Below are 55,753 nucleotides of genomic sequence, written 5' to 3'. Positions count from 1 at the left end.
CTCCTCCGGGACCGGGACAGGCGGGCTGTGCATGCTCAGGTTCGTGATGCGGAAGTCATCCCCCGGCGAGACCTTGTTCGTGATCGCCGTCATCGCGAACCGCATCACCCCGGACTGCGGGACGTTGTCCGGAAACGTCACCTGATAGGTGGCGGCTGTCTTCTCGGCGGACCCGGTGGCTGGTGCGACGGTGGCGCCGTTGGCGACGACGACCTTCGACGAACCGACCCCGTAGGGCGTCTGCCAGGCCGCGTAGTTCACGCCCGCGTAGGACAGGGTCAGCTGCATGGCATCGCCGGGGTTGGGGATGCCGTGGTTCCAGTGCACGGTCACGGACAGCGTGCTTCCGGGGGTCACGCCGGTGACGGACTGCTGCAGCTGGCTGCCGGCACCACTGGGGGTGTCGTCCGCGTTCATGTAGCCGTTGCCGCTGCTCAGCTTCACCCAGTTGGCGGCCGAGCTTCCGGCCGGAGCGCTTCCGTTGCCCAGCGTCCAGGCGGCGGGGTCCAGAGGGTCGTCGTCGCCGGCGGGCACGGCAGTCGCTGCCGTCGTCGTGGGCTGTGGTGCGGCGTCTGCCGACGACGGGACCGCGATCGTCGAGAGCGCGAGCGTCACCGCGAGGACGAGCCCCGATCCGATGCGTCGACGGTCCCAGAGGTCGCGCCACGGGCCGAAGCACGTGGGGGATGGTGACGTCGCGGTCTCATGCATGTCTGCTCCTGCTGTGTTGGGTCTTCAGCGCCCAGGACACGAGAACGCTGCGGTCATGACGCCGCATCGGCTCGTCCGCCGTGGACGCTCCCGAGAGGAGGGGTTGCTTCGAGCGGGCTGCTCAGGCCGAGCAGTCCGCGTCGGCCGGAAGGGTGCGGGAGACTGCCCGCCATTCGCCCTTGACGAGCTTCATGTCGAACACCGACCGCGACCGGGTCGCCGTCTTCGTCGTCATGTCCCGGCCGGTGGAGTTCTTGATGGCGACGTCGCTGGCGTCGACACACACCTTGATCTTCATCGCCGTGGGCTTGTCCGGGTCGTCGACCTCGAGGATCTCGAGCTCGTCGAGCGTCGGGGACCCGGTGACCTTCCAGCCGGCGTCCTGACGTTCGTACTGAGCGATCTCGATCTCCTCGCGGAGCGCCTTGCCGACCACGCCGGGGATCTTCGGCTCCTCGCCCGCCTCGAGCGGGGCGTAGAACGAGTCCAGGGTGGTGTCGATGGTCGTGGTGGCTTCGGTGACGACCTCCGGGTCGACCTCGGCCTTCTCGGCGGCGTCCTTCACCGCACCGGCGCTCGGGCCGGGACTTTCCGGGGTGCCGTCCTTCGGGTTGTCCTTCGAGCTGTTCTTCGAACCGTCGCTCTGGGCCGGCGTCGCGCTCGGCCCGACCGCACTCGGCTCGACGGGACTCAGGTCGGAGCCGGTGGCGATCATGGCCGCGGCCGCGCCTCCGCCGACCAGGACGGCACAGACGCCCGCGATGACCGCTCGGCGCCTTCGTGGCTTCAGCAACGTCGGTGTCCTTCTTCGTAGACGGGACCCACGCGGTCCGCGCGGGTGGGTTCTCATGTCAGGACAGCGATCGAGCCGCGCTATGACGCCGAAGCGTTGATACGTCGCGAATCACAGGTCGGCGTCATGATCCGGTGCCCGCCGTGTCATGGCTGCCGGAACGTCTCTGCGCAGAAAGGCCACCGACATTGGACAAGCACTCGACGCCCCACGCACCTGCGGTGACCCCATGGTGAAGGCGCTGGTCCGGGGGCTTCGCCTCGACCTGTCGATCGCAGTGCGCCACGTCGTCCTCAACGTGGTGGCCGGTTCTGCGGTCGTGCCGCGACCCGTGCGACAGCTGATCTACCGACTGGCGGGGATCAGGGCGCAGACCATGAACGTCTTCTCCGGCGTACGGATCACGGGGTCGGACCTGGAGCTCGGCAAGGGCACCTTCGTCAACCACGAGTGCTACCTCGACGTGGCCGGCGGACGGATCGTGATCGGCGAGAACTGTCACCTCGCTCCGCAGGTGATGGTGATGACCGCGACCCACGACATCTCCTCGGGGAAGGCGAGCCGCGAGCCGACGTACGCGACGACGACGATCGGCGACGAAGTCTGGCTCGGCGCTCGTTCGACGGTGCTGCCGGGCGTGACCATCGGCGAGGGATGCGTGGTCGCCGCGGGCGCTGTGGTGGTCGGCGACTGCGAGCCGCACGGCGTGTACGCCGGGGTGCCGGCGCGGCGCATCAAGGACCTGGCGCCGACGACCTCACGATGAGGAGACCCGACGATCGCACCCGCGCTCAGGCCGGCCAGGTCAACGGGTCGAGCAGCAGGTAGAAGCGCTGCCTCTCCGCATCCAGGTCGATCCCGTACAGCTCGCCGAACTCATGATCGGAAGCCCGGGCGGTGATCTCGTCGGGCCAGGTCTCGCGGGCGTTGGCCAGCAGCAGCGCGATGTCGGCGTACGGGTCGGCGACACCGAGGCGGCCGAGGTCGATCAGACCGGTGACGCGCATGAAGTCGGGGTCGACGAGGATGTTCGGCAGGCAGAGGTCGCCGTGGCAGACGACGCGTTCGTCCTCCTCCTGGCGTCGGCGCCGTGGCAGCTCCTCCTCGATCTGGTCGAGGATCTGTGCCGGCGGCGTCTGCTGGAGCGACACCGGGAGGAACTCGGTCTGGACCCGATCCTCCGCCACCGTCGTACGTGCCACGGGCAGCATCGACGCGAGTCCTCGGTCGAAGGGACAGTTGGCCACAGGCAGGTCGTGCAGCTCGCGGGTGATGTCCGCGATTCCTGGCCAGGCGAGTCGGAGCGCAGCGGGGTCGAGTCGGTCGGCCGGGACGCCGCCGATCGCGCTGGTGATCAGGCACGCGCCGGCGTCGGTGGTTCGCCAGTCCAGCACGGACGCGGTCGGGAGGCCGGCGTCGCCGAGCCAGGTGATGCGGTCGCGCTCGGCAACGAGATCATCGCTGTCCGCCGCGGGGAGGAGCTTCGCGAAGCGGGCGCCGGCACGATCGCGGAACACCGCCGCGCCGGACTCCCCGGTGGTGACCGGTTCCCAGCCGGCATCGGCGGTGGGCAGCAGGGCATCTGGCAACGAAGGGTTGTCGGGCGACATGGGACCCCGCTCTATTCGTCCCGGAGGATCTTCGGAGGTCCCGCCGGGGAGGCCTCGCCGCGCTCGACGGCCGCGGTGTGGCTGGCGAGGGCGCGCTCGAGGAGCTCCATGAGCGGGGTCTCTTCGCGGGCGATCTGAAGGTATTTCGGGCCGAGGGAGACGATCAGGTCGCGTTCGGCGAGGAGGGCGTTGTGGATGCGCTCGCGCTCGGCAGGATCGGCGGTGTACTCCGAGTCGAGGTAGGCGGCCGCGTGCCGGCGGGCGTTGCCGATGGCGTTCTTGGCGCGACCACGCTTGCTGAAGAGAGACGCGACGACGGTGACGACGAGCACGCCGATGATCACGCTCAAGGAGAGTCCCGTGCTGATCTCGACGACGTGCACCGGATCTCCGTCGTTGATGAACGGGACGTTGTTCTCGTGGAGCGCGTGCAGGATCAGCTTCACGCCGATGAAGGCGAGGATCGCGGCCAGCCCGTAGGACAGGAAGATGAGCCGGTCGAGCAGCCCGTCGAGCAGGAAGTAGAGCTGTCGCAGGCCCAACAGGGAGAACGCGGTCGCGGTGAAGACCAGGTAGATGTTCTGCGTCAGGCCGAAGATCGCCGGGATCGAGTCGAGGGCGAACAGGATGTCGGTGCCGCCGATGGCCACCATCACCAGCAGCATCGGCGTCAGGATGCGCTTGCCGTCCTCGACCGTGAACAGCTTGTCGCCGTCGTAGTGCTCGCTGACGTGGAAGATCCGCCGGGACAGCCGGACCACGATGTTCTCGCCGTGGGAGTCGTCGTCGGGCTTCAGCATGTTGCCGGCCGTCATCAGCAGGATCAGCCCGAACAGGTAGAACACCCACGCGAAGGTGTTGATCAGCGCAGCGCCCACGAAGATGAAGCCGGTGCGGGCGATCAGCGAGAACGTGATCCCGAAGAGAAGCACCTTCTGCTGGTCCTCACGGGGCACCCGGAAGCTGGTCATGATGATCAGGAAGACGAACAGGTTGTCGACCGAGAGCGCCTTCTCGGTGATGTAGCCGGCGAAGTATTCCCCGCCCATCCCGACGCCGCCGAAGACGAGCACGCCGACACCGAACAGGAGCGCGATCGCGACGTAGACCGCCGACCAGGTGGCGGCCTCCTTCAGCGTGGGCGTGTGGGCCTTGCGTACGTGGAAGACGTAGTCGAAACCGAGCAGACCGATGATCGCGACGACCGTGACGACCCACACCCATGTCGGTGCGCCCATGCTGAACCCCCTGAGAGCTGGCCCGGACCGGGACTCGCACCCAGCCTAGGCGGGGGCCCGTGGGATCGACACCCCGTCGAGGATCTGAGGGAGCGCTTCGTCGAGAAGCCGGTCGGCGCGGGGGTCGTCGGGCCGGATCGTACGCATCGTGAGGCTGTGCAGGAACACGCCCATCATCGTCTGGGCGAGGAGATCGGTCGGCATGGTGGAGGTGCAGTCGAGGCGGGCCAGGGCGAGCTCGACCAGCTCGACGAGCTGCTCGCTGAGCGCCGTGAAGGTGGCTGAGCTGATCTCGCGCGCGTCCGGGTCGCGGAGGCTCTGCAGCACGACCTCGCTCTGCAAGACGTACCAGCGGTCCTGCATGGGGCGCACCGCGGCGAAGGCCGCGCCGATCAGCGACTCGCTCGAGTCGGCGTCGTGGTGCTCGTCGAGGGCGGCGCGGACGGCTTCGATCAGCCGCTCCGACTCCTCCTTGAACGTCTCGAGCAGCACCTCGTCGACGCTGTTGAAGTTGGAGTAGAACGCGCCTCGTGTGTAACCGGCGGCGCTGACCAGGTCGTCGACGGTGACCCGGCGGGCGCCCCGCTCGACGAAGACGTCGACGGCGGCCGCCAGCAGTCGGGCGCGGGTGTTCGTACGTCGTCGGGGGGCCTTCACCTCGGTCATGTCGCAATCCTCACATACGCGCTGCGATACGTTTTTGTATTGGATGCGTTAATGTATCGAACGTGTCCTCCTACCTCTACCGGCTCGGCCGTCTCGTCGCCCGCCGGGCCAAGACCGTGCTGGCGCTCTGGCTGCTGCTCGCCGTGCTGCTGGGTGCGCTGACCGTCTCGCTCGGCGGCAAGCTGCAGAACGACTTCACGATCCCCGGCACCGAGTCCCAGCAGGGTCTGGACGCGCTCACGCAGCGCTTCCCGGAGGTCTCCGGGACCTCCGCCCAGCTGGTCTTCGTCGCGCCGGAGGGGGAGCGGATCGATGACCACCGGAAGGAGATCCGGTCGGTGCTGGACGAGGTCGAGAAGGTGGACCACGTCGCGACGGTCACCGACCCGCTGGCCCCGGAGAGCCGGACCGTGAGCGAGAACGGCCGGGACGCCCTGGCGACGGTGCAGCTCGACCTCGGGGTCGACGAGCTCCCCGAGGGCGTGACCTCGGACCTGGAGAAGGCGGCGGAGCTGCCGCCGGGGTCGTCGCTCGAGGTGCACGTCGGCGGGGACGCGTACGCCGCCACGGGGGTCCAGGTCAGTGCGACCGAGGCGATCGGGCTGCTCATCGCCCTGCTGGTCCTGGCGATCACGTTCGGGTCGCTGCTGGCCGCCGGGCTGCCGATCCTGACCGCGCTGCTCGGCGTGGCGATCGCGATGGCGGGGATCTTCTCGGTCGCCGCGTTCACCACGATCTCGGCCACGACGCCGACGCTCGCGCTGATGATCGGGCTCGCAGTCGGGATCGACTACGCGCTGTTCGTCATCGCCCGGCACCGCAGCCAGCTCGCCCACGGGCTCGGCGTCGAGGAGTCGATCGCCCGGGCGGTCGCCACCGCCGGCAGCGCGGTCATCTTCGCGGGCGTCACGGTGATCATCGCGCTCTGCGGCCTGGTGGTCGCGGGCATCCCGTTCCTCGCGGTCATGGGGTACGCCGCGGCCGCGGCCGTCCTGGTCGCGGTGCTCGTGGCGCTCACCGCGGTGCCGGCGCTCCTCGCGCTCGCGGGGGAGCGGCTCCGGCCGAAGCCCGGGTCTCGGGCCGCGCGGCGTGAGGCTGTCGCGGAGGGGCAGCCTCACGCCCCCACCCTGGGGGCGCGCTGGGTGCGGGTGGTGACCAAGGTGCCGGTCCTCACCGTCGTGGTCTCGCTGCTGGTCATCGCCGTCCTGGCGATCCCGGCCCGCGACCTGGCGCTGGGGCTCAACGACAACGGCAGCGCCGACCCGGGGACCGCTCCGCGGGAGACGTACGACCTGATCGACCGTGACTTCGGGCCGGGCTACAACGCGCCGCTGTTCGTGACCGCCGACATCATCGACACCACCGACCCGATCGGGGTGATGGACTCTCTGGGCACGGCGCTGGGCGGCTACGACGGGGTGCAGAAGGTCGCGCTGGCGACGCCCAACCGCACCGCCGACCTCGGGCTCGTGGTGATCTACCCGACCACCGAGAAGAGCTCTCCGGAGACGGCTGCGCTGGTCGAGTCGATCCGTGACGATGCCGCCGGTCTGGAGAAGCGGTTCGGGATCGAGGACGTCATGGTCACCGGGCAGACCGCGGTCGCGATCGACGTCAGCGCTCGCCTGTCCGGAGCGATCCTGCCCTTCGGGGCGGTCGTCGTCGGGCTGTCGCTGATCCTGCTGATGGTCGTGTTCCGCTCCATCGCGGTCCCGCTCAAGGCGACGCTGGGCTACGTGCTGTCGGTCGCGGCCTCCTTCGGTGTCGTCGCCGCGGTCTTCGAGTGGGGCTGGGGCGCCGACCTTCTCAACGTCGCCGAGGTCGGGCCGGTGATCGCGTTCTTCCCGATCATCCTGATGGGCGTGCTCTTCGGGCTCGCGATGGACTACGAGGTCTTCCTGGTCTCGCGGATGCGGGAGGACTACGTGCACACCGGCGACGCCCGCCGATCCATCGAGACCGGGTTCGCTGCCAGTGCACGGGTCGTCACCGCCGCTGCCCTCATCATGATCGGGGTCTTCGCGGCCTTCGTGCCCCACGGCGACCCGATCGTGAAACCGATGGCGCTGGGGCTGACGGTGGGGGTCCTGGTGGACGCGTTCCTGGTGCGGATGACGCTCGTGCCTGCGGTGCTCGCCCTGCTCGGGCGCGGGGCCTGGTGGCTCCCGCGCTGGCTCGACCGCCGGCTGCCGGTCCTCGACATCGAGGGCGAGGCGCTCGTGCATCACCTCGAGCACGCCGACTACGTCGCCGCCCATGGTGAGCTCGCCGTGCGGGCGCGCGAGGTCGAGGTGGCGGGGGCGCTCTCTCCGCTGTCGCTCGAACTCCGCCCGGGTGGTCTCGGGATCATCCATGGGTCCGACCCCGTCGCGCGGTCCGCTGCGCTGGCCTCGATCACCGGGCGGCTCGGCTTCTCCGGGCAGCTGGTCGTGCTCGACCGGCTGCTGCCGGAGGAGGCGGGAGCGGTGCGGGCTCGGGCCGCGCTCGTCGAGGACGTCCCTGCCGCTCTTCGGCTGGCAGGTGGTCGTCGCATCCCAGCACTGGTCGCGATCGACAGCGCGACCTCGCTCGACCCGGGTCAGGTCGCGGCGCTGTCCGCACTGACCTCGCGGGGCACGACGGTGCTGCTCGGGGTGCCGTCGCCGCCCGCCGTACCTCAGGTCGCGGAGGCGCTCGTCCGTGCCGAGCCCGACCGTGCCCGTCCTGCGCTCACTGACCACGCGGCCCCGGCCGCCGACCTGGAGACAGTCCGATGACACGTACGAAATCCTGGGGCGGCCGGCTGGTGGCCGCCGCCATCCTGCTGCCGGTCGTCGTGACCGCGCTCGCGCTCGTCGCGCTCGGCGACCGTGCCGAGAACCTCGACAAGGTCCCCGCCGCGGTCGTCAACCTCGACAAGCCGGTGACGACGGGGAGCGGCAAGGACAAGCAGACGGTCTATGCAGGCCGGGCGCTTGCCGCTGACCTCGTCTCCTCCTCGGGCTCCTCCGAGAGCCCCACGCTCGGATGGGAGCTCACCGACGAGGAGGACGCACGCTCGGGCTACGCGGACGGGACGTACGCCGCGGTCATCACGATCCCCGAGGACCTCTCGAAGACGCTGTCCGGCGTGCAGGGAAGCTCTCCGAACGCCGGGAGGGTGAGCGTGCAGGCGTCCGACGCGTCCAGCGAGGTCACCGCGGAGATCGCCCGGCAGGTCGCGCGGCAATCGGCGGCGACCCTGGGGCGGACGGTGACGACGACCTACCTCGACGGCGTCCGGGACCAGACCGGAAAGCTCAAGTCGAGCCTGACGTCGGCTGCCGATGGTGCCGACCAGCTCGCCGACGGCACCGCCGCCGCCGACTCGGGCGCCGGGAAGGTCGCCGACGGTGCCCGCGAGCTCAGCTCCGGTGCCGCCGGTGCCGCGGACGGTGCGACGCAGGTTGCCGGTGGCCTCGACTCGCTCGCCGGTGGGACCGCGCGGCTGGAGTCCGGTGCGGGGTCGCTGGCAGCGGGCGCGGGCAAGGCCTCGCGTGGGGCGTCGTCGCTGGCCTCCGGCGCCGACGAGCTCAGCGGCGGGCTCGACCGGCTCGAGCGGTCGACCACGGGGCTGCCGGCGCAGGCCTCCTCGCTCGCCGCCGGCGCGTCGCAGGTGTCGGAAGGGGTCGACGGCTACACCCGGCTCGCCAAGGGCTGGGCGCAGGCGTGCGCGAGCGACCCGCTGCTCGCGGCCTCCAAGCCGCAGCTGTGCGGTGCCACGGGCGCCGCGGTCGGCCCGGGCGGGGCGCAGGCCGACCAGCTCGCCTCGGGGGCATCACAGGTCGCCGCGGGGGCGTCGACCCTGTCGGAGGCGGCTCCCGAGCTGAGCGAAGGGATCTCCTCGGCGGCGGACGGTGCCGACAAGATCGCCTCCGGGGCGTCCCGGCTCGCTTCCGCCAGCTCGCGGGTGGCCAAGGGTGCGCGTGACCTCGCCGCCGGTGTCGGGGAGGCGAACTCCGGGGCGACCGAACTCGCGTCAGGGGCCGACCGGCTCGCCTCGGGGACCAAGCGGCTCGAGGACGGGTCGGCCTCGCTGGCCTCGGGTGCCGACGACCTCTCCGCCGGGACCTCGTCGCTGACCGAGGGCGCGTCCTCGTTGGCCTCGGGCCTCGACGACGGGGCGTCACAGATCGCGGTCCCCGGGGAGAAGCAGGCCGAGGTCGTGGCCTCGCCGGTGCGGGTGTCGGTCGCCTCTGGGTCGTCCGTCTCCGGGGCGACCCGGCTCGCGCCGGCGGTGATCGCGCTGGCGCTGTGGCTGGGTGCGCTCGCCATCTACCTGCTCCGTCCGGCCTTCCCCGCCGGGCGACTCCGCGACGCGCTCACGGCGCGGCGGCTCACGTTTGCCGGTCTCTGGCCCGCGGTGGTCGTGGGGTTGGGGCAGGCGGTGCTCCTCGTGGTGGCCTCCCGTCTTCTGGGCGCAGATCTCGCCCGGCCCGTCGCCGCCGTCGCGATCGCGGCACTCGCCGCGGCGGTGTTCGTCGCGGTCCACCAGGCCGTCGTCGCCTTCGCCGGCCAGCGTCGCGGCTGGCTGATCTCGCTCGCCTTCCTCGCCCTGCAGCTGGTCTCTCTCGGCGGCCTGCTCCCGGTCGCCACGGCCTCCGCCCCGTTCGGTGCGCTCGCCGGCATCCTCCCCGTACCGCTCGCCGCCGAGGCGCTCCGTGGGGCCGTGGTCGCGCAGAGCGGTGCAGCGGTCGGTGCGTCGGTCGGGGGCCTGGTCCTCTGGCTCGTGCTCGCGATCGCGGTCAGCGTCTTCGCGGCGGGTCGGGCGCAGCGTACGTCTGTGGTGGAGATCCGTGAGGCGGTGGCTGCGGGCTGAGGCTGGGCGGCCGGCCCGGCTGTAACACGTCGTTCGTAGTACTACTCGCCCTATCAGATAGGGCGAGTAGTACTACGAACGACGTGTTACAGCTCGGCTCGACCGCTCCCAGCGCAACCGCAGCCGCTCAGATCGAGGTGTCGTGCAGCACGATGTGCTCGTCGAGGGGAGCGCGGCCCATGGCGACCTGGTTGACCGAGGCCTCGGGGTCGGCGGTGCCGAAGGAGATGCCGTAGAGCAGCTTGCGGTCGGCCGGGAGGCCGAGGTGAGCGCGGACGGTGTCGGCGAAGAGGCCGTGCATGCCCTGCGGGACGCCGTGGTAGCCGCGGGCGGTGAGGGAGAGCAGGAAGTTCTGGGCGTACATGCCGACGTCATTGGCGGCGCGTACGACGTCGCCGAGCTCCGGCACGAAGAGCAGCGCGACGTGGGGAGCGCCGTAGAAGCGGAGGTTCTCGGCGACGGCCTTGGTGCGGCCCTCGACGTCGTCGCGGGCGATGCCCATGGCGCCGTACAGGAGAGCGCCGGACTGCTGCGAGCGCCGGGTGTGGACGCTGTCGTCGGCGCCGTACGTGGTCGTGAAGTCGGGGCTCATCTGGCCGGCCTCGAACGCCTTGAGCATCGCCTCGCTGAGGCGGTCGCGGGCGTCGCCGGAGAAGACGTGGACCTCCCAGGGCTGGGTGTTGCTGTGCGACGGGGCGCGCTGGGCGTCCTCGAGCACGCCACGGATGTCCTCCGCGGGGATCGGGTCCGGCAGGAAGGCTCGCGCGGAGCGGCGGGCTCGGATCACGTCCGTGAAGGTGTCGGGGGCGGTCGTGCTCACAACAAGGATTCCTCTCAGGTCTGCCGAGGGCTGATGACCTCGGTCCACTCCTGACGCAATACGGAGGAACTCTCCGGTATTCCTGCTGGTGGCTCGAAAGTGGCTCATTGCACACTCCCGCCCCCTACCCGGTTCGGGTGATACCCGGCACCTGGGCGGAGCCTTGACTGCGGTGCGTCGAAGACTCGAGGTCCGACCTATCCGAGGGGGAAACCCATGATCCGAAAGCTCGTCTGTGCCGTCGCGGCGGGGGTCGCCGCGGCGGCGCTCTGGTCGATGCCGGCCTCGGCTGCGCCCGTGCTGCAGCTCTCCGGCGCGATCTTCACCACCGACGTCTCCGGCGCGCCCGTCAACCTCAACCACTACGCTGCCAAGGAGGACGTCTATCTCAACGGCGGCCCCGGCATCAACGCACCCGATGATGCCGCCGGTCTGCCCGCCGGGATCTACGCCTTCCAGGTCACCGACCCGTCCGGCAAGACCCTGCTCTCCACCGATCCGGTCGCCTGCCGCCGGGTCGAGGTCGACGCCAGCGGCCGCTTCGTCAGTGTCGCCCCGAGCGGCGGCTGCGCGCACGCGACCGGCACCGACGCGGAGGACGGTGGCATCACCGTCCAGCTCTTCCCCTACCTCGACACCCCGAACAACGGTGGCGAGTACAAGGTCTGGCTGACGCCGTACGCCGCGCTAGACTCCTCCGCGCCCGGCAACCGGCACGGCTTCGTCCCCGCCGACAGCAAGACCGACAACTTCAAGGTCAAGGCGAAGGCGATCGTCGAGATCGACACCCGGTTCTCGAGGCACGGCGGGCCGTTCATCGACGGTCTGGCTGCCCACTGGACCGACACGCTGGGTGCGCACAACGTGAAGTACTCCGAGTACAACCCGGCGGTTCTCGCGTTCCACGAGGCGCACGTCGAGGCCGCGGAGGCGGGCCTGCACAAGATCACCGTGACCGACCAGGTCGGCTGCGAGATCGACGATGTGCACCATGCCGGGCAGACGTTCCTTCCCGACGCGAACGGCTCGGTCACCGTCTCGGTGCTGGTCAAGAAGCACATGAGCGGGGAGCACACCTACTGGGTGGAGGTGCACTGCGTCTGAGGCCCTGTCTCTGACCTGCGGGTACCGGTCACCGGGACCATCAACCTAGCATTTGCTTGGTAGCCGCTCTAGACTGCCGCACATGGCAGTGGAGATCGACTTCAGCGGCAAGGTGGTCGCGGTGACCGGTGGCGCACGCGGTGTGGGCGCCGGGATCGTCGAGCGGTTCCTCGAGGCGGGCGCGGAGGTCGAGATATGCGGCCGGACCGCGCCCGACGAGCTTCCTGTGGTCGACGGGCGCAAGCCCGTCTTCTCGCAGGTCGACGTCCGCGACGCCGACCAGGTCGCGGAGTGGATCTCGGCGATCACCACCCGCAACGGTCACCTCGACGTGGTCGTCAACAACGCCGGTGGCGCGCCCTACGCCGACTTCGCGGCGGCGTCGCCGCGTTTCCACGACAAGATCTCGGCCCTCAACTTCATGGCGACGGCGTACGTCTGCCATGCCGCGTACGAGGCGTTGAAGGCCTCGCACGGATCGATCGTCAACATCACCTCCATCTCGGCGCGGCGACCCAGCCCCGGCACCGCGATCTACGGCGCCGCGAAGGCGGCCGTCGAGAGCCTGACGGCGTCGATCGCGGTGGAGTGGGCCCCTGACGTACGCGTCAACGCGGTCTCCTGCGGGATCGTCGCCACCCCCGGCTCCGAGGACCACTACGGCAGCCCCGAGCAGCGGGCCGCGGTCGCTGCGACCATCCCGCGCGGCGTCTTCGCGACCCCGTCGGAGATCGGGGACGCCTGCCTCATGCTCGCCTCCCCTCTCGCCACGCACATCACCGGCGCCGTCCTGGCCGTCGACGGCGGCGGCGAGTGGCCCGCCTTCCTCCAGCACACCCCCAACTCCTGAGGAGAAACCGTGCCCGAAGCAGTCATCGTCTCTGCCGCCCGTTCCCCGATCGGCCGCGCCTTCAAGGGCTCGCTGAAGGACCTCCGTCCCGACGAGCTGGCCGAGCAGATCGTACGCAGCGCCCTCGCCGCGGTCCCGGAGCTGGACCCGACGCAGATCGACGACCTGATGATGGGCTGCGCTCAGCCCGCGGGGGAGCAGGGCTACAACATCGGCCGGGTCGTCGGCGTACGTCTGGGCCTGGACGCCGTGCCCGGCACCACCGTCCACCGCTACTGCGCCTCGTCGCTGCAGACCACCCGGATGGCGTTCCACGCGATCCGCGCCGGCGAGGGCGACGCGTTCGTCTCGGCCGGGGTTGAGTGCGTGTCCCGCTACGAGCGCGGCAAGGCCGACGGGATGCCGGACACCAAGGCCGAGGAGTTCCTCAAGGCGGGCGAGCGCGGTGCCGCCCGGGTGGCCGCGGGGGCGGCCTGGGTCGATCCGCGCGAGTCCGGCGAGCTGCCGGACTACCACCTGGCGATGGGCGAGACCGCCGAGAACGTCGCCGAGATGTGCGGCGTGACCCGGGAGGCGCAGGACGCGTGGGGCGTACGTTCCCAGAACCGCGCCGAGGCCGCTGCCGCGCGGGGCTTCTGGTCACGTGACATCACCCCCGTCACGCTGCCGTCCGGTGAGGTGGTGTCCACCGACGACGGGCCGCGGGCCGGGGTGACCCTGGAGAAGGTCGCCGGCCTGAAGCCGGTCTTCCGGGAGAACGGCACCATCACCGCCGGCAACTGCTGCCCCCTCAACGACGGCGCCGCGGCGCTGGTCATCATGAGCGACACCCGCGCCGCGGAGCTGGGGATCCAGCCGCTGGCCCGGATCGTGTCGACCGGCGTCTCCGGCCTCTCGCCCGAGATCATGGGGCTCGGGCCGGTCGAGGCGTCCCGGCAGGCGCTCGCCCGCGCCGGCCTCTCGGCGTCCGACATCGACCTCGTGGAGATGAACGAGGCCTTCGCTGCCCAGGTGCTGCCCAGCATCGACCAGATCGGTCTCGACCCCGAGCGGGTCAACGTCAACGGCGGCGCGATCGCCCTCGGCCACCCCTTCGGCTCCACCGGCGCCCGCCTCACGACCACCCTCATCCACGGCCTGCAGGAGACCGGCGGCCGCTACGGCCTGGAGACCATGTGCGCCGCCGGCGGCCAGGGGATGGCGCTGGTCATCGAGCGGCTCTGAGGGTTCGGTCGGGCCTCTGGGGGCGCAGCTCAGGCATGTAACACGTCGTTCGTAGTACTACTCGCCCTATTCGATAGGGCGAGTAGTACTACGAACGACGTGTTACACGGCCGATGGCCGACCGACCCGGTCAGACGCTCCGCCGCCCGAGGTGGATCACCGCGACCGTGACACGCCGCTCCTCGATCACGTAGACGATCCGGTAGCGGCCGACGCGGAGGCGGTAGCGGTCCTTGCCCCACGCATAGGCTCCCGCGTCGCGGGGAGCCTCGGCCAGGGTGTCGATGGTGTCGAAGACCTGGATCAGGCCGATGGGGTCGTCGTCGACGTACGCCTCGGCCGACCGCAACGCCTCGTCGGCCCAGACGACCTCGTAGCTCACCCCTGAGCGGGGCGGTCGAGGCCGAGGGCGCGGCGGGCCTCGGCGTGCGGGGTGTAGCGGACCTCGCCGAGCTCGCGGCGCAGGGAGTAGCGCGCGATGGCGAGATCGTCCTCGAGATCCTCGACGCGCCGGTCGTGGTCGTTGAGGTAGGCGCGGATGGCCTCGCGGGCGATCTCCTGCTTGGACCGATTCTCCGTCCGGGCGCGATCGGTCAGCAGCCGGTCGTCGGCCTCGCTGAGTCGCAGAGTCATTGCCATGGACCCAGCGTAAACCCGAGGTGGTATCACGCGGTATCGTACGTGCGTCGGAACGTCGAGTTTCAGCCTGGGGGAAGTTCACATATGTCGCTGACCGCGCTCTACCTGCTCGTCGCACTCGGAGCGGGGCTGGTCGCGATGTTCCTCAAGCTCCCGCCCCTGGTCGGCTTCCTGGCCGCCGGGTTCGGGCTGCACGCCGCAGGCGTCGGCGAGCTCGAAGGACTGCACACGCTGGCCGATCTCGGCGTCACGCTGCTCCTGTTCGGCATCGGCCTCAAGCTCGATGTGAAGTCGCTGCTGAGGCCGGACGTGTGGCTGAGCACCTTCGCCCACCTCGGCTTCAGCGTGATCATCGGGGTCGGTCTGCTGGTCGGGATCGCGCCGCTCGGGTTCGTGCTCCTCGCCGACGCCGACCTGGGCGAGATGGCGCTGATCGCGTTCGTGCTCTCCTTCTCGAGCACCGTCGTCGCGATCAAGGTCCTCGACGAGCGTCACGACAACAACACGCTCTACGGCCGGATCGCGATCGGCGTCCTGGTCATGCAGGACATCGTCGCGGTCGCCTTCCTGACGATCTCCAAGGGGCACTGGCCCTCGCCGTGGGTGTTCGCCCTGGTGCTGCTCCTCCCGGGCGCCTGGCTCGCCCACCGGATCTGGGACCGGATCACCTCGGCGGAGCTGACCGCGCTCTTCGGCCTGGCGATCGCCCTCGTGCCGGGCTACTGGCTCTTCGAGACCGTGGGGCTCAAGGGCGACCTCGGGGCGCTGGTGGTCGGCGTGCTCCTCGGGTCGCACGCCAAGGCCCCCGCGCTCGCCAAGCTCCTGTTCAGCACCAAAGAGCTCCTGCTCATCGCGTTCTTCCTGAGCATCGGGCTGACCGGCGTCCCCGACCTCGAGGACTTCGCCCTCGCCGCGGTGCTGCAGATCCTGCTGCCGCTCCAGGCTGCGGCCTACATCGTCATCTTCGCCTTCATGGGGCTCCGCTACCGCACCGCGACCCTGGCGTCGTTCACGCTGACCAACTACTCCGAGTTCGGGCTGATCGTGATCGTCATCGCCTCGGCGTCCGGGCTGGCGTCGGCCGAGTGGCAGACCGTGCTCGCCGTGGCCACCGCGCTCTCATTCCTGGTGGCCGCGGTCTTCAACGCGTACGCCGCGACGTTCACCAACCTGCTCAACCGGGTGCTGCCTGAACGGAGGCCCGAGCGGCTCCAGGAGGCCGACCGGCCGATCAACCTCGGCGGCGCCAAGGCGCTGGTGGTCGGCATGGGCCGAGTGGGGCGTACGACCTACGAGGAGCTGTGCGAGACCCAGGGCTACCAGGTGCTGGCGATCGAGCACGACTCGCTGCGGGCAGACTCGCTCAAGGCCGAGGGCTTCGCCGTCGTCGAGGCCGACGCGACCGACCAGGACTTCTGGGAGCGGGTCAAGAAGGGTGCCGGCATGGAGCTGGTCGTCCTCACGATGCCCTTCCACGGCGACAACCTGCTGGCCATGGACCTGCTCCGCAAGATCGGCTTCCAGGGCACCGTCGCCGCGATCGCCCTGCGCCCCGAGGAACGCGACGAGCTCAAGAAGCGCGGCGCCCACGCCGTCTTGAACCTGTACGCCTCGGCCGGCTCCGATCTCGCCGAGAAGGCGCTCCGGGTCAACCAGGAGCGCCAGCTCTCCGCGTGAGTTGTGAAGCTGAGAGTGACCTATAGGCCACTCTCAGCTTCACAACCTCGTCAGCCCAGCAGGTTGAAGCCCGACAGCGCACCCAGGTAGGTGCGGGTCGCGCCGGTGCCCGTGCTGTTGCGCTCCAGCGCGTAGATGTTGCTGCCCGACCGCACGATCAGGTCGCCGCCGGAGCCGCCCCGCAGGTCGCGTACGCCGAGCACCGCGTCGTAGCCGGACAGGTTGAGCGACAGGGTCCGGGTGGAGACCAGGCCGCCGGGCCCGTTGCTCTCGTGGACCACGGTGCTGGTGCCGTTGACGAAGAGTACGTCCGGGGTGTTGCCGCTGTTCCAGCGCCCGACACCGACCAGGCGGCTCCCCGAGGCCGAGGACCTCATGACGATCGACGTGCCGACCTTGGCCGAGCCCTTGCCCGGCCACAGCTTGATCGTGCCGCCGGAGGTGCGGCCCATCAGGTCCGGATAGCCGTCGCCGGTGACGTCGCCGACCGCGTCGATGACGCTGACCGTGCCGAGACCGGTCGCGATGGTGACGGGGCTCGCGAACTTCCCGGTGCCGTAGCCGCGGTAGAGCCGCACGGAACCGTCCGACATCTTGGCGAGGAAGTCGCCCTTGCCGTCCCGGTTCCAGTCGCCGGCGTTCATCAACGCCTTGGCGGAGGTGAGCGTCAGCCCCGACGAGACGGGCGTGGCGAGGTTCAGGCGGCCGTTGTTGGGCTTGACGTAGAGCGTCGAGCTGCTCTTCATCATCAGGTCGGGCAGGCGGTTGCCGGTGACGTTGGCTGCTCCGACGAGCGCGCGGGTCACCCCGGCGTACGGGCCCAGCGGCTTGCCGAAGCCGGAGCCGCTGGCGGGGTAGACCCACCCGCGGCCGGACTTGTCGCGGCCGATCAGGTCGCCGCGACCGTCGCCGGTGAAGTCGCCGTAGCCGGTGATCTGGAGCAGCGAGGACCACGACGGGCTGCGGGTCGGGATGCGTACGGCGGTGGTGAAGGTGCCTCGACCGGTGCCCTTGATGTAGTAGAGCGCCCCGGACTTGCGGCCGATCAGGTCGCGGCGGCCGTCACGGTTCACGTCTCCGGTCGCGGCGAGGAGCCCGAAGCCGGACAGCGAACGGGAGGTCGTCGTCCGGTCGAAACCGCCGCGGCCGTTGCCGAGGAACCGTACGAGCTTGCCGGTCGACGACTTGCCGACCAGGTCGTTGTGCCGGGTGCCGCCGATGTTGCCGACGGCCGTGATCAGGGAGACGCCCCGGAACTTGGTGTAGGGCAGGGTCTTGTAGACCGGCGCGAAGGTGCCGTCGCCGCGCCCCTTGCGGATGCCCGCCGACCCGTTGCGACGGACCTGGATCAGGTCGGCCTTGCCGTCGCCGGTGATGTCCGGGGTGACGACCATGGCGCGGACCGTGCTGCCGAAGGTCGTCGACGTCCTGGTCGAGTTGAACCCGGCGAACCCGCCCGTACGCAGCGTGAAGATGCGGCCGTCGGAGGCCCGTCGTGCCACGAAGTCGGAGTGGCTCGTGCCGGTGATGTTGGACTCCAGGTCACGGCCGCTCCAGCTCTTCTGGAGGCTGGCGGCGAGCTTACGGATGTCGGGGAGCTTCGCCTCGAGGTTGTTGCCCGGGCAGGCGGTGGGGGTCGTCTTCGCGTCGCGATGGCCCTGGATCGCGTGCGGGAAGACCGTCTTGGTGCCGTCGGACTTGGTCAGCGTCACGTTGGTGGCGTTGGCAGCGACGCCGTGGAGGCTGAGCTTCCAGGCGTAGAGGGAGCCGTACGCCTGGATCATCGCGCTGGTGGGCTGTTTCAGCGCCGCGTCGGTGTCTTTGCAGTCGGTGGCGACGCTGTCGAAGCAGCCCAGCGCCGCGGCACCGAAGCTGTCGTAGTTGTAGCCGCTGGTGTGGGCGCCCTCGACCGGCAGCGCGACGCCGCCGCGGCGGCCTTCCCAGACACGGCCGAACCGGTCGATCAGGAAGTTGTAGCCGATGTCGCGGTAGCCACGCGTCTTGACGTGGTAGAGGTAGACGCTGCGGATGATCCCGGGGACCTGGGCAGCGGTGTAGTTGTTGGTGCCCGCGGTGTGGTGGACGAAGCCGCCGTGGATCTTGCGATAGACCGGGGCGACCTGCTCGCGGAGCGACTCGTCGGCGCCCCACTGCGCACGGCTGTAGATCTTCGGGCTCGCGGTGTAGGTGGACGCGACCAGGTTGAGGTCGGAGTCCTTGCTGCCCTTGTGGACGTTGGTCGCCCGGGGCTTGTCCTTGTCGGTCTCGATCTCGGGAAGCTCGGAGACCGTGTCCTCGGGCTTGCCGGGCTCGACCACCGCGAGCTCCAAGTTCTCGGGGATCTCGGCGGTGTCAGGGACGATGATCCGGGTCTGCACCTGGTCGACGTGCCCGGCCAGGAACTCGTCGGTGCCCGGCCGGACACCCTTCGCCTCTGCCGAACCGGCGTCCGGGGCATGGTCGTCGACGTCGACCTCCATCGGGCTCCACGACGACCACGCGCCGTCCTTCAGGGTGCGGATCTCCGGGCGTACGCCGTCGGCGATCTCGCCGGACCAGGTCACGCCGACGACGCCGAAGCCGGTGACGTCCTGGGGCTCGCTCTTGATGACGTCGGTGCGTGGCTTGTCGACCTTCGACGCATGCGCGGTCGCCTTGCCGGTCGAGGTCGTCAGCGCGACCTCCTCGACGTGAGACTCGACAGGACCGGCTGGGAGCGTCGACGGCTTCGCGTTCGCGGCCTCGAAGGCGGCCAGCGGGCCGGTCGTCGTCGGCTCTGCAGTGGCGGAGTTCAGCGTCAGGGGGATGGCCACTGCGGCCACGCCGAGAACGAGGGTGGTGCCGGAGATGGACGCGATCTTGGCGCGTCGGGGCATCGATGCCTCCGTGGGGGAAAGTTAAATTGGCTCCGGCAACCTACACCCTCCCCCGCATGGCGTCTCCCCAATATCGGGGTTATCTCGAGATTTCGCGCAGATCCGTCTTCAGAACCTTCCCGCTGGCGTTGCGCGGCAGGCTGTCGACCAGGACGTACGTCCGAGGCTGCTTGTAGTTGGCCAGTCGCTCCTTGAGCCAGGTCGCGATCGAGTCCGCGCTCAGATCCTCGCGCACGACGACGAACGCCTTGCCCACCTGGCCGAGACGGGCGTCGGGGACGCCGATGACCGCGGCTTCGACGATGTCGGGGTGGGCGGCGAGGGCGTTCTCGACCTCGGCGGGATAGACGTTGAAGCCGCCCACGGTGAACATGTCCTTGATCCGGTCGGTCACCTTCAAGCAGCCGTGCTCGTCGAGGTGGCCGACGTCGCCCGTGTGGAGCCAGCCGTCCTCGTCGATCGCCTCGGCGGTGGCCTCGGGGTTCTCGAAGTAGCCGAGCATGACGTTGTCGCCGCGGACCCAGACCTCGCCGTCCTCGCCCGGTTCCGTGTCGTCGCCCGCGGCGGTGACGGTGCGGATCTCGATCCCCTCGACCGCCGGGCCGACGACCTTGGCGACGTGCGCGGGGTCCTCGCCGGGGCGGGTGGTGGTGGCGACCAGGCACTCGGTGAGCCCGTAGGCACCCTTGACCTCGTCGATCCCGAGGATGTCCCGCATGTCGGCGAAGAGGCGCTCCGGCACGCTCGCCGCACCCGCGATGGAGAAGCGCAGCGAGGAGAGGTCGTACGTCTTCAGGTCGGGGTGGTTGATGAGCGTGGTGAAGATGGTGGGGGCGCCGGGGAGGACGGTGATCCGCTCGTCCTGGATCAGCTTCAGCACCTGCGTGGGGTCGTAGGTCGCGATCGGGTAGACCGTGCTGCCCGCGGTGAAGGACGCGAGGAAGCCCGCCTTGTAGCCGAATCCGTGGAAGAACGGGTTGACGATGGCGTAGCGGTCCGCCGGGGTCAGGCCGGCACCGCGCGCCCAGACGTCGGCGATGCCGATCGTCTGGCGCTGGGCGCTCATCACGCCCTTCGGCTTGCCGGTGGTGCCGGAGGTGAAGAGCAGGTCGGCGACGGTGTCGGGGGTGACGGTCGCTTTGGCGTCCGCCAGACGCTTTTCTGTCGTGTCGTCGCCGCTGGCCAGGAACTCGTCCCAGCCGTCGGCGAGGTCGACGATGGTGAGCAGGTGCTCCGGGATCGGGCCTGCGTCGCGGAGCATCTGGACGTAGTCGGTGCCGAGGAAGCCGTTGACCGTGATCAGCGCCGTCGCGCGGGAGCGCTCCAGGATCTCCCGAGCCTCATGCCCTCGGTAGCGGGTGTTCAGCGGCACCACGGCCGCCCCGATCGTCTGCGCGCCGAGGACGGCGACCGGGAACTCCCAGCGGTTGGGCGCCCAGATCGCGACGCGGTCGCCGCTGCGTACGCCGCTCGCGAGGAAGGCCCGTGCGGTCCTGTCCACTGCGTCGGCGAGCTCGGCGTAGGTCAGCGTCGTGGGGCCGTCGACGATCGCCGGGTGCTCGGCGTGCGTCTGCTTGGCCTTCTCGATCAGGGCGGGGGTCGTGCGCGGGGTCATGACTCTTCAGCGTAGTTGAGCAACTGCTTGTTTGGTAGGCTTCGTCCATGACTGACACGGGGGTTGCGCCGAGGAGGCGCGGGACGGCATCGGGGTCGTCGCGGCGGGCCGAGCTGCTCACGCTCGCGGCCGAGATGTTCGCGACCAAGGGCTTCGCCCAGACGACCGTACGTGACATCGCCGATTCCGCCGGGATCCTGTCCGGCTCGCTCTACCACCACTTCCGTTCCAAGGAAGCGATGCTGACCGAGCTGCTGTCCGGGTTCCTCGACGGGCTCAACGCGCGGTTCACCGAGATCGTCGAGTCCGGTGTCGACCCGAAGGCCGACCTGGACGGGCTGATCGCGGAGTCGTTCCGGACCATCCATCGGGAGCGGCTCGCCGTCGCGCTCTACCAGAACGAGGCTTCGTTCCTGGCGACCGTCGAGGGCTTCGAGTTCGTCGCCGAGCGCTCCCGCGACAACGAGGCGCTCTGGATCCGGGTCATCGAGGCCGGTCAGGCCGCCGGCGTCTTCCAGGCCTCGCTCGATCCCGCGCTGACCTACCGGTTCATCCGTGACGGCGTCTGGTCCACCGTCGCCTGGTATCGCCCCGGCGGGCGGCACACCCCCGAGACGCTCTCGGAGCAGTATCTGAAGCTGCTCCACGCCGGCATCCTCGCCTGACCCACGCTGGTCGAGTCGGCTCGTCTTGACCACAAGACCCGCCGATTCGGCCCGTCAAGACGGGCCGACTCGGAACGGATTTCGGTCAAGACGAGCCGACTCGGCGGGCTTCAGGGGACTTCTTTGAAGCGGAGGCCCTTGGGGTCTTCTGCCTCGATGATCTTCAGCTCGTCCGGAGTGGGTTCGCGGGTGAGTGGCGCGTCGGTGGCGTCGATCGGGAAGCCGGTGGCCTCCTGGAGCTCCTCGGGGGTGACGCCGGGGTGGATCGAGACGACCTTGATGACGCCCGAGTCGTCGTAACCGAAGACGGCGAGGTTGGTGACGATCACGCCGAGGTCGTGGAAGCGGCCGGCGGTGCCGACCGCGCGGTCGTTGCCGACGCCGCTGGCGACGTCGACGCTCTCGACGAAGATCCGGGCGGAGTGCTTGGCGACCCAGTAGTCGACACGGTGGTTGACGGTGTTGCCCGGAGCGCCACGTACGCCGATCAGCTGCCGCTTCGGCTGGCGCCAGTCACCGATCGAGGAGATGTTCTGGTTGCCGTGGCGGTCGATCTGGCTGGCACCCATCATCGAGTGCCGGCGGCCGCTGGCGACGATGTCGAAGATGCTCCGGAACGGCACCCACGCCTCCGGGGTGCCGCCGGCCGCCGCGGTCTTCAGCAGCGGCGGGGCCTCGGCCATCATGAACGCCTCACCGTCCGAGAGCGCGAGCTCGGGGGTGTGGGTGGCCTTCGCCAGACGTACGCCGATGGCCGGGACGATGCCGACGGCGTGGGCGAGCACCTCGCCGGAGCCCTTGAAGGCATCGGAGACGGCGGCGACGCAGATGTCGGCCCGAGTGATGGTCTGGGTGGTCACAGGTAGCGCTCCTCGAACTCGGTCCACTGCTCATCGGAATCAGACTTGGCCGCCGCCACGTACGCCTTCTGGAACTCCTCGTCCCGGCCGTAGTCGGGGTCGCAGCTGGTGAAGTGGGCGCCGCCGGGGGCCTCGACGACGTGGTCGACGAAGATCCGCGGGACCAAGAGGGTCTGCGGTGGCGCCTTGGCGGTGAGATCGTCGGTGGAGACGATCTGCTCGACCGACATGATCGTGGAGTCGGCGGCCATCGCGAAGAGGTCGTCGAAGTAGGGGTCGGGGCCGAGGTACTGCCCGTTGCCGGCCGCGTCGGCGCGGTTGAGGTGGATGAGCGAGACGTCGAGGCGAAGGCCCGGGACGGCGACGTACTCTTCCTCGTCGTAGGGCGACCTCACCGTCTTGAGGTCCGGGTTCATCGCCATCACGTCGCTGCCGAGACCGGCCCGGATGGGCTGGAACGAGAGTCGGTTCGCCCCGGCTCGGAGGCCGGCGACGAACATGCCCTCGTCGTATTCGCTCGTCTCCGGGATCTCGCCCCGCTCGCGGGCGCGGGTGAAGTTCGGGTCGAGCGGGATGGAGTCGAGGCTGACGAAGCCGTAGACCAGCTTGCGGATCTTGCCGGCTCGCGCCAGCAGACCCACGTCGGGGCCACCGAACGCGACCACGGTCAGATCGGTGACGTCGCTGCGGAGGATCTCCTTGACCAGCGCCATCGGCTTGCGGCGCGAGCCCCAGCCACCGATGCCGATGGTCATCCCGGACTCGAGCTTGCCGGCGACATCGGAGAGGGGGAGGGTCTTATCGAGCATGAACGTCCTTCCAGAGCTGGGCGGTGGCGTGGGCGCGCTTGAAGTAGAGGTGGGCGTCGTGCTCCCAGGTGATCGCCACACCACCGTGGAGCTGGATCATCTCGGCCGCGACCTGCGAGAACGCGTCGGAGCACCAGGACTTGGCGGCCTGGATGAGACGTACGTCGGGAGTCGGCTGCGTCAGCTCCCAGGCCGCCGCCCAGCTCATCGTGCGGGCGGTCTCGACCTGCACCAGCAGGTCGGCGCAGCGGTGCTTGAGCGCCTGGAACGAGCCGAGCGGGCGGCCGAATTGGTGACGCTCCTTGAGATAGGCGACCGTGCGATCCAGCGCCTCCCGCGCGGCGCCGGCCTGGAGCGCGGTCATCATGGTCGCGCCGACCGTGGTGACGTACGCCGGGTCGACGGTGCCCACCACCTCACCGGAGTCGGTCGTGACCGCCGCGAATCTCCAGGTCGGGTCCAGGGCAGGAGTCGGGGTGACGGTGGCGGCCGCCGGATCCACTGCGTGGACCTGATCGTCGTGCAGGACGAGAAGGATCTCCGCGCCGGCGGCGTCGACGACGAGATCGGAGCCGGGTGTCACCACCGCGGCCGCAGCACCGCCGGCGATCCGCTCCAGCAGCTCACCGGCTGCCGCGGTGTCGGTTGCGGCCAGGACCTGGGTCGCGAGCAGCGTGCCGACGAACGGCGACGGCGTGAGGGTGGCTCCGAGCTCCTCGAGGACGAGATGCGCCTCGATGTAGGAGCAGCCGACGCCGCCGTACTCCTCCGGGACCGCCAGCGCCGTCACCCCGATCTGCTCGGTCAGCGTCCGCCACAGGGCGGTGTCGTAACCCTCGGGGGTGGCCATCGCAGCCCGCAGGTCCATCGACGTGGCCCGCTTGGCGATCAGCGTGTGGACGGTCGCGACCAGATCGGTCTGCTCCTCGGTGAGCGCGAACCTCATCGGGCCTCCACCAGCCCGTCCTCCACGAGCAGCGAGAGGATCCGTGCGCGATGCTCGGCCGGTGTGCCCCAAGCGCCGACCAGCGCACGCACCTTCAGGATCCACAGGCTCAGGTCGAACTCGCGGGTGTACCCGATCGCCCCGTGCACCTGCAGCGCCGTCCGCGAGGCAAGGTACGCCGCGTCCCCCGCGGCCACCTTGGCCGCCGAGACGTCTCGCGGGGCGAGGGTCAGGCTCGCGTTGTGCACCAGCGGGGCCGCGAAGTCCAGGGCCACGCGTACGTCGGTCAGCAGGTGCTTCACCGCCTGCTGGGCTCCGATCGGCTTGCCGAACTGACGGCGCTGCTGGGCGTACGCGACGGTCTCGTCGAGCAGCCTGTTGCCGGCGCCGAGGAGCTGGGCGCTGCAGGCCAGGGTCCCGAGATCCAGGGACTGACCCGCATCGACGGTGGCGATCTGCTCCGTGGGGGTGAGGTCGAAGAGGTGTCGTGTCGCATCGACCGATTCATGGCGATCAGCAGGCTCGGCGCGGTACAGCGCAGAGGCGGTCGTGAGCGTGAACGCATGGTCGGCGACGTCCGCATCGAGCGCTCGAGGCGCCATCCGCGCGACGGCGAGCGTGGCGACGTTCGCGCCCGAGGCGATGCCGGCGAGCACCTTGGTCTCGTCGGCTTGGGCCAGCAGCCCTGGAAGGGCGGCGACCGACTCGATCCAGGGGCCCGGAACCCCGTGATACCCAAGGCGCTCGAACGCGACAGCGAGGTCGACGGGGGACGCGCCTGATCCGTCATGCTCCTCGGACACCAGCAATCCCGTGACCCCCAGGTCCGCAAGGCGCTGCCACAACGACAACCCTGGCGCAGGGTCTCCGTCAGCCCACGAACGTGCTGCGCTCGGGGTGTCGGCGGCGCCCAGCAGATCGTCGAGGGCATCCGCGAACGCCGTCTGTTCCGGCGTACGTCCGAAACGCATGTGGTCCTCCTGGTGTGATTGCTGCACAGCGAGGGTACCAAGCAAATGCTTGGTCGTCGAGAAAGCGTCCGAAATGCATCGGAGCGAGGATCGACGAGGACGCGGCGTGAAGCTGGGGCGTATCTGGTCGTCCCGGCGTACTTGACGATCCAATACCCCTTGGCCCGCACCTGGATGGACGTGCGGTACGTCCCGGTCGAGGTGGTCGTGAGGGTGCGCTTCAGTACGGGGCCGGCGGTGCCCGCGGGGTCGAAGTAGATCTTCACCGTTGCCCGTGAAAGAGGGCGCCAGCGCGAGCCCGCCGAAGTCTTCATGACGGCCTTCAGGTCGCCGGTGAACGTGACCCGTGCGCCGCGTACGGGCGTCTTCGTGGACGCACTGATCCTCGCCGAGGTCGCCTGCTTGGTGCTTACCAGCGCCTCCGACGGGGCGTACGAGGCCGATCCGGGATAGCGGGCGATCCAACGGCCGGGCGAGGTGACGGCGGCAGAGTAGGAGTAGGCCCCCGACGTGTTCGTCTTCACGGTCGCTCGGTACTGCGGTCCTGTCGTTCCGGCCGGATCGAAGTAGAGCTTCACCCCAAGGCCGGCGACCGGTCGCCAAGCGGGCGCCCAGGTGGCCGACGCGAGATTGACCGCTTTGACCGTGCCGCCGATCTGGTGGCGGACGCTCGTGGTCGAAGTCGGGGGAGTCGCTCGAATGCTGGTCGCCGTCACCTTCTTCACGGCGATGGAGCCGACCGTGGTGCCGTTGAGATTGATCGCATAGGTCCCCGGCGGAGCCGTGCCGTCGATCCAGATCGTTCCGCGGGCGGTGTACTTGTCGAGGGTGTGGATGCTGTTCGGCCCGGACATGTCGCCGAAGCCCACCTTGTCCGGTGAGAAGGTCATTCTGACGATGCCGGACAGTTGCTCCCAGTTCCAGCCGCCGATGTACTCGACATCGATGGGTAGGGCTACCGGTTTGGTGTCTACGGTGACGCTGCTCGGCGTGAAGACACGGGCTTTGACGCTGCCGTCTCCGACCTTGATCGCGACCGTCTTCTCCCGATAGCCCGTGCCCGTGTGCACTCGGATGTCCTCGGTCAACGTGGCCGCGATCTCGGTCGAGGAACCGGCGTACACGGCGCTGATGACACCACTTGACGTCGCCGTGAAGCTCGTGGAGAAAGCGCCCGTGGATGAGGAGGTCACGGTCGCGATCTTGCGCTTCGCCTCGGAGCCGGTGGGGTCCAGGTAGATGTCAACCGTTCGGCCAGCCGCGGGCGCGTAGCTGGTTCCATCATCGGTGGCCGTGAGCGAGCCGAAGAGCTTCACGGTCTTTCCGGCGGGAACGATCCGCGGAGCGACGTTCATCTCCATGCGTACGTCACGTTTGAGGCCGAACTCTACCGCCTGAGGTGCGTCGAGAAGGATCTCGTGCTCCTGCCCGTCCTTGGTGATGACGACGTGCTGGTTCAAGGAGAGGGAGAACCGGCCATCGGTGTTGTAGAGCACGCCACGGGCACGTGTGCGGCTGCCGTTGACAGGGACAAGGCTCCAGTTCGCGAGCGTCGACGCCCCGTCCGCACGGGCGATGGAGATGGTCGGCCACTTGCCTGCCTCGTTCACAAACCGGATGGCGGAGCCGTTGTGCTCGTATTGCACGTCGACTACGACGTTCTCTTCCGTGGCGTTCCACCAACCACGAGCGTTGGCGGTCGCGTCCTGGACGCGGATCCTCGCGGTCACGACGGCGTCGCCATCGGTGAACTCCCGGGTGACCTCGTTGACGACGGGGGCTGCTTTGGCATGGTCTTGGGACATCGAGACGAGACCCACCCCCGCGGCGAGTGCGAGTACGACGAGACCACTGAGGATGCGGGGCGTTCTCAACTCGCCACCGCCTTGCTTGCGGAGGACGCCGCCCAGTTCGTGGATCCGGCGAAAGCGAACGACCAAGTCCCCTTGCCCTTCTTGGGAAGAATGACATCGAAGGTTCCGTTTGCCGACACATAGATGCTGCGCTGCAACGACTTGGTCCTGGTGCCTGCGGGGTCGAAGTAGATCCGAAGGACCTCGCCGGGAACCGCCTGGATGCTGCCGTACGCCCCTGGGGCCTCGAGAGTCCCGTAGAACCAGATGGACTTCGTCCTGCTGGCACTCGAGAGTTTGACCTGGGTCTTGGTCTTCACGCTGAAGGACCCGAGTTTGACGTTGCCGAAGGTGAAGTCATCGTATGCAGCCGAGCCGTCGTCGAAGCGCGCCCTCACACGGGCGACTTCCAGGAACACCTCGTACTTCCCGGTGAGCGTCGGGGCCGGGCCGCGGTTGGGCATCATTGGTACGTTGATCCGCGTCGTACCGGCTCCAGTCGGTGCGGAGACCTGTGCGGATGTGGCCCCCGGCCCGTTGCCATCGGTCTGGTCAATCCGTAGTTCCACCATGCTGTGGGTGAACTCGAGCCGATCGGCCGTCGTCGACCATGTCAGGTCGACCGGGACGGACGTCGATGTCGCGTTGCTGAGGGTGACGGTCGACGGAATCCTGGCCGACACCGTGACTGTCGTGTCGAGCGACTTCGCGGTTGGTTGGTGGGTGCCTATCTGCCAGGTTGCCGCGGGTGTGGCACCGGCCGTGCCGGCCACCAGCACCAAGCCCGCAAGCACACCCAGAAGGCGCGTGGGGGTGATTCTCATGAAGGTGTTGCTCCGGAGGGTGTGCTGTGCCCGGTGGGTCCGGGCGCCGCACGGATGGTGTCATACCCCGACCGGTGTGCGGGGGCGATTTCTTCACGTACGCCCCTCGGCCGAGCAACAGTTCGCTAGCCCAGCCGGGGGAGGCCCAGAATCCGCTCGGCGACGATGTTGCGCTGGATCTGGTTGGTGCCGGCGTAGATCGGGCCGGACAGGGAGAAGAGGTAGTCGTCGACCCACGGACCGGCGAGCTCGGCGTCCGCGCCGAGCAGCGAGAGCGCGGTCTCGTGGAGCGAGAGGTCGAGGTCGGACCACCACAGCTTGTTGATCGAGCCCTCGGCGCCGACGGAGCCACCGGCCTCGACGTGGGTGACGGTGCCCCAGGTGTAGAGGCGGTAAGCCTCGGCGCCGATCCAGGCGTCGACGACCTGGTCACGGAGGTGCGGCTGCGGGTCGGCCTTCCACAGGTCGAGCAGCCGGTCGGCGGCGGCCATGAACCGGCCCGGCGAGCGCAGCGACAGGCCACGCTCATTGCCGGCGGTCGACATCGCGACCTTCCAGCCGTCGCCGACCCCGCCGAGCACGTCGTCGTCGGGCACGAAGACGTCGTCGAAGAAGATCTCCGCGAATCCGGGCGTACCGTCCAGCTGGTCGATCGGGCGGACGGTGACGCCGTCGGCGTCGAGCGGGAAGAGGAAGTACGTCAGGCCTCGGTGTCGCTCCGCGGACGGATCGCTCCGGAAGAGGCCGAAGCCGCGGTCGGCGAAGGGTGCGCGGCTGCTCCAGGTCTTCTGGCCGTTGAGCCGCCAGCCGCCGTCGGCGCGGGTGGCGGTGGCCCGGAGCGAGGCCAGGTCGGAGCCGGCCTCGGGCTCGGACCATGCCTGCGCCCAGACGAGCGTGCCGTCGGTCATGTCGCGCAGGTAGCGCTCCTTCTGCGACTCGGTCCCGTGGCCGAAGATGATCGGCGCGAGCAGCGAGATGCCGTTCTGGGAGATGCGGGTCGGGGCGCCGGCGAGGTAGTACTCCTCCTCGAAGATGACCCACTCGGTCAGCGACGCATCACGACCGCCGTACGCCTCGGGCCAGGTCACCACCGACCAGCGGCCGGCCGCGAGGGTGCGCTCCCAGTCGCGGTGCGCAGCGGCGCCCTCGGCAGTGTCCATCGACGGCAACCGACCGGGGTTGTGGGCGGCGAGCCACTCACGCGCCTCGAGGCGGAAGGCCTCCTCGGCCTCGGTGAACTCCAGGGTCCCCTGTTCGACAGTCACTGCTTCATCGCCTTCGCATCCATGCCCGCGAGCGAGTCCTTGCCGACCTCGGCGTTGTGGGCGTGGGCGGCGTGGTGGAGGCCGAAGACCGAGTCCATCCCGGCGCGCATGCCCATCAGGTCCTCGGCCTGGTTGACCGCCTTCTTGGCCAGGGCCAAGCCCAGGCGCGGCATCTCCGCGATCTTTCCGGCGAGCGCGAGGGTCTCGGTCTCGAGGTCGTCGCGGGGTACGACGTGGTTGACCATGCCCCACCTCTCCGCCTGTGAGGCAGAGAACCGGCCGCCGGTGAAGAGCATCTCCTTCGCGGCGCGGGGGTTGGTGACCCACGGGTGGGCGAAGTATTCGACGCCGGGGATGCCCATCTTGACCACCGGGTCGGAGAAGAAGGCGTCGTCGGAGGCGACGATGAAGTCGCAGGACCAGGCCAGCATCAGGCCGCCGGCGATGCAGGCGCCCTGCACCATTGCGATCGTCGGCTTCGGCAGCTCGCGCCAGCGGCGGCACATGCCGAGGTAGACCTCGGACTCGCGCGCGAACCGGGAGTCGACGCCCTCCTTGCCGACGTGGTCCCACCACATCACGGCCTTGCGCTCGAAGCTCTCGTCGATGTCACGGCCCGGGGTGCCGATGTCGTGGCCGGCGCAGAAGTGCTTGCCGTTGCCGCCGAGGACGATCACCTTGATGTCGTCGTCGTTGGTGGCGCGGGTGAACGCGGCGTCGAGCGCGTACGTCACCTTCGAGTTCTGCGCGTTGCGGTATTCGGGGCGGTTCAGGCGGACCACCGCGACGGGTCCGTGGGTCTCATACGTCACGACGTCCTCGGTCATGGCGCAGACGCTACCAAACAAGTGCTTGGTTTGGTAGGTTGTCCGGCATGGACCTGACCTACTCCGCCGAGGACGAGGCGTTCCGTGCTGAGGTGCGCGAGTGGCTGGCGGACCACCTGACCGGCGAGTGGGCCGCGCTGCGCGGCACCGGTGGGAACGGGCGCGACCACGAGTCGTATGAGGGCCGGCTGGCGTGGAACCGCTACCTGGCGTCGCACGGGTGGACCTGCCTGGGCTGGCCCGAGGAGCACGGCGGGCGCGGCCTGCCGTTGTTCCAGCAGGTGATCTTCCATGAGGAGTACGCCCGCGCGGACGCCCCGACCCGGGTGAACCACCTCGGCGAGGAGCTCCTCGGCCCCACTCTGATCGCGCACGGCACGCCGGCCCAGCAGGAGCGGTTCCTGCCCAAGATCGTCGCCGTCGAGGAGCTGTGGTGCCAGGGTTACTCCGAGCCCGGTGCCGGCTCCGACCTGGCCGGGGTCCGCACCCGCGCCCGGCTCGACGGTGACCAGTGGGTGATCGACGGTCAGAAGGTGTGGACGTCGAACGCCCACCTGTCCGACTGGTGCTTCGTGGTGTGCCGCACGACGCCCGGCTCCGAGCGCCACCACGGGCTGTCCTACCTGCTGGTGCCGATGGCGCAGCCGGGTGTCGACGTACGTCCGATCCAGCAGCTGACCGGCACCTCCGAGTTCAACGAGGTCTTCTTCGACGGTGCCGAGACCGCGGCCGACCTGGTGGTCGGGGAGCCCGGCGACGGCTGGAAGGTCGCGATGGCGACCCTCGGCTTCGAGCGAGGCGTCTCCACCATCGGCCAGCAGGTCGGGTTCGCCCGCGAGCTCGAGGCGGTCGAGGAGGCGGCTCGTGCCAACGGCACCATCGACGATCCCGGGATCGCCGCGCGCATCAGTCAGGCCCATGTCGGGCTGGAGGTGCTCCGGCTGCACGCGCTGCGAACGCTGTCTGCTTACGACTCCGGCTCTTCGGGTCCCGAGGCGAGCGTCTCCAAGCTGCTCTGGGCGCGGTGGCACCGCGACCTCGGCGAGCTGGCGATGGATGTCGTCGGGCTCGCCGGGCTGACCACCGGCGCGGACTACGCGCTCGACCGGCTGCAGTCGCTCTTCCTCTTCTCCCGCGCCGACACCATCTACGGCGGCTCGGACGAGATCCAACGCAACATCATCGCCGAGCGAGTCCTCGGCCTGCCACGAGAGGCCCGTGCATGAACTCCCCACACGTCAAGGCTGAACAGCCCACCCCCGCGTACGTCCCCGGTCACTCGCTGCTCGAGGGCCGTGTCGTCGTCGTGACCGCAGCCGCCGGTGCGGGCATCGGGGCGGCCGTCGTGCGGAAGGTGCTCGAGGAGGGTGCGAAGGCGGTCGTCATGTCCGACACCCACGAGCGCCGGCTCAAGGAGTCGCGCGACGCGCTCGCGGAGGAGTTCGGTGACGACCGGATCACCGCTGTGACCTGCGACGTCACGCAGGAGGACCAGGTCCAGGCGCTGCTCGACGCGGCCGACCCCTTCGGTGGCGTCGACGTGATGATCAACAACGCCGGCCTCGGCGGGACCGCGTCGGTGCTGGAGATGACCGACGAGCAGTGGTCGAAGGTTCTCGACATCACCTTGACCGGGACGTTCCGGTGCATCCGGGCGGTCGGGCAGCGGTTCGTGGCCTCCGGCAAGCGCGGCGTGATCGTCAACAACGCCTCCGTGATCGGCTGGCGGGCGCAGGAGGGGCAGGCTCACTACGCCGCGGCCAAGGCCGGGGTGATGGCCCTGACCCGGTCGGCCGCCGCCGACCTCGCGCCCCACGGGATCCGGGTCAACGCGGTCTCGCCTTCGCTGGCGATGCACCCGTTCCTGGAGAAGGTCACCTCGCCCGAGCTGCTCGTCGAGCTCAAGGGCCGCGAGGCGTTCGGCCGCGCGGCCGAGCCCTGGGAGGTCGCCAACGTCATGGTCTTCCTGGCCAGCGACTACTCGTCCTACATGACCGGCGAGGTCGTCTCCGTCTCCAGCCAGCACGCCTGATCGAGAGGATCACCCATGCCTGAGGCTTTCATCGTCGACGCCGTCCGTACGCCCGTGGGGAAGCGAGGCGGAGCGCTGGCGGGGATCCACCCCGCCGACCTCGGCGCCCACTCGCTGGCGGCCCTCGTCGACCGAACCGGGATCGACCCCGCGGCAGTCGACGACGTGATCATGGGCTGCTGCGACACGATCGGCGGGCAGGCCGGCGACGTCGCGCGGACCGCGTGGCTGGTGGCCGGGCTGCCCGACCACGTACCGGGGGTGACCATCGACCGGCAGTGCGGCTCCTCGCAGCAGGCGGTGCACTTCGCCGCGCAGGGAGTCATGTCGGGGACGCAGGACCTGGTGGTCGCGGGTGGGCTGCAGAACATGTCCGCGATCCCGATCTCGGCGGCGATGCTGGTGGGCGCGCAGTACGGCTACACCACCCCGTTCGCCGAGTCGCCCGGCTGGGTGAAGCGCTACGGCGACCAGGAGGTCTCCCAGTTCCGCTCCGCCGAGATGATCGCCGAGAAGTGGGACATCACGCGCGAGGACATGGAGGCCTATGCGCTGGCCTCCCACCAGCGGGCCAAGACCGCGATCGCCGAGGGGCGGTTCGACAACGAGATCGTGCCGGTCGGGGATTTCGACACGGACCAGTGTCCGCGGGAGACCTCCCTGGAGAAGATGGCGACGCTGGAGCCGCTCGCCCCCGGCGGGCGGATCACCGCAGCCGTCGCCTCGCAGATCTGCGACGCGTCCTCGGCGCTGCTGGTGGCCTCGGCGGCGGCCGTACGCACCTTCGGTCTCACCCCGCGCGCCCGGATCCATCACCTCTCGGTCCGCGGCGACGACCCGGTCTGGATGCTCACCGGACCGATCGAGGCCACCCGTCACGCCCTGGCCAAGACCGGCCTGACGGTGGATGACATCGACCTGTTCGAGTGCAACGAGGCCTTCGCGAGCGTTGTCCTGGCGTGGATGAAGGAGCTCGACGTCCCGCACTCGAAGGTGAACGTGAACGGCGGTGGCATCGCCCTCGGTCACCCCATCGGTGCCACCGGCACCCGGCTGATGACGACGCTTCTCAACGAGCTCGAGCGCACCGGCGGCCGTTACGGCCTGCAGACCATGTGCGAGGGCGGCGGGCAGGCCAACGTCACCATCATCGAGCGGCTCTGAGGGTGGCGTTGTGAAGCTGAGCGCGGCCTATGGGCCACGCTCAGCTTCACAACTCTCGGGCGACCGGGTCAGGCCGGCTGCAGCCTGAGCGTGCGGCGCTCGGCGGCAGGGGAGCCGGGGGTGGGGAACCAGTGGTGGATGACCGCGGTCTGGCAGGCGGTCCACAGGCCGCTGATGACCCAGTAGACGAGCAGGGCGAGCGGGACGGTGCTGCCGGCGAGGAGCATGCCGCCGGCCGAGATGACCGGCATGAGCTCCTGCATCCGGATCATCGACTCGGGCATGTCCGCGCGCACCATGTTGGGGAGCACCCACAGCCGCTGGCTGAGGTAGCTGACCAGCGCTGCCGTCGCGGCGAGGCCGAGGGTGATCACCAGATGGGCGGTGTCGCCGGTGAGGTAGCCGTGGCCGGTCAGCGGTGTGCCGAGGAAGGTCGCGGCGCCGAGGGAGTCGACCAGTGAGTCGTTCATCGCGCCGACCGAGGTGTTCCGGCTGACGTCGGAGAGCAGGTGGTAGAGCGCCAGGAAGATCGGTATCTGGGCGAAGGCGGCGAGCATGGCGAAACGGGGCACGCCGTGCTCCTCGTTGATCCGGCGCCGCTCCTCCATCATCGCCATCATGTCGGCCTGGCTCGGGCTGCCCTTCGCCGTCTGCTTCTGATACTTCTTCGTCAGCGCTTGGATCTGCGGTCGGGCGCGGGCAGAGGCGTGGGCGAAGCGGACACTGCGCACCGTGAGCGGCAGGAGGGCGAGCCGGACCAGCACTACGACGGCGGCGATGGCCAGCAGCCAGCTGGCGTTGTCGCCGGCGAAGGAGAGGACGTGGTGGGCGGCGGCGAGTACGGCGGCGAGGGCGTGCGACAGCGGGGCGAGGACGGACATGGGTGTGCTCCTGGGTGAGGTGAGTAGGACTGACGGGCTCGCCGGTGGGCGAGTGTCAGTCCTGCTCGGGAGCGCGCGGGCGGCGCGGGGAGCACACCGGGTCGGTGACCCGGGCAGCGAGATGGTGAGGCCCGTCGGAGATGTCTGGACGGACCGTCGAACGTGCCCTGACCAGCGCGAACGAGCTGACCTGGTGGATCGCCCCGACGGCGACCGCGGCGAGAGCCGTCGAGACCGCGATGGTGAGCAGCGCCTGCTCGGGGTCGACGCTCATCAGCGCCGGGAGCATCAACGTGAAAAGTGCGACCAGCGCGATGCGTACGCGGCTGGTCTCGTTCTTCACGCGGCCATCTTACCTGGCGGGATCAACCCGGCGATCAGGTCAGGTCGAGACGCATCAGGACACGTGGGTGGCCGGCCAGGACCGAGGTGGTGTCGGCGGCCCAGGTGAAGCCGGCGGCCTCGAAGTTCTTGCGGATCCCGGCGTACGCCATGGTCAGGTCGACCTTGGCGCCCTGATTGTCGAGCGGGTAGGCCTCGATGGCCGGAGCGCCGCGGTCGCGGGCGAAGTCGACCGCGCCCTGGATGAGCGCGTGCGAGATGCCCTTGCCGCGGTGGCCCGGCCGGACGCGGATGCACCAGACCGACCAGACCGGCAGATCGTCGACGTGAGGGATCTTCCGGTTGCTGGCGAAGGTGGTGTCCGCGCGCGGGGCGACCGCGGCCCAGCCGACCGGCTCCTCACCCTCGTAGGCGAGCACGCCCAACGGACCGTCGGCGAGCAGGTTGCGCACGAACTCGCCGCGCTCCTGCCCACGCATCTTGTTGTTGATCGTCGACGGGATCCGGTAGCTCAGGCACCAGCAGACGCTGGCGTCGGCGCGCTTGGGGCCGACCAGGGTGCGTACGTCGTCGAACACTTCCGCCGGTCGAACCTCGATCACCATAGGCGCAAGGTTGCTGCTCAGAGGCGTGCCGCGTCCAGATGTTTTTGGCGGTCGGCGGCCTGGGCAATGATCCGGTCGACGAGCTCCTCGCAGGTCGGAAGATCGTCGAGGAGACCGACGACCTGACCGCTGGAGAGCATCCCGGCGGAGGTGTCGCCCTCGACGAGCCCGGCGCGCAGGAGCATCGGGGTGTTGGCGGCGAGGACCACCTCGGCCCAGGTCCGGTCGCCGCCGTGGACCATCGCGCGGCCGTCCTTGATGAGCGTCCGCCAGGGGAGGCCGGACATCTCCTTGAACTGCCGGGTGCGCTTGAGGGTGCGCAGCAGCTTCGCGGTGACGCCTTCCTTCTCGAGGGTGTCGATGAACTCGGTGCGGAGCAGCCGGTGCGGCATGCCGTCGGCCTTGGTGGTCACCACGGTGCCGTCGAGACCGAAGTCGAGATAGCGGCGACGTACGTCCTCGGGGACCGCCGAGTCGGCGGTCAGCAGGAACCTCGTGCCCATGCCGATGCCCGCCGCGCCGTAGGAGAGGGCCGCCGCGAGGCCGCGGCCGTCGAAGAAGCCGCCGGCGGCGACGACGGGGATGTCGACCGCGTCGAGGACGGAGGGGAGGAGCAGGGTGGTCGGGACCGCGCCGGTGTGGCCGCCGCCCTCACCGCCCTGGATCATCACCATGTCGGCACCCCAGCTCGCCACCTTCTTGGCGTGCTTGGCGGCGCCGATCGAGGGCATCACGACGATGTCGTGCTCCTTGAGGGTGCTGATGAGCTCGGGCTTGGGGGCGAGGGCGAAGCTGGCGACCTTGACCTCGTGGTCGATCAGCAGCCGGCAGCGGTCGGCGGCGTCCGAGGCGTCGGCGCGCAGGTTCACCCCGAACGGCTTGTCGGTGCGCCCCTTGACCTCGATGATCGCCTTCTCGAGCTCGTCGAGGGTCATCGTGGCCGAGGCCAGGATGCCGAGGGCTCCCGCGTTGGCGGTGGCGGAGACGAGCCGCGGGCCGGCGACCCAGCCCATCCCGGTCTGCACGATCGGGTGGTCGACGCCGGTCAGCTCGGTCAGCGGCGTACGGAAGGTCTGTGCGGTGCTCATCGTCCGTCCTTCACGAAGGCGTCGCGGCGCTCGTCGGCGACACCGGCGAGATTGAGCTCGAAGGTGAAGCCCTGCTCGAAGCGGTAGGACGCGTTCACGTCGATGGGATCGATGCCGTTGAGCGCGGCCTTGGCGGCGCGGATGACCTGCGGGTCCTTGGCGGCGATCTGGCGCGCGACCTCGAGGGCCTTGCCGTCCAGCTCGTCGCGGGGGACGACCGCGTGGACCGAGCCGAGCTCGTGGAGGCGCTGGGCGGTGATGGTCTGGGCCGTGAAGTAGAGGGTACGCAGCATGTGCTGCGGCACCAGCCGGCCGAGGTGGGTGGCGGCGCCGAGGGCTCCGCGGTCGACCTCGGGTACGCCGAAGAAGGCGTCGTCGCTGGCGATGATCGTGTCGGCGTTGCCGACCAGGCCGACGCCGCCGCCGAGACAGAACCCGTTGACCGCGGCGATGACCGGGACCGGGCACTCGTAGATGGCCTTGAACGCGGCGTAGCAGCCGCGATTGGCGCCGAGGATGCCGTCGAAGCCCTCGATCTGCTGCATCTCCTTGATGTCGACGCCGGCGTTGAAACCCTTGCCCTCGGCGCGCAGGATCACGACCCTGGCGCCGCTGTCGGCCGCGGCGGTGACCGCGTCGGCTACCTCGAACCAGCCCTTGACCGGCAGTGCGTTCACCGGTGGGTGGTCCATCGTGACGACGGCGATCTGCTCGTCGGTGATCTCGGTGGAGATGCCCATCTCGTCCGTCCTCGAATCTGCCCTGACTAACCTAGCGATTGCTTGGTAGCCTAGCAGTTGCTTGGTTCACACTGGCAAGACCGACCGACAAAACATCGACCCAGGGAGCACTCACATGACCGGACTGCTGGACGGCCGGATCGCGATCGTCACCGGCGCAGGACGGGGGATCGGCCGCGCGCACGCGCTCGAGCTGGCCCGTCACGGCGCCAAGGTGGTCGTCAACGACTACGGCGTCTCGCTGGCGGGTGAGGGCACCGGCGAGTCGCCCGCCGACCAGGTGGTCGAGGAGATCGTCGCCGCAGGTGGGGAGGCGGTTTCCAACGCCGCCGACGTCGCCGACTTCGCGGCTGCCGAGGCGATGGTGCGGCAGGCCGTCGAGACGTACGGAGGGCTCGACATCCTCGTCAACAACGCCGGCTTCGTACGCGACCGGATGCTCGTCAACACCTCCGAAGAGGAGTGGGACGCGGTGATCCGGGTCCACCTGAAGGGGCACTTCGCGACGCTGCGGCACGCGGGTGCCTACTGGCGGGCGGAGTCCAAGGAGGGCCGGCAGCGGGACGCCCGGGTCATCAACACGTCGTCCGGAGCAGGGCTGCAGGGCTCGATCGGGCAGGGCACCTACTCCGCCGCCAAGGCCGGCATCGCCGGCCTCACGCTCGTCGCCGCCGCCGAGATGGCCCGCTACGGCGTCACCGTCAACGCGATCGCGCCCGTCGCGAAGACCAGGATGACCGAAGGCGCCTTCGACACCTCCGCCATGGCGCTGCCCGAGGACAACTCGCCCGTCGTCGCCTGGCTCGCCTCCGAGGACGCCCGCGACGTCACCGGCCGCGTCATCGAGATCGACGGCACCACGATCACCGTCGAGAACGGCTGGGCACACGGCCCCTCCGCCGACGCGGGAGTCCGCTGGGAGGCCGCCGAGGTCGGTCCGGCGCTCCGCAAGCTCCTCGGCGAGGCGCCGGTGCCGGAAAAGGTCTACGGCACCTGACCGCTGCCGATCGGGGCTGGTCGGTGGGGGCGCCGGACGTGTAACACGTCGTTCGTAGCACTATCCGGTCGTTGTCATAGGGCGAGTAGTACTACGAACGACGTGTTACAGCTCGTCGCCGCCGCCCCCCAGACCTAGCCGAGCTCGGCGCAGACGACCGCCGCGATGTCCTCCAGCGGCTTGTCGAGGGGGACGGCGGTGGGGTCGTCGGAGCGCGTCAGGGCGGCGATGACGATCGGGGCGCCGGCGGGGGTCCAGGTGACGCCGACGTCGTTGCGGGAGGCGTGGTCGCCGCCGCCGGTCTTGTCGGCGAGCCGCCAGGCGGCCGGCACCCCGGCCCCGAACCGGGTCACGGTCGACTGGTTGGCGAGCATCCAGGTGATCAGCTGGTCGCGGTCGGTCCGCGCGAGGGTGTTGCCGAGCAGCAGCTTCGTGTAGTCCTGCGCGATCGCCCGCGGCGTGGTGGTGTCGCGCGGGTCGCCGGGGATCGCACTGTTGAGGTCGGGCTCCCAGCGGTCCAGGCGGGTCACCTCGTCGCCGAGGGAGCGCGCAAACGCGGTGACGCCCGCGGGCCCGCCGACGAGACGCATCAGCACGTTGGCTGCGGTGTTGTCGGACCGCGTGATGGTCGCCTCGCAGAGCTGCGCCACGGTCAGGCCGTTGCGCGTGGTGAGCGAGGTGATCGGTGAGTTCACGACGACATCGCCGGCGTCCCAGGTCAGGCGCTGCCGGAGCGTACGCGCAGGCAGGTCCCGCAGGATCTGTGCGGCGAGCAGCGTCTTGAAGGTCGACAGCATCGGGAAGCGCTCCTCGGCACGGTGCTCGACGGTGCGTCCGGTCCGTAGGTTCTTCGCCCAGACGCCGAGATGGCGCTGGTGCTTCTGCTGCAGCGCGGCGATCGAGGGGCTGTCGGCGGCGTACGCCATCGAGCCGCCGGCGACGGTCACGGTCCCGGCGACGGCGGCTGCGGCAGCGGCTCCGCCCAGGACGGCACGGCGGCTGAGGATCGGGTGAGTCATGCTGAGGGCCTTCCGGTGGTCGTTCATGAGGTGGCATCGTGACGCCGCCTCGGCAACGCCGTCCAAGGACGATCCGACATGAAGGTATGCGCCGCCGACATGGGTCGCGCTGTGGGTGATCGGACATCCTGTACGCGTGGACCTACTGCTTCATCTGCGCGGCTTCGCCGCGGTCGCGGACGAGATGAGCGTCTCGGAGGCCGCCCTGGAGTTGGGCGTCGACCAGCCGCTGCTCAGCCGACGCCTGCGGGCCCTCGAGCGTGAGCTGGGCGTGGAGCTGATCGATCGCAGTCGACGCCAGATCGCGCTCACCCCGGCCGGGCACGCGCTGCTGCCGCGGGCCAGACACCTCCTCGACCAGGCCGACCATCTGCTGCGGAGCATCCGCCGCCACGATCGGGAACCCTTCGCGGTCGTGGTGCCGTCCGGTTGCGACCCGGCGTCCCTCGCCCGGTTGGTGGCGCTGCTGGAGGCGGCAGGTGTCGACGTACGCCTCGCGAGCGACAGCGAGGAGCCACCGGAGGCAGCCGCTTGGCTGGTCGATGCGTGCGATCCCGATGCGGCCACCTGGGTCACCCCGCTCGGCGCCGCGACTGCGCCGACCGGTCCCGGGACCAGGCCCCACCCGGTGTCGTTGAGCGCGCTGCGCCCACGCAGAGGCGGGGAGCGTACGCAGGTGCTCGCCCTCCCACGCGACCTCGACGATCCTGCCGGGCGGCTGCGGCGGCTGGCGGACCGGGCGGGCATCGGGCCGGCCACGCTGCGTCGTACGCCCCACCGGCTCGCGGTGGCCGAGGCCCTGGCCGGGCGCGGGACGTTGGTCTGCGCGCGGCACGAGGCGGTGACGTACGGGCTGAGCTGGTCGCCTCTCACCGGACCGGTGGCGCGCGGCCACCGGCTGGTGGAGCAACAGCCGCTGCCCGGACCGTTGGCGGCGGGCCCGCTCCGCCGGCAGGCGCTCGCCCTGCTCGGCGCGTGCGTCGGTGCCCCGGAAGAAGGGGCCGGATGAGTCCGCTGGTCGGCAGCGACCGGGGGCTGATCGACCTCGCCGAGGTCACCGCCGAGCGCTTCCGGGAGCTCCAGGTCAGGGTCGCGTTCCTGGCCCGCGACATCGACACCGGCCACGAGGTCGGGGTCGGCGTGGACCGTCCGATGCCGCTGGCGTCGGTGGCCAAGGTGCCGCTCGCCCTGGTCGTCGCCGACCGGATCGCCCGCGGCGAGATCGATCCTGCCGCGCAGGTGACGCTGCCCGCGGCCGAACGCAGCTTCGGGCCCTTCGGGTTCTCGGCGTTCGCCCATGACGTCACCTGCTCGGTCGCCGACCTGATGCTGATGATGCTCACCCTCAGCGACAACGCCGCCGCCGATGCTCTCTTCGCCGAGGTCTCCCCGCAGGAGGTCGACGAGCAGCTCGCCGAGTGGGGCACGGACGGGCTGCGGGTGCGGCACCGGATGCAGCCGATGTACGACTACGCCACCCGTCTCGCCGGCCACGACTTCGCCCTCGCCACCCAGCTCGCGGTGGAGGGTCGCCGTCCGGGCGGCCGCCACGTCATCGACTCGCTCGATGTCGAGCGCGCCACCGTCGGTACGCCGCGCGCCTGCGTCGGCCTGCTCGGGCGCATCTGGCGGGACGAGATCGCCAAGCCCGAGGCGACCGAGCTGGTGCGACGGCTGATGGGCAAGCAGGTCTTCACCCACCGGATCGCGGCCGATCTGCTCGCCGACGACATCCAGCTCGCCGGCAAGACCGGCGGGTTCCTCACGCTGCGTCACGAGATCGCCGTGATCACTCATCCCGGCGGCCGCGTCGCCATTGCCGTACTCACCGACTCCGACCGCACCGCCCGGATCCAGAACGACGTCGACCTCGCCATCGCCGCCACCGCCCGCGACGCCGTCGAGGCCCTCGCCGCACGCCGTCTCGCCTGAGCCGAGGCGTCAGGTACGCCGGCCGAGGCGTCACCTAGGTCGGCCGAGACGTCACGTACGTCGACCGAAGCGGCAAGCCGATGTCACCTCGCCCGACGGGGCTGACGCCTCGGCCGACGGGGCTGACGCCTCGGTAAAAACCAGATGGCAGCGACCCGCTCGCGGTGGTGGAATTGGCCGGTGCCCGCCCTGCCCAGTTTCCTCCGCAACCTGATTCCGCCGACGCCGTTGTCGAAGCGTCTGGCGACGCAGTCGTTGCTCTTCGCGGCAGGGGACGGCACGTTCAACACAGCGGCCGCGTTCTACCTGGTCGCCTTCGTCGGGCTGACGCCGGCACAGATCGGCATCGGCCTGACGGTGGCCGGGATCGCGTCATTCCTCACCGCCTACCCGATGGGCCGGTTGGCCGACTTCGTCGGCCCGAAGCGGATCTGGGCGATCAGCGCCCTGATCAGTGCATCGATGTTCGCGACGATGCCGTTCATCCATGGCTTCTGGGCCTACCTTGCCGTCATCGTGGTCTTCGAGGTGGTCAACAACGCCGGCGGCGCCGGCCGGAACGCCTACGTCCTCGACGTCCTCCCCGACAAGGAGCGGGTCGAGACCCAGGCGTTCATGTACTCCAGCCTCAACCTCGGCTTCACCATCGGCGCCCTGATCGCCGGCATCGCGCTCGCGATGGAGACCGACACGGTCCTCAAGTGGGGCGTGCCGTTCCTCGCGATGGCGGTCGGGATCGGCAACGCGTTCTGGATCACCCGGCTGCCGAGGGCACCCCACGAGGAGCGCCGTGCGGCCGGCGAGATCACCGAGAAGCTGCCCGGTCCGGGCGCGCTGCGCAACGTCGGCTGGCTCCTGGTGACGACCTTCACCGGCACGCTGTGGTCCAACCAGGTGCTGCTCCACACCGTGATCCCGCTGTGGCTGGTCGAATACACCGACTCGCCGCGCTGGCTCCTGGCCTGGCTCTTCGCGACCAACACGGTGCTGTGCATCATCCTCCCGGCCTACACCTCCAAGGGCGTCCACAGCGTCCGCGACGCGCTACGCCGCGTGTGGTGGAGCAGCGGGTTCTTCGTCGCCGCCTGCGCGATCACGCTGGTCACCCACGACACCCGCGGCATCCTCACCATCTTCCTGGTCTGGCTCGGCCACGTGGCCGTCACCGGCGCCGAGCTCGCCATCGGCTCGGCGAGCTGGGCCTTCCAGGCCGAGCTCATGGACCCCGAGCGACGGGGCGAGTACGAAGGTGTGGCCGGCATCGGCCGCCAGCTCGGCGGGGCCTGGGCACCGGCGCTGTTCACCTTCCTCGCGATGGGCTGGCACCCCGAGTTCTACAGCGGTGCCGGCTGGATCGTGATCGGCGCGATCGTGGTCGCCGCCGCGGCCGCCATGGGGCCGTCGACCCGGATGGCCGAACGTTTCAAGCAGGCCCACTTCCCCCACGAGAACGAGCCGGAGCCGGCTGCAGCCTAGCCTCGGCGCAGGATCCGCGCGATCCGGTCGCCGAGGTAGGGCGCGAGCGTCTCCGCATACAGCGGAGAGATGTGGAAGCCGTCGAGGTAGACCTCGAGATTCCCGACGACCGGAGAGCACCGCCTCGTCCCGCAGAAGTACGAGGTGAGGTCGACGTGATGGGCGTTGGTGGCCAGCCGGGTCGCGCCCAGGCTGCCGTCGTCGCGTACGACCCTGTCGCGGTCCCGCGAGCACTCGGCCGAAGCAGCCAGCCCGTGCTCGTCGACGCACGGCTGGACCACCCGCGCGAAGAGCGCGCTGCTGGCCTCGAAGATGGGAGAGTCCTGGACCGCGATCACCGGCACCGACGGGTCCGGCCTGCTCGCCCACGCGTCCGCCATCCCGCGGCTGAGCGCCTCGACCTGGCTCTCGCCGGCCGACGCCTCGACATTCACCAGACTGGAGTGGACCACGACGTAGGCGTCGATGCCCTCCGCCGAGGCGATGTACGTCGTCAGCTTCTCCTTCCACCGATCGCACAGCTCGACGCTCGCCGCGGGCGTGCCGACCCGGTCCCGGGCGTTCCAGTGGCAGCCGGCCCGGCCGGCCACGTCGATGCGCCAGCCGCGGCTCTCGGCGATCGCGCGGTAGGCGGGCACGAACTGGTGGTTGTGGGAGTCGCCGACGGCCAGCAGCCGCCGTGTGTAGCCGGTCCTCGGGCCGAGGGTGCACACATTCAGCGTGACCGGCCGTTCCTTGTTGGACCAGCACGCTGACCCGTCCGGGGCCTGGTAGCCCAGACGGGCGTCGATCAGCGTCGACGGTCGCTCGCAGCCCTCGAGCGCAGGGTCGAGCGCGGCGGCGCCGATGCAACCGGCGTACCGCTCGGCGGCCTCGACCGCGGCCGCCTTCCGGGCCGCATCGTGACGCTCCACCTCGATGGTGGCCATCAGCGTCCCGCTCGTGACCAGGCCGAGCACGACGGCGACCGTCACGAGCCGCACCATGCCGGTGAACGGCGCCCCGATCCGGGTCACCGGCTGCTCGACGTAGCGATGCGTCAGCCAGGCCAGGACGACGGAGACTGAGAGCACGACCAGCGCGCCGACGACCGTGGTCCGGGTGGCGTACGTCCAGCTCAGCCAGGCGACCAGCAGCGGCCAGTGCCACAGGTAGAGCGGGAAGGAGATGTCCGCGACGAACCGCAGCGGCCCGAGCCCGAGGAGGCGCTGCGGTCCCCGGGAGGCGGTCCGCGACGACGGCGCCGCCGACCCGATCACGACCAGCAGCGCGCCGCCGACCGGCCACAGGGCCCACGGGCCGGGGAAGAGGGCCGCGCCGTCGAGCACGAACCCCGAGGTGGCGACGAGCAGCAGCCCGAGCCAGACGAGCACCGGCCGTGCCGCTCCGGGAGGTCGGAGACGGTCGAGGCCCAGCGCGACCAGTGCGCCCGCGCCGAGCTCCCAGAAACGCGCCCCGGTGTGGAAGTACGCGACCTGCTGGTCGGCCATCCCCAGCCGCCACGCGAAGACGAAGGAAGCGACCGTAGCCACCGACACCGCCACCACCAGCACGGCCCGGAGCCGATCCCGTGCCAGCCGCCAGGCGACCAGCACGACCACCGGCCAGACCACCAGGAACTGCCCCTGGACCGCCATCGACCAGAGGTGCTGCAGCGGGCTCGCGTCCGGCCCCGCCGCCCCATAGGCGAGCTGGGACCGGATCATCTCCCAGTTCAGGACGTACGCCGCCGACGCCGCCATCTCCCGCAGCGTCGAGCTCCACATCGCCCGCGGCATGACCGCCACCATGAGGACCGCGGTCCCCGCGAGGACGACCAGGATGGGCGCCGACAGCCGCAGGAACGTACGTCCGTAGTGGTCCGCCAGCCGCAGCTCGGAGTCCGCAACGCGCCGGATCAGCGACCGGGTCGCGAGGAACCCGGTCAGCGCCAGGAAGACGTCGACCCCGCCCGAGACCCGGCCGTTGCCGAAGAGGTGGAAGACCACCACGAGCGCCAGCGCCAGCCCCCGCAGCCCGTGGATCTCGGCGATCCGCTGGGGTCGACGGGAGTCCGGCATCGCGTCAGGCTAGGTCCGCCCGGTGACGTCGGAGAGAAGCCCAGATGAAGCCGAGTCGGCTCATCTCGACAGGGTTTTGTGTCAAGACGGGCCGACTCGGCGGGCGGCGGGTCAGGGGCCGAGGATCTGGTCCAGGTGGGGGTTGGTGAACGTACGCGCCGGGTCGAGCTTGTCGCGCAGCGCCACGAAATCGGCGAAGCGTGGGTAGCGTTCGGCCAGGTCGGCAGCGGTGAGCGTGTGCATCTTGCCCCAGTGCGGGCGGCCGCCGACGTCGCCGGCGATGCGCTCGAAGGCAGCGAAGTACTCCGAACGCCACGGCGAGGACGGCGCGGTGTGGATGGCGATGTAGACGTTCTCGCGGTCGAACCCGGTGGACAGCGGGATGTCGTCGGCGCCCGCGACCCGGACCTCGACCGGGAAGGAGATGTTCCACGAGGAGGCCTCGACGGCGCGTTGCAGCGCGCCGAGGACGTCCATGCCGGCGGCGCGCGGGACGGCGTACTCGCTCTCCACGAACCGCACCTTCCGCTGCGAGGTGAAGACCCGGTAGGAGATGTCGGTGAACTCGCGCGGGGAGAGGGCGGAGGCGGCGAAGCGGGCCAGCGGCTTGACCAGGCTCGGGACGCGCAGACCGAGCCCGACGGTCGCCCCGAACGCGGTGTTGGAGAGCAGTTCGTCGTCGAACCAGCCGCGGACCCGGCCCACCGGCGACAACGGCGTCTCCGGCAGCGGCAACCGGGTGTTGTGCTTGGTCAGGACCCGGGTGGTGTGCGGGAACCAGTAGAACTCGAAGTGGTCGGTGCCCGACGCGTGCTCGTCGAACGACGCCATCACCTCGGCGAGCTCGCCGTTGCCCTCACGAGCGTTCAACGCGAAGAGAGGCTCGGTCTGGAGCGTGACCTCCACGACGATCCCGAGCGCACCGAGCCCTACCCGCGCCAGGTCGAAGATCTCGGGATTCTCCGTCGCCGAGCACGAGACCACGGAGCCGTCGGCAAGGAGCAGCCGGAGGCCGCGTACCTGGGTCGCCAGGCCGCCGAAGCGCGCTCCCGTCCCGTGGGTTCCGGTCGCGATCGCCCCGGAGATCGACTGCTCCTCGATGTCGCCGAGGTTGGTCATCGCGAGCCCGAGCGCCTCGAGCGCGCGGTTGAGGACCTTGAGCCGGGTGCCGCCGCGGACCGTCACCAGACCGGTCGTCACGTCCGCCCGAACGATCCCCGAGAGAAGATCCAGGCTGACCTGGACATCGACCGGCGAGCCGATCGCGGTGAACGAGTGCCCCGCGCCGATCGGCCGCACCCGGCGACCGGCCTCGGACGCGGCCACGACGACGGCGGCGAGCTCCGCCTCGTCGCGAGGAACGACGACCTCGATCGAGCCCACCTGCTGGTTGCCGGCCCAGTTCTGCCACCCGCTCATTCCACGCACACCAGTCACGCGGGCAAGGGTGGCGGGTCCGCGGCGTACGGTCAACGCTTTGGCCGCCGGACGGAACAGTTGGTCATCGGACGTTGACGCGGGCACCACGCGGGGCATAGACACTTGCGTCGTGGTTAAGCCCTCTATTCAACGCTCCCACCATCTCTCGGCCCAGCAGCACGAACGGCTCGACCGCGCGACCGCCGGTCTCGACGGACCCGTCGGGGTGGTGGACCTGGAGGCGTTCGACGCCAACGCCGACGACCTCGTACGCCGCGCCGCGGGCACCCCGATCCGGGTGGCCAGCAAGTCCGTACGCTGCCGGGCGTTGATCGACCGCGTGCTCGCCCGCGAGGGGTATGAGGGGATCCTCGCCTTTACCCTGGGCGAGGCGCTGTGGCTGGCCGAGACCCACTACGACATCGTGGTCGGCTACCCGACCGCCGACCGGGCCGCGCTCGCCGCGCTCGCGAAGGACGAGGAGAAGCTCGCCCGGGTCACCTTGATGGTCGACAGCGCGGAGGGGTTGTCGCTGGTCAAGGCCGCGATCGGCACCCCGGCAGCGCCCGTACGCGTCGCCATCGATCTCGACGCCGCCCTCGTCGTCGCCCATCGGATCTGGCTCGGCGCCCGGCGCTCTCCCGTCCGCACTCCCGAGGACGCCGTCGCGCTGGCCCGGATCGTCGCCGAGGACCCGGACTTCCAGCTGGTCGGGCTGATGGCCTACGAGGGTCAGGTCGCCGGCACCGTCGACCGCCCGCTCGGCGGCAACCCGCCCGCCGCGGTGATCCGCCGGATGAAGAAGGCGTCCATCGCGGAGATCACCGAGCGCCGCGGGAAGATCGTCGCGGCGGTGCGCTCCCTGACCGACCTCGAGTTCGTCAACGGCGGCGGCACCGGCTCGATCGAGTCGACTCACGCCGACCCCTCGGTGACCGAGATCGCGGCCGGGTCCGGGCTCTACGGTCCGACCCTCTTCGACCGCTACGACGGCTTCACGCCCCACCCCGCGACCTACTTCGGGCTGAGCGTCGTCCGCCGACCCGCACCCGGCATCGTCACCGTCGCCGGTGGCGGCTGGATCGCCTCGGGACCGCCCGGACTCGACCGGGTGCCGAGTCCGACGTACCCCTTCGGGCTGGCGTACGTCGGCACCGAGGGCGCCGGGGAGGTCCAGACTCCGCTGCGCGGCCATGCCGCCGACGAGCTCGCGATCGGCGACAAGGTCTGGTTCCGTCACGCGAAGGCCGGCGAGGTCTGCGAGCGGCTCGACTCGCTCCATCTGGTGGAGGGTGCCGCGATCATCACCGTGGCCCCGACCTACCGGGGCGAGGGTCAGACGTTCCTGTGACCGGCCAGATCAGTCGGGGTCGCCCAGCAGCTTGACCCAGCTCTCGGTGATCAGCTCGCACATGCGGTCCTGCTCGACGCCCCAGAACCCGTCGGACCAGCGCTGGAACAGATAGTCGAGCTGGCCGGCCGCCAGTGCGCCGCGCGGTCGTCGGCTGTCGGCCTCGAACCGGTCGGCCTTGTCCAGGCCGGTGCTGATGTCGTCGATCGTCTCGTCGGTCCAGGCGTCGACGATGTGGGTGAGCTCGGGGTCGACGGCCTGGGCGGCTCGGGCGACCGTCACGATCGGCCGCACCGCCGGCCACCCGGCCATGGCCTGCCGGATCCAGGCGCCGAGCCGGTCGTGGGTGCCGGCCGCCACCGCATCGGCGAGGCCGCCGAGGGAGCTGTCCCGAGGAGCGCGGAGCCGGGCCAGGTCATCCTCCAGACGCTCGGCGATCAAGGCCTTGATGACTTCTGACTTCGAGCGGAAGTAGGCGTAGAACGTCACCCGGGTGGTGCCTGCCGCCGAGGCGATCTCGTCGATCGTCGTGGCTGCGTAGCCGCTCGCGACGAACCGGTCCATCGCGGCGTCCAGGAGAAGCTGGCGAGTCATCGCCTTCTGGGCTGCACGGAGGTTGGCCATGGCGTCACGATAAGCGACACCGATACCTCCCCCGGGATTTCCACATTTTCTCGAAACCCATGTCCGGCAGCAGGGGCCGTCGGTAGGTTCGGTCCCGATGGACGATCACGTGACCTGGGCGGACAAGGGCTTCTGGGAGCCAGGAGAAGCCGTCGATCTCACTGCGTACGCAGCCTCCGGCCGCAACCTCTTCGACGGCTCGTTCACCTGGCCGGTGATGGTGCTCGCGAAGAGTGCGCTGGAGCACAACATCGCGACTCTCGCGGAGTTCGCGGAGGAGCACGGACTGCTGCTCGCCCCGCACGGCAAGACCACGATGGCGCCCTCGCTCTACCGGCGCCAGCTGGATGCCGGCGCCTGGGCGATCACCGTCGCTTCTCCCAACCAGGCTCTGGTCGCCCGCCATGCCGGCGTACGCCGGGTCCTGGTCGCCAACGAGATCCTCGACCACAGCGCGCTCAGCTGGGTCGCCTCCGAGCGGGCGGCCGACCCGGAGTTCCTCCACCTGCACTGGGTGGACTCGGTCGAGGGGGTCGAGGCGGCGGCCGAGGCCTCTGCGCTGGTCGGTGTCGACGACCGGCCGCTCGCGGTGCTGATCGACCTCGGCTTCCCCGGCGGACGCACCGGCTGTCGCTCTGTCGAGGAGGCGGTCGAGCTCGCCCGGGTGGTGGATTCCACCCCGGGCGTACACCTGGCCGGTGTGGCCGGCTACGAGGGCGGTCTGGAGACGGCCGAGGCCGTCGGCGACTACTTCGACCGTCTCAAGGAGCTCGCCTCGACGCTGTTCACCGAGGGGCTCGTCGCCGCCGATGCGATCGTCTCCGCAGGTGGGAGCGCCTTCTTCGACGTGCTCGCCGAGCGCTGGTCCGCGGGGTGGCCGGACGGCATGACGCCCCGCAAGGTGCTGCGCAGCGGGACGTACGTCACCCACGACCACGGCCTCTACGCCGACACGACGCCCTACAACCGCATCGAGGGGAGCCTGGACCCGGCCCTCGAGGTCTGGGCCCAGGTCCTCTCGGCACCCGAGGAGGGCCTGGTCATCGTGGGCATGGGTCGGCGGGACGTGCCCTACGACAACGGCCTGCCGGTCCCGCTCACGGCGCGGCGCAACGGCAGCGGCTCTGCGGAGCCGCTCGCGGGCACCGTCGAGAAGCTGGGCGACCAGCACGCCTTCCTGCGCACCGACGCCGAGCTGCGGCCGGGCGACCTGGTCAGCTTCGGGATCTCGCACCCGTGCACGGCGTTCGACAAGTGGCGGCTGATCCCGGTCGTCGACGCCGACTACACCGTGACCGAGCTGGTCAGGACGTACTTCTGAGGGTTCGCTCGATGTCGGAGAGTTTCACCCTGACCTGGTAGAACGCGCCGTGGTCGGTGGCTCGGCGGGCCGACGGCCCGGTGTAGACCCGGTAGTGGTCGGGCCGCAGCGACGGGCTGAGGAACGCCTGGTCGATCGGCGCCCGGCGGGCGGTGGTGCATCGCTCGTGCTCCGCGAGCGGGCTCACCAGGCCGGTCCCGGGTGAGGTCAGATCGCACAGGATGTCGTTGCGCTGGTTGAAGTCACCCGCCACGATGATCGGCACCTCGGAGCGCGCCACCACCTCCTTGACGATCCGGGTGTTCAGGTCCCGCCACTTCCTCTGCTCGGGGATCGAGGGGAGGCTTGCCGGGAAGTGGACGGGCAGGACCCCGACGCGCTGGCCGGAGGAACGCTCCTCCAGCACCACGACCGGTGCGCTGACGCGCTCGCCGTGGCGGTAATACATGGTGACCACGTCCTGGCTGACCAGCCGGAACGCCGAGCGACGGTAGAAGACCGCGTCATCGGTCGGGTCGGGCGTGGAGACGAGGGCGAACTCCCTGCCGAAGGACTCGAAGGCCTCCCGCTGCCGCGACTCCACCTCCGCGAGCACCCCGAAGTCGATGAGCGTACGCCGCAGATGACCCACCACGATCCGCATCCGCGGCACACCGTCGAGCCGGCCGGCGGCAGCGCCTCCGGGTGCGGTGTGGTGGTCGGCCCAGGCATTGAGCCAGGCGAAGCGCTGGAAACCAGGCGTCACCGGTGCCGCCTTGGCGAGCTCGACCGTCGGACCGGCGCTGGCGGTCGTCGGGACGAGGAAGCTCAGCGCGGCGCCGAGGACACCGCACAGAGCGACGAGAGGTACGAGCGTGCGTACGAGGGTGGTCCGACCGGGACCCGAGGCGATCGTCGTGGGGGACACGCCCATGGACGCTAGGGGCGGGCCGTGTGCGTCGAGCCACACGCGTTCGAATACGAGGAAACCTCGGGTGAACTCCGGCAGCGGTCAGAGGTCCAGGAAGAGTCAGAGGTCCATGAAGATCAGCGCGCCCGCGATGTCGGCGGTGCCGTAGTGGAGATAGTCGTCGACGGTCTCCTCCGAGACGCCCTTCTGGGCCGTTACGAAGCCGACGACGACCGCCTTGGAGGAATCCTTGGCGACCCACTTCCCGATCACGTCGTCCTCGATGAGACTGCCGGTGGGCAGGTCGAAGTCGGTCTCCTTGACCGACTCCGCGGCGGCGGTCGCCTCCGCCTCGCTGCCGAAGACGTAGACGATCCGGAGCATCCGCAGCTTGCCGCTCTCGCCCTCAGGGGTCTTCGGCGTGTGGATGCCCATCGCGGCGTACCGGCAGCCCTTCCGCTCCAGCGCCGCCGACGCGATCGGGCCGCAGTCGGGGTAGTCCTGAGCAGCCACGTACGTCGCGTTCATGCTCACGTCGCCGAGCTTGAACTTCCAGTCACCCTCGAAGAGGTCGGCCGCCAGCCCGCCGGCCGCCGGACCCGCCGTCGACGGCGTCGACGTCGGCGATGTGCTCGGCGTCGCGGTCACCGTCAGCGGGCCCGGCCCGGCGGTCGGATTCTGATCGCCCCGGAGAACGACGATGGCCGCCGTGATGATCACGCCGATGATCAGCACGCCGGCGATCGCGCCGAGCCCGATGACGATCGGCCACGGGTTGTGCGGCTTCGGTGGCGGAGGGCCGGGAGGGGTGGACGAATACTCGTTCGTGGGTCGCGTGGACTGCAGGTTCGGCGGTGGCGGCATCGCACCGTAGCCGTCCGGCGGCGGTGGTGTTGGTGTCGTCATCTGTCCCCCTGCGACGAGTGAAGATCACGTGCGAGAAAACGCTCCCACGCGGGTTGCACCATTCTCCACTACGCCCCGGCACCGAACGACTCCGTTCAGGCCGTCTTGCCCTCGGCCCCGGTCACGGGGCGACGGGGTAGTGGCTGGAGATCGCGATGCGGTTCCAGGCGTTGATGGCGATCGCGACCCAGGTGAGGGCGGCGATCTGCTTGGCGTCGAGGATGCTCTCGACGTCGACCCTGGGGGCGGGGGAGGTGTGCAGGTCGCTGATGCGGGTGATCTGCTCGGCGATGGTGAGCGCGGCCTGCTCCTCGGGGGTGAAGTACTGCGTCTCCCACCAGGCGGCGACGACGGCGAGCCGGTCGGTGGTCTCGCCGTTCTTGAGGGCGTCCTGGGTGTGCATCCGCAGACAGAAGGCGCAGCCGTTGATCTGGGAGGCGCGGAGCTTGACGAGGTCGACCGTGAGCCGGTCGAGGCCGGCGACGGTGATGGCCTCCTCGACCGCCTCCTCGACGGCCATCTGGGCCTTGTACGCGGCGGGGACGAGCTTGGTGACGTTGACGTTCGCGAGCATCGGGGTCCTTCGGGTCTGGCCCGCCACAGCGCGGGCACTCACCAGGTTGACGAGGCGACGCGCACGAATGTGAGGTCGCGACCTCACAAACGCGATGTTCGGCTCGTCACACTGATGAACCCCGGAGGAGATGCCACGATGCCTGACATGGACGACCTGGGCGAGGTGATGATCGAGCGCCGCCGCTTGATCGCGCTCGCCTACCGACTGCTCGGCACCCTCGAGGAGGCCGAAGACGCGGTCCAGGAGACCTACCTGCGCTGGTATCGCCTCACCGACGACGAGCGGGCGGCGATCGACAACCCCGCCGGCTGGCTGAGCCGCGTCACCAGCAGGGTCTGCCTCGACGTGCTGAAGTCCGCACGAGCCCGCCGGGAGAGGTACGTCGGGCCGTGGCTGCCCGAGCCGGTCCGGCCGGGTCTCCTGGCTGCCCCGGAGGATCCGGCCGACCGGGCGACCCTGGATGACACGGTGAGCACCGCCCTGCTCGTCGTGCTCGACACGATGACCCCGGCCGAACGGGTGGCGTTCGTGCTCCATGACATCTTCGCGGTCCCGTTCGCCGACATCGCCGGCGTCGTCGGACGTTCTCCGGCCGCCGTACGTCAGCTCGCTGCGTCCGCACGCCGCCGGGTCGCCGAGCAGCGCGCCGACGTCGCCCCGCTGCCGGAGCACGACGACGTCGTCCGCGCCTTCGTCTCCGCCACTGCCGGTGGCGACCTCGGCCGCCTGGTGACGCTGCTGGACCCGTCGGTCACGCTCCGTTCCGACGGCGGCGGCCGGGTCAGTGCGGCCCGCAACCCGATCGAGGGCCCCGAGAAGGTGGCCCGGTTCCTGCTGGGCGTGCTCACGAAGCGTCCGACCTGGACGATCCGCGCCGAGGAGACCGCCGACGGCCTCGGGTTCACGCTCGTCGAGGACGGCGCTCACCGTGGTGTCGCCAACCTCCGGGTCGCTGCCGGCCGGGTGACCGACGTCTGGATCGTCCTCAACCCGGACAAGCTCGCCCGCTGGACCTGATCACAGCCACGGCCCCAGCTCCGGCGCGTCGACGAGACCGTGCGGCCGCCCAGCGAGCCACGCGGCAACCTCGGGAAGCGGGCCGACGACGTCACGCAGCTCGTCCTCGGAGAGTCCCCGCTTCGTGCGGATCTCGTCCGCCAGCGCGCGCAGGAAGTCCTCGGGCAGGTCCGCGAAGGTGATCCCGACACCGAGGTCGACGGCATGGATGAAGACCTCACGGGCACGCATCCACGGGATGTCGTGTGCCTTCCGCGTGACCAGCTGGGCGGTGATGATCTCGTGCTCCCACTGCTCGGTGGTCAGCCGGTCCATCGCCGCCTCGAGCTCGCCGGCACTGCGGAGATACCACTCCCGGAGCTCCTCGGCGGGCCGTGTCGCGGCCGCCTCGATGTCGGCGTTGCGCTGCTCCGGGGAAGCGTACATCCGCTTCTCGACCCCCGTCTCAGCCCAGGAGATCAGGTTGCCGAGGGCGTCGGCGTTGGCCGCGACGTGGCCGAGGAGATGCTTGCGGGTCCACCCGGGCAGCTGCGAGTCGCGGTCGAGCTCGGCGACCTCGAGAGCGTCGACGGCCCTGGTGAACAGCGTGGTGCCTTCGGTGGCCCAGCGGCGGCTGTCGTCGAACGTACGCGTCGGAGTGTTGGTCATGGGCACAGGTTCCCGCGCCGGGCTCGACAGAACAAGCCGTTCTCCTTCGAAGAACGGACGGACGGCCTCGGTCAATCTGCTGCGGAGCAGCGCGATAGGTGCTTGGTTGTGGGGTGATCAGGAAGAGGTGGGATGGACAAGCCGATCAAGACCCGGCCCCCGTACGCGATCACCAGCGTCGACCATGCACTCACGTTGGCGACGATCCTTCAGCTCGAAGGACGCCTGACGGTCTCGGAGGCAGCGACTCGGCTCGAGGTTGCCCGCTCCACCGCGCACCGGCTGCTGGCGATGCTGGTCTACCGCGACTTCGCGGTCCAGGACGAGGACAAGGTCTACCGGGCCGGACCGGTGCTGGAGCTGGCCGCCCACTCCCGCTCGACCGCGTCCCGGCTCCGCCAGGTGGCGTTGCCGCACCTGCAGCGCCTGGTCGACCTGCTCGGCGAGTCCGCCAACGTCGCCGTCCGCGCCGGTGACAGCTGCCGGTTCATCGCCTCGGTCGAGTCGCCGCAGTCGCTCAAGGTCGGCTCCCGTGAGGGCATGGTCTTCCCCGCCCACCGCACCACCGCCGGCCTCCTGCTGCTGTCCCAGGTCCCGGAGGACGAGCTCGCCTCGATCTACTCCCGGGAGAGGTACGCCGACCAGCTGGCCGACCACCCGGACCTCGAGGCGCTGCGTACCGAGCTCGAACGGGTGCGCCGCAACGGCTTCGCCTTCAACGACGGCCGCACCGAGCGAGGGGTGGTCGCCATCGGCGTTCCCGTCCGCGGCGCCTCGGGTGATGTCGTCGCCGGGATGTCGATCTCGATGCCGAGCGTCCGCTACGACAAGGAGTCGCTGCCGAGCATCGTCGCGACCCTGATGTCCGGCGCAGCGGCTCTGGAGCGTGACCTGAGCCAGGGATGATCTGCCTTCCGTCGATGCCGGTAGCGTCGGGTGGCACCCGTTAACCTGGATTCGATGAGTGACAGCGCACCCTCCAGCGGCCAGAGCGCCGTCCGAGACTCGAAGCCGGCCGGCATCGACTGGACCGGCACCATGGCAGGAGCGCTCGCTGCCGTCACCTCCGCGTTCCTGCTCTCTACGCTCGGCGCCGTCGGCACCCTGGTGGGGGCCGCGCTCGGCAGCGTCGCGGCCACGATCGGCACCAACCTGTATTCCAGGGGGCTGGCGAAGAGCCGCGAGAAGGTGGCCCAGGCACAGGCGCTGACCCGGCTGCGGTCTGCTGGGATGGCCGGCGCACGCCAAGGTTCGGCGTCCGCCGACGTGGCCGGCGCGCAGGCCCCTGCGGAGTCTGCGGGAGAACCTGCGGACGAGACCGCGGACAAGCCTGCGGACAAGCCTGCGGACGCGGCCGCCGCCGAGGTCGGGGAGGTGGAGACCCTGTCGTGGCGAGAGCGTCTCCGGGTCCTGCCCTGGAAGCGGATCGGATGGGGGTCGCTGGCGCTGTTCCTGGTTGCTGTCGCCGCGATCACCGTCTTCGAGCTCCTGGCCGGGCAGAGCGTCAGCTCGATGGTCAACGGAGAGGACGACGGGCGTACGACGATCTCCGGGGTGACCGGCGGCGCCGAGAAGAGCCGCAAGGAGAAGGGCGGCGGGGATCCCTCGCCGGGTGCTACGGCGACGCCCGAGGAGTCGTCGAGCCCGAGCCCCGAGCCTGCCGAGGAGCCTGAGGAGTCGGAGTCCGCCGATCCGGAGGAAGAGCCGAGCGCCACGACGTCGACCGAGCCGAGCCCGGATCAGCTCGAGCAGCCGAGCAACGCTCCCAGCGTCGGTGGCGAAGCGTCGCCCTCCCCTGGGGCCGGCGAGTAGCCGACGGTCACATCCGGAAGAGGATCTCCGCGCCGAGGTCGGTGTTGCCGTAGGAGGTGTATTCCTTGCCCCTCGCCTCGCTGATGCTGTCGTCGGCCGTGACCATGGTGTAGACGACGTACTTGCCGTAGTCCTTCACCTTGAACCAGCCCCGGGTGTAATGCGGCAGGGAGGCGTCCCCGGACGGGATCACGTGCTTCGGCTCGACCTTCGCGGCGGCCTTGCCAGCAGCCTCGACGGTGCTGAAGTCGTAGATGAAGTGGGTCATCCGTACGCTGCCCTGCTGGGCCTTGTAGGAGACCCGGACAGCGTAGTCGCAGCCGAGGTCGCGGATCGCGCGCTTGAGGGTCGCCTTGCAGCCGGCGTAGTCCTTGCCGCTCAGGTAGCGGGCCTTGAGCGTGACCTCGCCGTAGCTGAACTCCCAGGGGCGGGGTACGTCGGCCTTGGAGAGGCGCTCGGGGCCGATGGTCGACCGTGAGGTGGCGCCGTCACTGGGGTCGGCCGGTGAGCTCGTGCCGGGCCAGCCGGGCTGACCGCTGGACTCGCCGCTGACGTCGGAGCTGCCGCCGCCAGGGCTCGCCGAGCCGGTCGGTTCGTTGCCGGGCGAGGGCGTGCTGCTCGCGGTCGGCACACCGACGGTGGTGGCCGCGTCGTCGCCGCGGGTGAAGAGGGCGTACACGACGACCCCGCAGACGACCACGAGCCCGAGCGATACGGCGATGGTCAGGACCTGGCGCAGCGGGCCGCCGTGCCCCGCCCGCTCCTTGCGGGCGTTGAACGCAGGGCGGTTGCCCCCGATCTCCTCGGAGAGCCCGATCAGGCGCTCGTTGTAGTCGAAAGGGGCAGGCTGCTTCTGCGGCTCCTCGTCAGGCGCGCCCGAACCGGGGGAGCCTGGGGGCGGCGGATACGGCATGGGGTTTGTCTACCATCTATCAAGGGTCGCCACGCCGAAGGTCGAGAAGACGGACGATCTTCCGCCCGAATTCCTCGCTCGAGCAGCGAGATGAACACGAATTCCTACCGTACGCGGCCCACGACTCGGGCACCTACAACTCGGCAATGCTTACCCGATCCTGTTTTCTGGGACAACTGCAGAAAACTTCTCGGAAGTCGCGTGTTGCTGCACTGCAGGAATCCGAAGAACCAGTCTGTGCAATGCAGATTCTTGGGGAA

Annotated in this window: 52 protein-coding genes (1 of these 52 running past the window's edge); 21 read left to right on the top strand and 31 right to left on the bottom strand. The window is 69.9% G+C overall.

All coding sequences use genetic code 11. The features are described from left to right. Positions 1–711: the 5' portion of a hypothetical protein gene (locus tag WBG06_RS05740; RefSeq protein WP_336735573.1), read on the bottom strand. 2,043 nt of this gene lie to the left of the window's left edge; only the first 711 of its 2,754 coding nucleotides appear in the window; its start codon is at positions 709–711; its stop codon lies off the left edge, out of view. 121 nt (positions 712–832) lie between these two features. Next, on the bottom strand, positions 833–1,504 hold the full coding sequence (locus WBG06_RS05735) for a hypothetical protein (RefSeq protein WP_336735572.1): 672 nt from the start codon (positions 1,502–1,504) through the stop codon (positions 833–835). Positions 1,505–1,733: 229 nt separating this feature from the next. Between WBG06_RS05735 and WBG06_RS05730 the strand changes: the two genes are divergently transcribed. Beyond that, complete coding sequence (locus WBG06_RS05730; protein WP_336735571.1) at positions 1,734–2,270, top strand: acyltransferase; 537 nt, start codon at positions 1,734–1,736, stop codon at positions 2,268–2,270. 25 nt (positions 2,271–2,295) lie between these two features. Here the strand turns inward: WBG06_RS05730 and WBG06_RS05725 are convergent, their stop codons facing one another. The 3 genes from WBG06_RS05725 to WBG06_RS05715 are packed head-to-tail and all read right to left on the bottom strand — an operon-like array spanning position 2,296 to position 5,018. Then, positions 2,296–3,114: an APH(3'') family aminoglycoside O-phosphotransferase gene (locus WBG06_RS05725; RefSeq protein WP_336735570.1), complete on the bottom strand. Its 819-nt coding sequence runs from the start codon at positions 3,112–3,114 to the stop codon at positions 2,296–2,298. Positions 3,115–3,125: 11 nt separating this feature from the next. Further along, the gene (locus WBG06_RS05720; RefSeq protein ID WP_336735569.1) at positions 3,126–4,352 is read right to left on the bottom strand and encodes a TerC family protein; all 1,227 of its coding nucleotides are present in this window, start codon (positions 4,350–4,352) and stop codon (positions 3,126–3,128) included. A gap of 45 nt (positions 4,353–4,397) precedes the next feature. Then, entirely contained in the window at positions 4,398–5,018 is a 621-nt protein-coding gene (locus tag WBG06_RS05715) for a TetR/AcrR family transcriptional regulator (protein WP_336735568.1), read from the bottom strand. A gap of 62 nt (positions 5,019–5,080) precedes the next feature. On the opposite strand from WBG06_RS05715, the gene WBG06_RS05710 reads away from it, so the two are divergent. Continuing rightward, positions 5,081–7,774, top strand: coding sequence for an MMPL family transporter (locus WBG06_RS05710; RefSeq protein WP_336735567.1), 2,694 nt, complete (start codon positions 5,081–5,083; stop codon positions 7,772–7,774). Further along, a complete protein-coding gene (locus WBG06_RS05705; RefSeq protein WP_336735565.1) occupies positions 7,771–9,855 on the top strand; it encodes a YhgE/Pip family protein in 2,085 nt (694 codons plus the stop codon). The genes WBG06_RS05710 and WBG06_RS05705 overlap by 4 nt, the downstream gene beginning before the upstream one ends. 127 nt (positions 9,856–9,982) lie before the next feature. Here WBG06_RS05705 and WBG06_RS05700 read toward each other — a convergent pair whose 3' ends face one another. After that, positions 9,983–10,675, bottom strand: coding sequence for a nitroreductase (locus WBG06_RS05700; RefSeq protein ID WP_336735564.1), 693 nt, complete (start codon positions 10,673–10,675; stop codon positions 9,983–9,985). Positions 10,676–10,891: 216 nt separating this feature from the next. Here WBG06_RS05700 and WBG06_RS05695 point away from each other — a divergent pair, with 216 nt between their 5' ends. From WBG06_RS05695 to WBG06_RS05685, 3 genes are all read left to right on the top strand, one after another. Continuing rightward, positions 10,892–11,779 (top strand): hypothetical protein, encoded by an 888-nt coding sequence (locus tag WBG06_RS05695; RefSeq protein ID WP_336735563.1) that lies wholly within the window; start codon positions 10,892–10,894, stop codon positions 11,777–11,779. Between the two features lie 82 nt (positions 11,780–11,861). Next, on the top strand, positions 11,862–12,629 hold the full coding sequence (locus WBG06_RS05690; protein WP_336735562.1) for an SDR family oxidoreductase: 768 nt from the start codon (positions 11,862–11,864) through the stop codon (positions 12,627–12,629). 9 nt (positions 12,630–12,638) lie between these two features. Then, on the top strand, positions 12,639–13,853 hold the full coding sequence (locus WBG06_RS05685) for an acetyl-CoA C-acetyltransferase (protein WP_336735561.1): 1,215 nt from the start codon (positions 12,639–12,641) through the stop codon (positions 13,851–13,853). 130 nt (positions 13,854–13,983) lie between these two features. On the opposite strand, the gene WBG06_RS05680 is transcribed toward WBG06_RS05685, so the two are convergent. Further along, complete coding sequence (locus tag WBG06_RS05680; protein WP_336735560.1) at positions 13,984–14,235, bottom strand: type II toxin-antitoxin system RelE family toxin; 252 nt, start codon at positions 14,233–14,235, stop codon at positions 13,984–13,986. Then, positions 14,232–14,492, bottom strand: coding sequence for a ribbon-helix-helix protein, CopG family (locus WBG06_RS05675; protein WP_336735559.1), 261 nt, complete (start codon positions 14,490–14,492; stop codon positions 14,232–14,234). The genes WBG06_RS05680 and WBG06_RS05675 overlap by 4 nt, the downstream gene beginning before the upstream one ends. Positions 14,493–14,576: 84 nt before the next feature. Between WBG06_RS05675 and WBG06_RS05670 the strand changes: the two genes are divergently transcribed. Then, complete coding sequence (locus WBG06_RS05670; protein ID WP_336735558.1) at positions 14,577–16,169, top strand: cation:proton antiporter family protein; 1,593 nt, start codon at positions 14,577–14,579, stop codon at positions 16,167–16,169. Positions 16,170–16,219: 50 nt separating this feature from the next. On the opposite strand, the gene WBG06_RS05665 is transcribed toward WBG06_RS05670, so the two are convergent. Both WBG06_RS05665 and WBG06_RS05660 read right to left on the bottom strand, forming a co-directional pair. Next, a complete protein-coding gene (locus WBG06_RS05665; protein WP_336735557.1) occupies positions 16,220–19,045 on the bottom strand; it encodes an FG-GAP-like repeat-containing protein in 2,826 nt (941 codons plus the stop codon). Between the two features lie 79 nt (positions 19,046–19,124). Beyond that, positions 19,125–20,660: an AMP-binding protein gene (locus WBG06_RS05660; protein ID WP_336735556.1), complete on the bottom strand. Its 1,536-nt coding sequence runs from the start codon at positions 20,658–20,660 to the stop codon at positions 19,125–19,127. Between the two features lie 47 nt (positions 20,661–20,707). Between WBG06_RS05660 and WBG06_RS05655 the strand changes: the two genes are divergently transcribed. Continuing rightward, positions 20,708–21,325: a TetR/AcrR family transcriptional regulator gene (locus tag WBG06_RS05655; RefSeq protein ID WP_336735555.1), complete on the top strand. Its 618-nt coding sequence runs from the start codon at positions 20,708–20,710 to the stop codon at positions 21,323–21,325. A 110-nt stretch (positions 21,326–21,435) separates the two neighbouring features. Here WBG06_RS05655 and WBG06_RS05650 read toward each other — a convergent pair whose 3' ends face one another. Genes WBG06_RS05650 through WBG06_RS05635 form a run of 4 tightly spaced genes read right to left on the bottom strand, consistent with a single transcriptional unit; the run spans position 21,436 to position 24,911 of the window. Further along, the gene (locus tag WBG06_RS05650) at positions 21,436–22,185 is read right to left on the bottom strand and encodes a CoA-transferase subunit beta (RefSeq protein ID WP_336735554.1); all 750 of its coding nucleotides are present in this window, start codon (positions 22,183–22,185) and stop codon (positions 21,436–21,438) included. Further along, positions 22,182–22,994 carry a CoA transferase subunit A gene (locus WBG06_RS05645; RefSeq protein ID WP_336735553.1) on the bottom strand — a complete coding sequence of 271 codons (813 nt, stop codon included), beginning with the start codon at positions 22,992–22,994 and terminating at the stop codon, positions 22,182–22,184. Before WBG06_RS05645 ends, WBG06_RS05650 begins: the two co-directional genes overlap by 4 nt. Then, positions 22,984–23,940, bottom strand: coding sequence for an acyl-CoA dehydrogenase family protein (locus tag WBG06_RS05640; RefSeq protein ID WP_336735552.1), 957 nt, complete (start codon positions 23,938–23,940; stop codon positions 22,984–22,986). The genes WBG06_RS05645 and WBG06_RS05640 overlap by 11 nt, the downstream gene beginning before the upstream one ends. Then, positions 23,937–24,911, bottom strand: a complete 975-nt coding sequence (locus WBG06_RS05635) for an acyl-CoA dehydrogenase family protein (protein WP_336735551.1) — start codon at positions 24,909–24,911, stop codon at positions 23,937–23,939. Before WBG06_RS05635 ends, WBG06_RS05640 begins: the two co-directional genes overlap by 4 nt. Before the next feature lie 312 nt (positions 24,912–25,223). Between WBG06_RS05635 and WBG06_RS05630 the strand changes: the two genes are divergently transcribed. Beyond that, positions 25,224–25,364, top strand: a complete 141-nt coding sequence (locus WBG06_RS05630) for a hypothetical protein (protein WP_336735550.1) — start codon at positions 25,224–25,226, stop codon at positions 25,362–25,364. 1,417 nt (positions 25,365–26,781) lie between these two features. On the opposite strand, the gene WBG06_RS05625 is transcribed toward WBG06_RS05630, so the two are convergent. The 3 genes from WBG06_RS05625 to WBG06_RS05615 form a co-directional block, all read right to left on the bottom strand. Beyond that, on the bottom strand, positions 26,782–27,588 hold the full coding sequence (locus WBG06_RS05625) for a hypothetical protein (RefSeq protein WP_336735549.1): 807 nt from the start codon (positions 27,586–27,588) through the stop codon (positions 26,782–26,784). A gap of 125 nt (positions 27,589–27,713) precedes the next feature. After that, complete coding sequence (locus WBG06_RS05620) at positions 27,714–28,853, bottom strand: acyl-CoA dehydrogenase family protein (protein WP_336735548.1); 1,140 nt, start codon at positions 28,851–28,853, stop codon at positions 27,714–27,716. Beyond that, positions 28,850–29,680, bottom strand: a complete 831-nt coding sequence (locus WBG06_RS05615) for an enoyl-CoA hydratase (RefSeq protein ID WP_336735547.1) — start codon at positions 29,678–29,680, stop codon at positions 28,850–28,852. Before WBG06_RS05615 ends, WBG06_RS05620 begins: the two co-directional genes overlap by 4 nt. Before the next feature lie 47 nt (positions 29,681–29,727). On the opposite strand from WBG06_RS05615, the gene WBG06_RS05610 reads away from it, so the two are divergent. Genes WBG06_RS05610 through WBG06_RS05600 form a run of 3 tightly spaced genes read left to right on the top strand, consistent with a single transcriptional unit; the run spans position 29,728 to position 32,876 of the window. Then, positions 29,728–30,906: an acyl-CoA dehydrogenase family protein gene (locus WBG06_RS05610; protein ID WP_336735546.1), complete on the top strand. Its 1,179-nt coding sequence runs from the start codon at positions 29,728–29,730 to the stop codon at positions 30,904–30,906. Continuing rightward, on the top strand, positions 30,903–31,712 hold the full coding sequence (locus tag WBG06_RS05605) for an SDR family oxidoreductase (protein ID WP_336735545.1): 810 nt from the start codon (positions 30,903–30,905) through the stop codon (positions 31,710–31,712). Before WBG06_RS05610 ends, WBG06_RS05605 begins: the two co-directional genes overlap by 4 nt. 15 nt (positions 31,713–31,727) lie before the next feature. Further along, positions 31,728–32,876 carry an acetyl-CoA C-acetyltransferase gene (locus WBG06_RS05600; RefSeq protein ID WP_336735544.1) on the top strand — a complete coding sequence of 383 codons (1,149 nt, stop codon included), beginning with the start codon at positions 31,728–31,730 and terminating at the stop codon, positions 32,874–32,876. Between the two features lie 68 nt (positions 32,877–32,944). Here the strand turns inward: WBG06_RS05600 and yidC are convergent, their stop codons facing one another. The 5 genes from yidC to WBG06_RS05575 are packed head-to-tail and all read right to left on the bottom strand — an operon-like array spanning position 32,945 to position 36,532. Further along, entirely contained in the window at positions 32,945–33,757 is an 813-nt protein-coding gene (gene yidC, locus WBG06_RS05595; RefSeq protein WP_336735543.1) for a membrane protein insertase YidC, read from the bottom strand. 55 nt (positions 33,758–33,812) lie between these two features. After that, entirely contained in the window at positions 33,813–34,100 is a 288-nt protein-coding gene (locus WBG06_RS05590; RefSeq protein WP_336735542.1) for a hypothetical protein, read from the bottom strand. A gap of 34 nt (positions 34,101–34,134) precedes the next feature. Continuing rightward, on the bottom strand, positions 34,135–34,704 hold the full coding sequence (locus WBG06_RS05585; protein WP_336735541.1) for a GNAT family N-acetyltransferase: 570 nt from the start codon (positions 34,702–34,704) through the stop codon (positions 34,135–34,137). Positions 34,705–34,721: 17 nt separating this feature from the next. Further along, positions 34,722–35,792, bottom strand: a complete 1,071-nt coding sequence (locus tag WBG06_RS05580; protein ID WP_336735540.1) for an NAD(P)H-dependent flavin oxidoreductase — start codon at positions 35,790–35,792, stop codon at positions 34,722–34,724. Beyond that, complete coding sequence (locus WBG06_RS05575; RefSeq protein ID WP_336735539.1) at positions 35,789–36,532, bottom strand: enoyl-CoA hydratase family protein; 744 nt, start codon at positions 36,530–36,532, stop codon at positions 35,789–35,791. The genes WBG06_RS05580 and WBG06_RS05575 overlap by 4 nt, the downstream gene beginning before the upstream one ends. Before the next feature lie 115 nt (positions 36,533–36,647). On the opposite strand from WBG06_RS05575, the gene WBG06_RS05570 reads away from it, so the two are divergent. Further along, on the top strand, positions 36,648–37,529 hold the full coding sequence (locus WBG06_RS05570; RefSeq protein WP_336735538.1) for an SDR family oxidoreductase: 882 nt from the start codon (positions 36,648–36,650) through the stop codon (positions 37,527–37,529). A 134-nt stretch (positions 37,530–37,663) separates the two neighbouring features. Here the strand turns inward: WBG06_RS05570 and bla are convergent, their stop codons facing one another. After that, complete coding sequence (gene bla, locus WBG06_RS05565; protein WP_336735537.1) at positions 37,664–38,548, bottom strand: class A beta-lactamase; 885 nt, start codon at positions 38,546–38,548, stop codon at positions 37,664–37,666. Positions 38,549–38,684: 136 nt separating this feature from the next. Between bla and WBG06_RS05560 the strand changes: the two genes are divergently transcribed. The 3 genes from WBG06_RS05560 to WBG06_RS05550 all read left to right on the top strand — a co-directional run bounded on the left by WBG06_RS05560 (position 38,685) and on the right by WBG06_RS05550 (position 41,956). Then, entirely contained in the window at positions 38,685–39,557 is an 873-nt protein-coding gene (locus WBG06_RS05560) for a LysR family transcriptional regulator (RefSeq protein ID WP_442945407.1), read from the top strand. Beyond that, a complete protein-coding gene (locus WBG06_RS05555; protein ID WP_336735535.1) occupies positions 39,554–40,480 on the top strand; it encodes a serine hydrolase in 927 nt (308 codons plus the stop codon). The genes WBG06_RS05560 and WBG06_RS05555 overlap by 4 nt, the downstream gene beginning before the upstream one ends. 180 nt (positions 40,481–40,660) lie before the next feature. After that, the gene (locus tag WBG06_RS05550; protein ID WP_336735534.1) at positions 40,661–41,956 is read left to right on the top strand and encodes an MFS transporter; all 1,296 of its coding nucleotides are present in this window, start codon (positions 40,661–40,663) and stop codon (positions 41,954–41,956) included. On the opposite strand, the gene WBG06_RS05545 is transcribed toward WBG06_RS05550, so the two are convergent. Both WBG06_RS05545 and WBG06_RS05540 read right to left on the bottom strand, forming a co-directional pair. Continuing rightward, complete coding sequence (locus WBG06_RS05545; RefSeq protein WP_336735533.1) at positions 41,953–44,016, bottom strand: acyltransferase family protein; 2,064 nt, start codon at positions 44,014–44,016, stop codon at positions 41,953–41,955. The two genes, WBG06_RS05550 and WBG06_RS05545, sit on opposite strands and share 4 nt — an antisense overlap. A gap of 111 nt (positions 44,017–44,127) precedes the next feature. Next, a complete protein-coding gene (locus WBG06_RS05540; RefSeq protein WP_336735532.1) occupies positions 44,128–45,435 on the bottom strand; it encodes a D-arabinono-1,4-lactone oxidase in 1,308 nt (435 codons plus the stop codon). 130 nt (positions 45,436–45,565) lie between these two features. Here WBG06_RS05540 and WBG06_RS05535 point away from each other — a divergent pair, with 130 nt between their 5' ends. Further along, the gene (locus WBG06_RS05535) at positions 45,566–46,786 is read left to right on the top strand and encodes an amino acid deaminase/aldolase (protein ID WP_336735531.1); all 1,221 of its coding nucleotides are present in this window, start codon (positions 45,566–45,568) and stop codon (positions 46,784–46,786) included. A gap of 9 nt (positions 46,787–46,795) precedes the next feature. Here the strand turns inward: WBG06_RS05535 and WBG06_RS05530 are convergent, their stop codons facing one another. Then, the gene (locus WBG06_RS05530; protein ID WP_336735530.1) at positions 46,796–47,410 is read right to left on the bottom strand and encodes a TetR/AcrR family transcriptional regulator; all 615 of its coding nucleotides are present in this window, start codon (positions 47,408–47,410) and stop codon (positions 46,796–46,798) included. Between the two features lie 97 nt (positions 47,411–47,507). Between WBG06_RS05530 and WBG06_RS05525 the strand changes: the two genes are divergently transcribed. Next, positions 47,508–48,731, top strand: a complete 1,224-nt coding sequence (locus tag WBG06_RS05525; RefSeq protein ID WP_336735529.1) for an alanine racemase — start codon at positions 47,508–47,510, stop codon at positions 48,729–48,731. On the opposite strand, the gene WBG06_RS05520 is transcribed toward WBG06_RS05525, so the two are convergent. The 3 genes from WBG06_RS05520 to WBG06_RS05510 all read right to left on the bottom strand — a co-directional run bounded on the left by WBG06_RS05520 (position 48,715) and on the right by WBG06_RS05510 (position 51,100). Continuing rightward, positions 48,715–49,638, bottom strand: a complete 924-nt coding sequence (locus tag WBG06_RS05520) for an endonuclease/exonuclease/phosphatase family protein (RefSeq protein ID WP_336735528.1) — start codon at positions 49,636–49,638, stop codon at positions 48,715–48,717. The two genes, WBG06_RS05525 and WBG06_RS05520, sit on opposite strands and share 17 nt — an antisense overlap. A gap of 102 nt (positions 49,639–49,740) precedes the next feature. Beyond that, positions 49,741–50,526 (bottom strand): hypothetical protein, encoded by a 786-nt coding sequence (locus WBG06_RS05515; RefSeq protein WP_336735527.1) that lies wholly within the window; start codon positions 50,524–50,526, stop codon positions 49,741–49,743. A gap of 121 nt (positions 50,527–50,647) precedes the next feature. Further along, positions 50,648–51,100, bottom strand: a complete 453-nt coding sequence (locus tag WBG06_RS05510) for a carboxymuconolactone decarboxylase family protein (RefSeq protein ID WP_336735526.1) — start codon at positions 51,098–51,100, stop codon at positions 50,648–50,650. A gap of 138 nt (positions 51,101–51,238) precedes the next feature. Between WBG06_RS05510 and sigJ the strand changes: the two genes are divergently transcribed. Then, positions 51,239–52,120, top strand: coding sequence for an RNA polymerase sigma factor SigJ (sigJ, locus tag WBG06_RS05505; protein WP_336735524.1), 882 nt, complete (start codon positions 51,239–51,241; stop codon positions 52,118–52,120). Here the strand turns inward: sigJ and WBG06_RS05500 are convergent, their stop codons facing one another. Continuing rightward, positions 52,121–52,768, bottom strand: coding sequence for a maleylpyruvate isomerase family mycothiol-dependent enzyme (locus tag WBG06_RS05500; protein WP_336735523.1), 648 nt, complete (start codon positions 52,766–52,768; stop codon positions 52,121–52,123). A gap of 132 nt (positions 52,769–52,900) precedes the next feature. Between WBG06_RS05500 and WBG06_RS05495 the strand changes: the two genes are divergently transcribed. Further along, complete coding sequence (locus WBG06_RS05495; RefSeq protein WP_336735522.1) at positions 52,901–53,674, top strand: IclR family transcriptional regulator; 774 nt, start codon at positions 52,901–52,903, stop codon at positions 53,672–53,674. 54 nt (positions 53,675–53,728) lie between these two features. After that, the gene (locus WBG06_RS05490) at positions 53,729–54,580 is read left to right on the top strand and encodes a hypothetical protein (RefSeq protein ID WP_336735520.1); all 852 of its coding nucleotides are present in this window, start codon (positions 53,729–53,731) and stop codon (positions 54,578–54,580) included. 7 nt (positions 54,581–54,587) lie between these two features. Here the strand turns inward: WBG06_RS05490 and WBG06_RS05485 are convergent, their stop codons facing one another. Beyond that, positions 54,588–55,493, bottom strand: coding sequence for a hypothetical protein (locus WBG06_RS05485; RefSeq protein ID WP_336735519.1), 906 nt, complete (start codon positions 55,491–55,493; stop codon positions 54,588–54,590). Positions 55,494–55,753 lie beyond the last annotated feature (260 nt).

The organism is Nocardioides sp. CCNWLW239, assembly GCF_037137035.1.
Classification (GTDB): domain Bacteria; phylum Actinomycetota; class Actinomycetes; order Propionibacteriales; family Nocardioidaceae; genus Nocardioides.
Note: the sequence above shows the minus strand (reverse complement) of the source record. Positions and strands in the feature narration are given on the sequence as shown.

What these genes read in the sequence shown, in the direction of transcription:
- WBG06_RS05730 (WP_336735571.1), top strand. Translation starts at nt 1,734, where the DNA reads ATGGTGAAGGCGCTGGTCCGGGGGCTTCGCCTCGACCTGTCGATCGCA.
- WBG06_RS05725 (WP_336735570.1), bottom strand. Translation starts at nt 3,114, where the DNA reads ATGTCGCCCGACAACCCTTCGTTGCCAGATGCCCTGCTGCCCACCGCC.
- WBG06_RS05720 (WP_336735569.1), bottom strand. Translation starts at nt 4,352, where the DNA reads ATGGGCGCACCGACATGGGTGTGGGTCGTCACGGTCGTCGCGATCATC.
- WBG06_RS05715 (WP_336735568.1), bottom strand. Translation starts at nt 5,018, where the DNA reads ATGACCGAGGTGAAGGCCCCCCGACGACGTACGAACACCCGCGCCCGA.
- WBG06_RS05705 (WP_336735565.1), top strand. Translation starts at nt 7,771, where the DNA reads ATGACACGTACGAAATCCTGGGGCGGCCGGCTGGTGGCCGCCGCCATC.
- WBG06_RS05695 (WP_336735563.1), top strand. Translation starts at nt 10,892, where the DNA reads ATGATCCGAAAGCTCGTCTGTGCCGTCGCGGCGGGGGTCGCCGCGGCG.
- WBG06_RS05690 (WP_336735562.1), top strand. Translation starts at nt 11,862, where the DNA reads ATGGCAGTGGAGATCGACTTCAGCGGCAAGGTGGTCGCGGTGACCGGT.
- WBG06_RS05675 (WP_336735559.1), bottom strand. Translation starts at nt 14,492, where the DNA reads ATGGCAATGACTCTGCGACTCAGCGAGGCCGACGACCGGCTGCTGACC.
- WBG06_RS05670 (WP_336735558.1), top strand. Translation starts at nt 14,577, where the DNA reads ATGTCGCTGACCGCGCTCTACCTGCTCGTCGCACTCGGAGCGGGGCTG.
- WBG06_RS05665 (WP_336735557.1), bottom strand. Translation starts at nt 19,045, where the DNA reads ATGCCCCGACGCGCCAAGATCGCGTCCATCTCCGGCACCACCCTCGTT.
- WBG06_RS05660 (WP_336735556.1), bottom strand. Translation starts at nt 20,660, where the DNA reads ATGACCCCGCGCACGACCCCCGCCCTGATCGAGAAGGCCAAGCAGACG.
- WBG06_RS05655 (WP_336735555.1), top strand. Translation starts at nt 20,708, where the DNA reads ATGACTGACACGGGGGTTGCGCCGAGGAGGCGCGGGACGGCATCGGGG.
- WBG06_RS05645 (WP_336735553.1), bottom strand. Translation starts at nt 22,994, where the DNA reads ATGCTCGATAAGACCCTCCCCCTCTCCGATGTCGCCGGCAAGCTCGAG.
- WBG06_RS05640 (WP_336735552.1), bottom strand. Translation starts at nt 23,940, where the DNA reads ATGAGGTTCGCGCTCACCGAGGAGCAGACCGATCTGGTCGCGACCGTC.
- WBG06_RS05635 (WP_336735551.1), bottom strand. Translation starts at nt 24,911, where the DNA reads ATGCGTTTCGGACGTACGCCGGAACAGACGGCGTTCGCGGATGCCCTC.
- WBG06_RS05630 (WP_336735550.1), top strand. Translation starts at nt 25,224, where the DNA reads ATGACGGCCTTCAGGTCGCCGGTGAACGTGACCCGTGCGCCGCGTACG.
- WBG06_RS05625 (WP_336735549.1), bottom strand. Translation starts at nt 27,588, where the DNA reads ATGAGAATCACCCCCACGCGCCTTCTGGGTGTGCTTGCGGGCTTGGTG.
- WBG06_RS05615 (WP_336735547.1), bottom strand. Translation starts at nt 29,680, where the DNA reads ATGACCGAGGACGTCGTGACGTATGAGACCCACGGACCCGTCGCGGTG.
- WBG06_RS05610 (WP_336735546.1), top strand. Translation starts at nt 29,728, where the DNA reads ATGGACCTGACCTACTCCGCCGAGGACGAGGCGTTCCGTGCTGAGGTG.
- WBG06_RS05605 (WP_336735545.1), top strand. Translation starts at nt 30,903, where the DNA reads ATGAACTCCCCACACGTCAAGGCTGAACAGCCCACCCCCGCGTACGTC.
- WBG06_RS05600 (WP_336735544.1), top strand. Translation starts at nt 31,728, where the DNA reads ATGCCTGAGGCTTTCATCGTCGACGCCGTCCGTACGCCCGTGGGGAAG.
- yidC (WP_336735543.1), bottom strand. Translation starts at nt 33,757, where the DNA reads ATGTCCGTCCTCGCCCCGCTGTCGCACGCCCTCGCCGCCGTACTCGCC.
- WBG06_RS05585 (WP_336735541.1), bottom strand. Translation starts at nt 34,704, where the DNA reads ATGGTGATCGAGGTTCGACCGGCGGAAGTGTTCGACGACGTACGCACC.
- WBG06_RS05580 (WP_336735540.1), bottom strand. Translation starts at nt 35,792, where the DNA reads ATGAGCACCGCACAGACCTTCCGTACGCCGCTGACCGAGCTGACCGGC.
- WBG06_RS05575 (WP_336735539.1), bottom strand. Translation starts at nt 36,532, where the DNA reads ATGGGCATCTCCACCGAGATCACCGACGAGCAGATCGCCGTCGTCACG.
- WBG06_RS05570 (WP_336735538.1), top strand. Translation starts at nt 36,648, where the DNA reads ATGACCGGACTGCTGGACGGCCGGATCGCGATCGTCACCGGCGCAGGA.
- bla (WP_336735537.1), bottom strand. Translation starts at nt 38,548, where the DNA reads ATGACTCACCCGATCCTCAGCCGCCGTGCCGTCCTGGGCGGAGCCGCT.
- WBG06_RS05555 (WP_336735535.1), top strand. Translation starts at nt 39,554, where the DNA reads ATGAGTCCGCTGGTCGGCAGCGACCGGGGGCTGATCGACCTCGCCGAG.
- WBG06_RS05545 (WP_336735533.1), bottom strand. Translation starts at nt 44,016, where the DNA reads ATGCCGGACTCCCGTCGACCCCAGCGGATCGCCGAGATCCACGGGCTG.
- WBG06_RS05540 (WP_336735532.1), bottom strand. Translation starts at nt 45,435, where the DNA reads ATGAGCGGGTGGCAGAACTGGGCCGGCAACCAGCAGGTGGGCTCGATC.
- WBG06_RS05530 (WP_336735530.1), bottom strand. Translation starts at nt 47,410, where the DNA reads ATGGCCAACCTCCGTGCAGCCCAGAAGGCGATGACTCGCCAGCTTCTC.
- WBG06_RS05525 (WP_336735529.1), top strand. Translation starts at nt 47,508, where the DNA reads ATGGACGATCACGTGACCTGGGCGGACAAGGGCTTCTGGGAGCCAGGA.
- WBG06_RS05515 (WP_336735527.1), bottom strand. Translation starts at nt 50,526, where the DNA reads ATGACGACACCAACACCACCGCCGCCGGACGGCTACGGTGCGATGCCG.
- WBG06_RS05510 (WP_336735526.1), bottom strand. Translation starts at nt 51,100, where the DNA reads ATGCTCGCGAACGTCAACGTCACCAAGCTCGTCCCCGCCGCGTACAAG.
- sigJ (WP_336735524.1), top strand. Translation starts at nt 51,239, where the DNA reads ATGCCTGACATGGACGACCTGGGCGAGGTGATGATCGAGCGCCGCCGC.
- WBG06_RS05500 (WP_336735523.1), bottom strand. Translation starts at nt 52,768, where the DNA reads ATGACCAACACTCCGACGCGTACGTTCGACGACAGCCGCCGCTGGGCC.
- WBG06_RS05495 (WP_336735522.1), top strand. Translation starts at nt 52,901, where the DNA reads ATGGACAAGCCGATCAAGACCCGGCCCCCGTACGCGATCACCAGCGTC.
- WBG06_RS05490 (WP_336735520.1), top strand. Translation starts at nt 53,729, where the DNA reads ATGAGTGACAGCGCACCCTCCAGCGGCCAGAGCGCCGTCCGAGACTCG.
- WBG06_RS05485 (WP_336735519.1), bottom strand. Translation starts at nt 55,493, where the DNA reads ATGCCGTATCCGCCGCCCCCAGGCTCCCCCGGTTCGGGCGCGCCTGAC.